The organism is Kitasatospora sp. NPDC057904 (assembly GCF_042887925.1).
Classification (GTDB): domain Bacteria; phylum Actinomycetota; class Actinomycetes; order Streptomycetales; family Streptomycetaceae; genus Kitasatospora.
This window is the reverse complement of record NZ_JBHVOL010000004.1, coordinates 113,146-167,388: the sequence shown is the minus strand read 5'-3', so window position 1 is coordinate 167,388 and position 54,243 is coordinate 113,146. Positions and strand designations below refer to the sequence as shown.

General features: G+C 73.2%; 60 protein-coding genes and 2 pseudogenes (2 of these 62 cut by a window edge). 29 read left to right on the top strand and 33 right to left on the bottom strand.

All coding sequences use genetic code 11. The features are described 5' to 3' along the window. The 4 genes and pseudogenes from ACFVSN_RS12540 to ACFVSN_RS12525 form a co-directional block, all read right to left on the bottom strand. A protein-coding gene (locus ACFVSN_RS12540; RefSeq protein ID WP_380448344.1) for a hypothetical protein crosses the window boundary here: on the bottom strand, positions 1-10 show its 5' portion. It extends 260 nt beyond the left edge of the window; only the first 10 of its 270 coding nucleotides appear in the window; it begins with the start codon at positions 8-10; its stop codon lies off the left edge, out of view. Continuing rightward, positions 7-402: an ATP-binding protein gene (locus ACFVSN_RS12535; protein ID WP_387954864.1), complete on the bottom strand. Its 396-nt coding sequence runs from the start codon at positions 400-402 to the stop codon at positions 7-9. The genes ACFVSN_RS12540 and ACFVSN_RS12535 overlap by 4 nt, the downstream gene beginning before the upstream one ends. Positions 403-602: 200 nt before the next feature. After that, entirely contained in the window at positions 603-1,031 is a 429-nt protein-coding gene (locus ACFVSN_RS12530) for a hypothetical protein (protein ID WP_380448359.1), read from the bottom strand. A 33-nt stretch (positions 1,032-1,064) separates the two neighbouring features. Continuing rightward, positions 1,065-1,451 (bottom strand): annotated as a pseudogene (locus ACFVSN_RS12525) (hypothetical protein); the annotation flags it as partial. A gap of 429 nt (positions 1,452-1,880) precedes the next feature. Here ACFVSN_RS12525 and ACFVSN_RS12520 point away from each other — a divergent pair. Then, on the top strand, positions 1,881-2,444 hold the full coding sequence (locus ACFVSN_RS12520; RefSeq protein ID WP_387597935.1) for a polysaccharide deacetylase family protein: 564 nt from the start codon (positions 1,881-1,883) through the stop codon (positions 2,442-2,444). Positions 2,445-2,492: 48 nt separating this feature from the next. On the opposite strand, the gene ACFVSN_RS12515 is transcribed toward ACFVSN_RS12520, so the two are convergent. Next, positions 2,493-3,284, bottom strand: coding sequence for a hypothetical protein (locus ACFVSN_RS12515; protein WP_380448350.1), 792 nt, complete (start codon positions 3,282-3,284; stop codon positions 2,493-2,495). A 329-nt stretch (positions 3,285-3,613) separates the two neighbouring features. Further along, the gene (locus ACFVSN_RS12510) at positions 3,614-4,894 is read right to left on the bottom strand and encodes a hypothetical protein (RefSeq protein WP_387954862.1); all 1,281 of its coding nucleotides are present in this window, start codon (positions 4,892-4,894) and stop codon (positions 3,614-3,616) included. Between the two features lie 253 nt (positions 4,895-5,147). Here ACFVSN_RS12510 and ACFVSN_RS12505 point away from each other — a divergent pair, with 253 nt between their 5' ends. Further along, positions 5,148-6,260: a peptidoglycan recognition protein gene (locus ACFVSN_RS12505; protein WP_387954860.1), complete on the top strand. Its 1,113-nt coding sequence runs from the start codon at positions 5,148-5,150 to the stop codon at positions 6,258-6,260. Between the two features lie 133 nt (positions 6,261-6,393). Here the strand turns inward: ACFVSN_RS12505 and ACFVSN_RS12500 are convergent, their stop codons facing one another. Together ACFVSN_RS12500 and ACFVSN_RS12495 are read right to left on the bottom strand one after the other, a co-directional pair. Next, positions 6,394-6,657 (bottom strand): hypothetical protein, encoded by a 264-nt coding sequence (locus ACFVSN_RS12500; RefSeq protein ID WP_387954858.1) that lies wholly within the window; start codon positions 6,655-6,657, stop codon positions 6,394-6,396. Next, the gene (locus tag ACFVSN_RS12495; RefSeq protein ID WP_387954857.1) at positions 6,654-7,049 is read right to left on the bottom strand and encodes an ATP-binding protein; all 396 of its coding nucleotides are present in this window, start codon (positions 7,047-7,049) and stop codon (positions 6,654-6,656) included. The genes ACFVSN_RS12500 and ACFVSN_RS12495 overlap by 4 nt, the downstream gene beginning before the upstream one ends. Before the next feature lie 240 nt (positions 7,050-7,289). Between ACFVSN_RS12495 and ACFVSN_RS12490 the strand changes: the two genes are divergently transcribed. The 3 genes and pseudogenes from ACFVSN_RS12490 to ACFVSN_RS12480 all read left to right on the top strand — a co-directional run. After that, on the top strand, positions 7,290-8,135 hold the full coding sequence (locus ACFVSN_RS12490) for a helix-turn-helix domain-containing protein (RefSeq protein ID WP_380448524.1): 846 nt from the start codon (positions 7,290-7,292) through the stop codon (positions 8,133-8,135). After that, positions 8,132-8,353, top strand: a complete 222-nt coding sequence (locus ACFVSN_RS12485) for a DUF397 domain-containing protein (protein WP_380448522.1) — start codon at positions 8,132-8,134, stop codon at positions 8,351-8,353. The genes ACFVSN_RS12490 and ACFVSN_RS12485 overlap by 4 nt, the downstream gene beginning before the upstream one ends. Positions 8,354-8,435: 82 nt before the next feature. Further along, positions 8,436-8,528: pseudogene (locus ACFVSN_RS12480) on the top strand (DUF397 domain-containing protein); the annotation flags it as partial. 11 nt (positions 8,529-8,539) lie between these two features. Here the strand turns inward: ACFVSN_RS12480 and ACFVSN_RS12475 are convergent. After that, positions 8,540-8,686 (bottom strand): hypothetical protein, encoded by a 147-nt coding sequence (locus ACFVSN_RS12475; RefSeq protein WP_387955292.1) that lies wholly within the window; start codon positions 8,684-8,686, stop codon positions 8,540-8,542. A gap of 36 nt (positions 8,687-8,722) precedes the next feature. On the opposite strand from ACFVSN_RS12475, the gene ACFVSN_RS12470 reads away from it, so the two are divergent. Beyond that, complete coding sequence (locus ACFVSN_RS12470) at positions 8,723-8,923, top strand: hypothetical protein (protein WP_387955291.1); 201 nt, start codon at positions 8,723-8,725, stop codon at positions 8,921-8,923. Positions 8,924-8,989: 66 nt separating this feature from the next. Here the strand turns inward: ACFVSN_RS12470 and ACFVSN_RS12465 are convergent, their stop codons facing one another. From ACFVSN_RS12465 to ACFVSN_RS12430, 8 genes are all read right to left on the bottom strand, one after another. Then, entirely contained in the window at positions 8,990-9,559 is a 570-nt protein-coding gene (locus tag ACFVSN_RS12465) for a GNAT family N-acetyltransferase (RefSeq protein ID WP_387954854.1), read from the bottom strand. A 185-nt stretch (positions 9,560-9,744) separates the two neighbouring features. Next, positions 9,745-10,515 (bottom strand): alpha-ketoglutarate-dependent dioxygenase AlkB, encoded by a 771-nt coding sequence (locus ACFVSN_RS12460; protein ID WP_387954853.1) that lies wholly within the window; start codon positions 10,513-10,515, stop codon positions 9,745-9,747. Beyond that, positions 10,499-11,728: a hypothetical protein gene (locus ACFVSN_RS12455; RefSeq protein ID WP_380448516.1), complete on the bottom strand. Its 1,230-nt coding sequence runs from the start codon at positions 11,726-11,728 to the stop codon at positions 10,499-10,501. Before ACFVSN_RS12455 ends, ACFVSN_RS12460 begins: the two co-directional genes overlap by 17 nt. Before the next feature lie 140 nt (positions 11,729-11,868). Then, positions 11,869-12,405 carry an RICIN domain-containing protein gene (locus tag ACFVSN_RS12450; protein WP_380507141.1) on the bottom strand — a complete coding sequence of 179 codons (537 nt, stop codon included), beginning with the start codon at positions 12,403-12,405 and terminating at the stop codon, positions 11,869-11,871. A gap of 157 nt (positions 12,406-12,562) precedes the next feature. Further along, the gene (locus ACFVSN_RS12445; RefSeq protein WP_387954851.1) at positions 12,563-13,093 is read right to left on the bottom strand and encodes an RICIN domain-containing protein; all 531 of its coding nucleotides are present in this window, start codon (positions 13,091-13,093) and stop codon (positions 12,563-12,565) included. 364 nt (positions 13,094-13,457) lie between these two features. Beyond that, complete coding sequence (locus ACFVSN_RS12440; RefSeq protein WP_387954849.1) at positions 13,458-14,432, bottom strand: GNAT family N-acetyltransferase; 975 nt, start codon at positions 14,430-14,432, stop codon at positions 13,458-13,460. Positions 14,433-14,462: 30 nt separating this feature from the next. Then, positions 14,463-15,008, bottom strand: coding sequence for a hypothetical protein (locus ACFVSN_RS12435; protein WP_387954847.1), 546 nt, complete (start codon positions 15,006-15,008; stop codon positions 14,463-14,465). Between the two features lie 154 nt (positions 15,009-15,162). After that, entirely contained in the window at positions 15,163-16,578 is a 1,416-nt protein-coding gene (locus ACFVSN_RS12430) for an FAD-dependent oxidoreductase (RefSeq protein ID WP_387955275.1), read from the bottom strand. Positions 16,579-16,734: 156 nt separating this feature from the next. On the opposite strand from ACFVSN_RS12430, the gene ACFVSN_RS12425 reads away from it, so the two are divergent. Then, positions 16,735-17,391, top strand: a complete 657-nt coding sequence (locus ACFVSN_RS12425; protein WP_380497005.1) for a TetR/AcrR family transcriptional regulator C-terminal domain-containing protein — start codon at positions 16,735-16,737, stop codon at positions 17,389-17,391. Between the two features lie 52 nt (positions 17,392-17,443). Here the strand turns inward: ACFVSN_RS12425 and ACFVSN_RS12420 are convergent, their stop codons facing one another. Beyond that, positions 17,444-18,700, bottom strand: a complete 1,257-nt coding sequence (locus ACFVSN_RS12420; protein ID WP_387954845.1) for an alpha/beta hydrolase — start codon at positions 18,698-18,700, stop codon at positions 17,444-17,446. Between the two features lie 112 nt (positions 18,701-18,812). Between ACFVSN_RS12420 and ACFVSN_RS12415 the strand changes: the two genes are divergently transcribed. Next, complete coding sequence (locus ACFVSN_RS12415) at positions 18,813-19,277, top strand: MarR family winged helix-turn-helix transcriptional regulator (RefSeq protein ID WP_380497008.1); 465 nt, start codon at positions 18,813-18,815, stop codon at positions 19,275-19,277. Between the two features lie 67 nt (positions 19,278-19,344). After that, a complete protein-coding gene (locus ACFVSN_RS12410; protein WP_387954843.1) occupies positions 19,345-19,947 on the top strand; it encodes a hypothetical protein in 603 nt (200 codons plus the stop codon). Between the two features lie 121 nt (positions 19,948-20,068). On the opposite strand, the gene ACFVSN_RS12405 is transcribed toward ACFVSN_RS12410, so the two are convergent. The 3 genes from ACFVSN_RS12405 to ACFVSN_RS12395 form a co-directional block, all read right to left on the bottom strand. After that, complete coding sequence (locus tag ACFVSN_RS12405) at positions 20,069-20,851, bottom strand: class I SAM-dependent methyltransferase (RefSeq protein WP_387954841.1); 783 nt, start codon at positions 20,849-20,851, stop codon at positions 20,069-20,071. A 365-nt stretch (positions 20,852-21,216) separates the two neighbouring features. Further along, complete coding sequence (locus tag ACFVSN_RS12400; protein WP_387954840.1) at positions 21,217-21,927, bottom strand: DUF6193 family natural product biosynthesis protein; 711 nt, start codon at positions 21,925-21,927, stop codon at positions 21,217-21,219. 130 nt (positions 21,928-22,057) lie between these two features. After that, entirely contained in the window at positions 22,058-22,639 is a 582-nt protein-coding gene (locus tag ACFVSN_RS12395) for a TetR/AcrR family transcriptional regulator (RefSeq protein WP_387954838.1), read from the bottom strand. A gap of 81 nt (positions 22,640-22,720) precedes the next feature. Between ACFVSN_RS12395 and ACFVSN_RS12390 the strand changes: the two genes are divergently transcribed. Beyond that, complete coding sequence (locus ACFVSN_RS12390; protein ID WP_380497012.1) at positions 22,721-23,215, top strand: FBP domain-containing protein; 495 nt, start codon at positions 22,721-22,723, stop codon at positions 23,213-23,215. An 80-nt stretch (positions 23,216-23,295) separates the two neighbouring features. Here the strand turns inward: ACFVSN_RS12390 and ACFVSN_RS12385 are convergent, their stop codons facing one another. Both ACFVSN_RS12385 and ACFVSN_RS12380 read right to left on the bottom strand, forming a co-directional pair. Further along, the gene (locus ACFVSN_RS12385) at positions 23,296-23,493 is read right to left on the bottom strand and encodes a hypothetical protein (RefSeq protein ID WP_387597983.1); all 198 of its coding nucleotides are present in this window, start codon (positions 23,491-23,493) and stop codon (positions 23,296-23,298) included. 99 nt (positions 23,494-23,592) lie between these two features. After that, positions 23,593-23,976, bottom strand: coding sequence for a hypothetical protein (locus ACFVSN_RS12380; RefSeq protein WP_387954836.1), 384 nt, complete (start codon positions 23,974-23,976; stop codon positions 23,593-23,595). Positions 23,977-24,216: 240 nt separating this feature from the next. Between ACFVSN_RS12380 and ACFVSN_RS12375 the strand changes: the two genes are divergently transcribed. Genes ACFVSN_RS12375 through ACFVSN_RS12365 form a run of 3 tightly spaced genes read left to right on the top strand, consistent with a single transcriptional unit; the run spans position 24,217 to position 27,125 of the window. Beyond that, a complete protein-coding gene (locus ACFVSN_RS12375) occupies positions 24,217-25,353 on the top strand; it encodes a DUF6183 family protein (protein ID WP_387954834.1) in 1,137 nt (378 codons plus the stop codon). Positions 25,354-25,356: 3 nt separating this feature from the next. After that, on the top strand, positions 25,357-25,785 hold the full coding sequence (locus tag ACFVSN_RS12370) for a hypothetical protein (protein ID WP_387954832.1): 429 nt from the start codon (positions 25,357-25,359) through the stop codon (positions 25,783-25,785). Beyond that, positions 25,782-27,125, top strand: a complete 1,344-nt coding sequence (locus tag ACFVSN_RS12365; protein WP_387954830.1) for a PQQ-binding-like beta-propeller repeat protein — start codon at positions 25,782-25,784, stop codon at positions 27,123-27,125. Before ACFVSN_RS12370 ends, ACFVSN_RS12365 begins: the two co-directional genes overlap by 4 nt. A 63-nt stretch (positions 27,126-27,188) precedes the next feature. Here ACFVSN_RS12365 and ACFVSN_RS12360 read toward each other — a convergent pair whose 3' ends face one another. Continuing rightward, on the bottom strand, positions 27,189-30,152 hold the full coding sequence (locus ACFVSN_RS12360; RefSeq protein ID WP_387954828.1) for an acyltransferase domain-containing protein: 2,964 nt from the start codon (positions 30,150-30,152) through the stop codon (positions 27,189-27,191). Between the two features lie 195 nt (positions 30,153-30,347). Between ACFVSN_RS12360 and ACFVSN_RS12355 the strand changes: the two genes are divergently transcribed. Then, a complete protein-coding gene (locus ACFVSN_RS12355) occupies positions 30,348-30,986 on the top strand; it encodes a TMEM175 family protein (protein WP_380448043.1) in 639 nt (212 codons plus the stop codon). A gap of 8 nt (positions 30,987-30,994) precedes the next feature. On the opposite strand, the gene ACFVSN_RS12350 is transcribed toward ACFVSN_RS12355, so the two are convergent. Next, the gene (locus ACFVSN_RS12350) at positions 30,995-32,809 is read right to left on the bottom strand and encodes a DUF1003 domain-containing protein (RefSeq protein WP_387954826.1); all 1,815 of its coding nucleotides are present in this window, start codon (positions 32,807-32,809) and stop codon (positions 30,995-30,997) included. 144 nt (positions 32,810-32,953) lie between these two features. On the opposite strand from ACFVSN_RS12350, the gene ACFVSN_RS12345 reads away from it, so the two are divergent. Together ACFVSN_RS12345 and ACFVSN_RS12340 are read left to right on the top strand one after the other, a co-directional pair. Further along, positions 32,954-33,628: a DUF4937 domain-containing protein gene (locus tag ACFVSN_RS12345; protein ID WP_387954825.1), complete on the top strand. Its 675-nt coding sequence runs from the start codon at positions 32,954-32,956 to the stop codon at positions 33,626-33,628. Between the two features lie 73 nt (positions 33,629-33,701). After that, positions 33,702-34,409 carry a DUF4937 domain-containing protein gene (locus ACFVSN_RS12340; protein ID WP_387954823.1) on the top strand — a complete coding sequence of 236 codons (708 nt, stop codon included), beginning with the start codon at positions 33,702-33,704 and terminating at the stop codon, positions 34,407-34,409. Positions 34,410-34,478: 69 nt separating this feature from the next. Here ACFVSN_RS12340 and ACFVSN_RS12335 read toward each other — a convergent pair whose 3' ends face one another. After that, positions 34,479-35,015, bottom strand: coding sequence for an NUDIX hydrolase family protein (locus ACFVSN_RS12335; RefSeq protein WP_380448036.1), 537 nt, complete (start codon positions 35,013-35,015; stop codon positions 34,479-34,481). 292 nt (positions 35,016-35,307) lie between these two features. On the opposite strand from ACFVSN_RS12335, the gene ACFVSN_RS12330 reads away from it, so the two are divergent. The 4 genes from ACFVSN_RS12330 (at position 35,308) to ACFVSN_RS12315 (ending at position 38,501) form a co-directional block, all read left to right on the top strand. Beyond that, positions 35,308-36,255 carry a hypothetical protein gene (locus tag ACFVSN_RS12330; protein ID WP_387598009.1) on the top strand — a complete coding sequence of 316 codons (948 nt, stop codon included), beginning with the start codon at positions 35,308-35,310 and terminating at the stop codon, positions 36,253-36,255. Positions 36,256-36,344: 89 nt separating this feature from the next. Continuing rightward, complete coding sequence (locus ACFVSN_RS12325; protein ID WP_387598012.1) at positions 36,345-36,896, top strand: GNAT family N-acetyltransferase; 552 nt, start codon at positions 36,345-36,347, stop codon at positions 36,894-36,896. A 76-nt stretch (positions 36,897-36,972) separates the two neighbouring features. Continuing rightward, positions 36,973-37,557, top strand: a complete 585-nt coding sequence (locus ACFVSN_RS12320; RefSeq protein ID WP_387954821.1) for a cysteine hydrolase family protein — start codon at positions 36,973-36,975, stop codon at positions 37,555-37,557. Then, positions 37,554-38,501: a GlxA family transcriptional regulator gene (locus ACFVSN_RS12315; RefSeq protein WP_387954819.1), complete on the top strand. Its 948-nt coding sequence runs from the start codon at positions 37,554-37,556 to the stop codon at positions 38,499-38,501. Before ACFVSN_RS12320 ends, ACFVSN_RS12315 begins: the two co-directional genes overlap by 4 nt. Positions 38,502-38,510: 9 nt before the next feature. Here ACFVSN_RS12315 and ACFVSN_RS12310 read toward each other — a convergent pair whose 3' ends face one another. The 6 genes from ACFVSN_RS12310 to asnB all read right to left on the bottom strand — a co-directional run bounded on the left by ACFVSN_RS12310 (position 38,511) and on the right by asnB (position 44,144). Then, positions 38,511-38,969, bottom strand: a complete 459-nt coding sequence (locus ACFVSN_RS12310; protein ID WP_380444030.1) for an SRPBCC family protein — start codon at positions 38,967-38,969, stop codon at positions 38,511-38,513. Between the two features lie 5 nt (positions 38,970-38,974). Beyond that, positions 38,975-39,229 carry an acyl carrier protein gene (locus ACFVSN_RS12305; RefSeq protein WP_380444028.1) on the bottom strand — a complete coding sequence of 85 codons (255 nt, stop codon included), beginning with the start codon at positions 39,227-39,229 and terminating at the stop codon, positions 38,975-38,977. A 105-nt stretch (positions 39,230-39,334) separates the two neighbouring features. After that, positions 39,335-40,561: a ketosynthase chain-length factor gene (locus tag ACFVSN_RS12300; RefSeq protein ID WP_387598018.1), complete on the bottom strand. Its 1,227-nt coding sequence runs from the start codon at positions 40,559-40,561 to the stop codon at positions 39,335-39,337. Beyond that, the gene (locus ACFVSN_RS12295) at positions 40,558-41,829 is read right to left on the bottom strand and encodes a beta-ketoacyl-[acyl-carrier-protein] synthase family protein (protein ID WP_380444024.1); all 1,272 of its coding nucleotides are present in this window, start codon (positions 41,827-41,829) and stop codon (positions 40,558-40,560) included. Before ACFVSN_RS12295 ends, ACFVSN_RS12300 begins: the two co-directional genes overlap by 4 nt. Beyond that, positions 41,826-42,266, bottom strand: coding sequence for a cupin domain-containing protein (locus ACFVSN_RS12290; protein ID WP_380444022.1), 441 nt, complete (start codon positions 42,264-42,266; stop codon positions 41,826-41,828). Before ACFVSN_RS12290 ends, ACFVSN_RS12295 begins: the two co-directional genes overlap by 4 nt. Before the next feature lie 36 nt (positions 42,267-42,302). Next, a complete protein-coding gene (gene asnB / locus ACFVSN_RS12285; protein WP_387954817.1) occupies positions 42,303-44,144 on the bottom strand; it encodes an asparagine synthase (glutamine-hydrolyzing) in 1,842 nt (613 codons plus the stop codon). Positions 44,145-44,349: 205 nt separating this feature from the next. Here asnB and ACFVSN_RS12280 point away from each other — a divergent pair, with 205 nt between their 5' ends. From ACFVSN_RS12280 to ACFVSN_RS12260, 5 genes are all read left to right on the top strand, one after another. Continuing rightward, a complete protein-coding gene (locus tag ACFVSN_RS12280) occupies positions 44,350-45,627 on the top strand; it encodes a lysine N(6)-hydroxylase/L-ornithine N(5)-oxygenase family protein (protein ID WP_387954815.1) in 1,278 nt (425 codons plus the stop codon). Between the two features lie 68 nt (positions 45,628-45,695). Continuing rightward, on the top strand, positions 45,696-47,339 hold the full coding sequence (locus ACFVSN_RS12275; RefSeq protein ID WP_387954813.1) for an FAD-dependent monooxygenase: 1,644 nt from the start codon (positions 45,696-45,698) through the stop codon (positions 47,337-47,339). Between the two features lie 37 nt (positions 47,340-47,376). After that, positions 47,377-47,799: an SCP2 sterol-binding domain-containing protein gene (locus ACFVSN_RS12270; protein WP_387954811.1), complete on the top strand. Its 423-nt coding sequence runs from the start codon at positions 47,377-47,379 to the stop codon at positions 47,797-47,799. Positions 47,800-47,828: 29 nt separating this feature from the next. Continuing rightward, complete coding sequence (locus tag ACFVSN_RS12265) at positions 47,829-48,527, top strand: TenA family protein (RefSeq protein ID WP_387954809.1); 699 nt, start codon at positions 47,829-47,831, stop codon at positions 48,525-48,527. A 16-nt stretch (positions 48,528-48,543) separates the two neighbouring features. Then, positions 48,544-49,527: an LLM class F420-dependent oxidoreductase gene (locus tag ACFVSN_RS12260; protein WP_387954807.1), complete on the top strand. Its 984-nt coding sequence runs from the start codon at positions 48,544-48,546 to the stop codon at positions 49,525-49,527. Between the two features lie 129 nt (positions 49,528-49,656). Here ACFVSN_RS12260 and ACFVSN_RS12255 read toward each other — a convergent pair whose 3' ends face one another. Further along, positions 49,657-50,124 (bottom strand): hypothetical protein, encoded by a 468-nt coding sequence (locus ACFVSN_RS12255; RefSeq protein WP_380500994.1) that lies wholly within the window; start codon positions 50,122-50,124, stop codon positions 49,657-49,659. A gap of 154 nt (positions 50,125-50,278) precedes the next feature. On the opposite strand from ACFVSN_RS12255, the gene ACFVSN_RS12250 reads away from it, so the two are divergent. The 4 genes in view from ACFVSN_RS12250 to ACFVSN_RS12235 are tightly spaced (at most 6 nt apart) and all read left to right on the top strand, a layout consistent with a single transcriptional unit that may run on beyond the window. Then, positions 50,279-50,635, top strand: coding sequence for a cupin domain-containing protein (locus ACFVSN_RS12250; RefSeq protein WP_380448987.1), 357 nt, complete (start codon positions 50,279-50,281; stop codon positions 50,633-50,635). Then, the gene (locus ACFVSN_RS12245) at positions 50,632-51,987 is read left to right on the top strand and encodes a class I tRNA ligase family protein (RefSeq protein ID WP_380448985.1); all 1,356 of its coding nucleotides are present in this window, start codon (positions 50,632-50,634) and stop codon (positions 51,985-51,987) included. Before ACFVSN_RS12250 ends, ACFVSN_RS12245 begins: the two co-directional genes overlap by 4 nt. A gap of 6 nt (positions 51,988-51,993) precedes the next feature. Then, entirely contained in the window at positions 51,994-53,064 is a 1,071-nt protein-coding gene (locus tag ACFVSN_RS12240) for an NAD(P)/FAD-dependent oxidoreductase (RefSeq protein ID WP_387598043.1), read from the top strand. Beyond that, positions 53,061-54,243 carry the 5' portion of an FAD-binding oxidoreductase gene (locus ACFVSN_RS12235; RefSeq protein WP_380448981.1) on the top strand. It continues 197 nt past the right edge of the window, so only the first 1,183 of its 1,380 coding nucleotides appear in the window; the start codon lies at positions 53,061-53,063; the stop codon falls past the right edge of the window. The genes ACFVSN_RS12240 and ACFVSN_RS12235 overlap by 4 nt, the downstream gene beginning before the upstream one ends.

Sequence of the window (54,243 nt, the reverse complement as noted above, 5' to 3'; positions counted from 1 at the left end):
CGGCTCTCATCGGGCGAGGACCTCGCACCAGACGATCTTCCCGATGAGATCGCGGGGGCAGCAACCCCACGTGTCGGTAACGGATTTGACGAGCTGGAGCCCCCGCCCGGCCTCCTCGTCGAGGCCAGGCGGGGAGAGGACGGGCGCGCGGTCACCCCGGACGTCGTGGACCTCGATGCGGAGACGGGAGGGGGAGACGTCGAGCGCGAGGTAGATGAGGTACCCGGTGGGCGTGCCGTGGAGGACGGCGTTGGTCACGAGCTCGGAGACGGCGAGGAGCCCGGATTCGAGGAAGCAGCTGCTGTTCGGGACGTCGGCGAGCAGCGAGGAGAGCCGCCGCCGCGCCTCGCCCGGCGCCCGCCGGCTGCGCGGCAGCCGGATGGAGGAGATGTTGACGGACATGGCGAAGTCACCAGCGGTACCTGCCAACTGCAGATCTCGGCGAATAGGTCAAATGGACCTCGATGCTCTCACCGCCCCTCGACGCCGGGCAACGAACTTCAGATCGGCAGATCCCAACCCGGACCGTCCTCCGTCCCGATCCACACCCGCTGTCCCGACCCCGAGACGGTGATCCCGAAGCCTTCCTGGTGAGGCTCGCCCTACTTCTGCCACGCCTCGATCGCGCTCTCCACTTGGTCCCAGAGGCGGAGCGGGCCGCGCTGCCCGACGGTCCAGCCGCCGTCCGGGGTGGGCATGGTCCGGGCCTGTGATCCGGTGGCCACGTCGGAAAGGATCTGTTGCCCGCCGACCCCCATCCGTTCGGCCGAGGGAGCCGCGAGCTGGGCGACCCAAGCGCCGGTCCACGTGCCGATCATCTCGGGGTCGATCCGGGTCCGGCGTTCGTCCCCGAGGAGCAGCGAGAGGCTCTGGCGGTGCGGCCGGTCGTGCGGTCGGGCGATCATGAAGCTGGTGTAGCCGGGCAGGAAGCGGCCGGTGGCCTCGCCGGGGCGCGTGACGACCAGCCGGGCGAGCCCGAAACCGAAGGACCAGCCGGACAGGGTGACCAGGATGGCGCCGCCGGGCTTCACTTGGTGCAACCACGGGGGCGGGACGTACCGGACCGCACAGGTGGCGATGAGCCGGTCGTACTCTCCGCCGTCCGGGTCGCCGAGCAGCCCGTCAGCGATGATCAGCCGCGGGGAGTACCCCGCTGCCCTGATGGCCGTGGCTGCTGCCGCTCCGATTTCCGGGTCGTAGTCGATAACCCGGGCGGCGGCTGCCCGGCCGCGGCCCTCGGCGCCGAGGCGGCGAGGGCCGAGCCCGGCAGCGCGGTCCGCACGGCGTTCACGGCCGGCCTGCGCGACCTCGTCGACGGCCTGCAACGGCTGGACGGCGACGGGCGCGAGACCGCACTCGCCGACCTGTCCACCCTGGTGGGCGCGATCCTCCTCGCCCGCGCGAGCGACGACGCCGAGCTGTCCGAGGAGATCCTCACCGCCGCACGCCACCACCTGACCACCCCGGGCGCATAGGAAGTCGGCCCCGCCGACTTCTCGCGCACGTGTCGCGGCGGCCCGTCGGTTGTGGGACGGCCCCAGGGCTCCGGGCGGTGTTCGAACTGTTGCCGCTCCGGCATTCGGGTGAAAAGACCCGGAATGGCCTGGCGCGAATGGAAGGCGGTTCGGGCGCTGCCAGAATTCGGTTTCCTTGAACTCCACCCCCACAGGCGGTTCCGCCGAAAGCTGGAGCAGACCGTGCGAATCATCACATCACGCAACACCCCGGAACAGGCGACCGGTGGAGTCGCGGGGCGTTTCCCGTGGACGTTGATGTACCACTCCGTGGCGGCCGCAAGTGAGGATCCCTATCTGATCACCGTCGACCCTGCGCGGTTTCGCCGTCAGCTCCGCTGGCTGGCTTCCCGAGGACTGCGCGGGGTGGCGGTCGGCACCCTGCTGCGCTGTCATCGGGACGGCACCGCCGGGGGGATGGTCGGGCTGAGCTTCGACGACGGGTACCGCGACTTCGCCGAGGAGGCCATGCCCGCGCTGGTGGAGCACGGCTTCACCGCGACGGTGTACGTGGTGGCCGACCGCGTGGGCGGATACAACGACTGGGACCGGAAGGGCCCGCGCAAGCCGCTGATGACGGCGCACCAGGTCGACGAAGTCGCCGCCGCCGGGCTGGAGATCGGCTCGCACGGGCTGACGCACCGGCGGCTGGCCGGCCTGGACGCGCGGGATCTGGCGGCCCAGGTCACTGGCAGCCGCCACGCACTGGAGGACCTCACGGGCCGGGCGGTCGAAGGGTTCTGCTACCCCTACGGTTCGCTCGACGCCGCTGCCGTGGAGGCGGTGGCCCAGGCCGGCTACGACTACGGGTGCGCGGTCAGCCCCGGTGCCCACAGCGGGGTGTACGCGCTTCCTCGCTGCTACGTCGGTGACCGGGACGGGCCGCTGCGCATGACCGCGAAGCTGATGCGCGACCGCTGGCGGCGATGACGGCCGACGGAGGTCCGCCGGGCGCCGCGGAGGGTGACGGCCGACCGGTCACGGCGCGACGGCGACGGGTTCCAGTCGCAGCCAGGACTCGTGCCAGAGCAGGGCGCACTGGCGGTCGCACCCTGTGATGAGCGGCTCGCCGCCACAGCGCAGCCCGTGAAGGATGAACCAGCGCCCCGCGGCGGGCTGTTGCCACCAGGCGAGCGACCGGTGGCGGAGTTCGGAGGCCCCGTGCCGGGTGCCGGCGTGACGTTCCATGCCCGGCTGGAACGGCACTCCGTTCAGGCGTCCGTCGGGCCCGAGGGTGGCACTGATCTCCGCGAGGCTGCGGACGGTCGCCCACCGAACGGCCGGCCGGGAGACGGGGACCGGCGCGGGCGCCGGCTCCAGCCACTCGTCGCGGAACAGCAGCGCGCAGTCCAGTCCGCAGCCCTGCGTGCCGTCGGCTCCGTGACAGGTGGCACCGGCCAGGGCGACGGTGCCCGACAGGCGTCGCATGCGGTAGTGGTCGTCGACCATGCGCCGCACGATGCGCTCGACCCGGTAGACACCTCCGCAGAACGACCACTGGCTGAGGGTGAACCACAGGCCGCGGTGGCGGTCCTTGGCATCGAGGGTGGCACGCACCGCCGCCTCGTCCTTGACACGGACCCAGTCCCCCGCGGAGAAGCGGGAGGGCCGGCCGAGTGCCGGAACACCACTGTGGCGCTCCCGCAGGCCTTCACGTGCGATCCGGGCGCGGCGCACGACACCGAGCGGGGGAAGATCGCGCAAGGGGAGGTTCTTGTACTGGCACCGGTTCGCGGCCGTTCCGCAGGGCAACTCCGTGGAACCGGTCAACCAGGATTCCTCGACGGTCATCGGTAAAATCCCATCGGGTCGGAGATATTGGCACAGGCTAGCGCACCCTGACCATTCCGGACCGGCCCACCGGACCCTGTGGCTGCCATGTCGAGAGAAATACAGGCCCCCGGTGCGGCCAGCCATAGGACGCGGGTTCGATTCTTCTCCCCACTCCCTTCTCCGGGGAAGTGGCACGGAGATTCCGGATCGGGGGAATTGCCGGATCAGTGACCCACGGAACCGGCCTCCACCAGGACGACTGCCTGGTGGAGGCCGGTTCACGAATGCCCTCGAACCCTACGCACGCTCCCGCGCAACGGGTTCGATCAGGTGCGCCGTCGGCTGAGCCGCATGGCGGCCGCGCCGGCCGCGAGGAACGCGGCGGAGAGCCCGAGGAGGACCGGCATCTCCGGAGCGCCCGTATGGGCCAGCTCGCCGTGGTGGTGTCCGGCGAGGTGCTCCTCGCCCCCTCCGTGGTGGCCGGGCACCACCTCGTGCCCGTGCCCGCCGTGGTGGGCCGGCTTGTGCGGCGGCCGCACCGCCAGCTCCTCCGCAATCAACTTGATCTTGTTCAGGTTGTACGCGGACTGCTGGTTGGTCTGGCTCTGCTGGTTGGAGAGGTTGTTGGCCTGCGAGGCCGACTGGTTGTTGAGGGCCGTGTTCTGGGCGCTGTTCTGCGCGGAGTTGTTCGAGTTGCTGGTGGCGCTGTTGTTGGCGCTGTTGTTCAGGTTGTTGGCCACGGTGTTCTGCACGATGACGGTCACGTCGACGTGCTGGTCCTGACCCTGGTTCTGGTCCTGCTGGGTGTTCTGGTCCTGGTTCTGGTTCTGGTCCTGACCCTGGTTCTGGTCCTGGCCCTGGTTCTGGTCCTGACCTTGGCCCTGGTTCTGGTTCTGCTGGTCGTTCTGACCCTGGCCCTGCTCCGAGCCGCCGTGTTGGCCGTGCTCCCCGTGCTCCCCATGTTCGCCGTGCTCGCCGTGCTCCCCGTGCTCCCCGTGCTCCCCATGTTCGCCGTGCTCGCCATGTTGGCCGTGCTCGCCGTGCTCGCCGTGTTCCCCGTGCTCGCCGTGCTCGCCGTGGGGCTGGCCGTGCCCGGCGGGGGCGCCGGGAACAGCGGGCAGGCAGATGCACTCGCCGGGGCCTTGTCCGGGGACGTGGCCGTGCGACTCGTGGCCGGGCATCTGGTCGCAGTGCTCGCCGCCGTTGGCCCAAGCACCCTCGGGAAGCACCGATTCCGGCGCCTGCTCCATCGGCCGGTCCTGGTCGCCGGGCCGGAGGGCACCGTCCAGCGGCACCACACTCGACTCCTGGCCATCGACCGAGAGCCCCTCGGGCTCGCTGCCGCCGTCGGTCCGGTGGGCCGGGCGGACGGCCTGCGTCGACGGGAGATCGCTGCGGCCGGCGGAGGCCCAGTCGCCGCCGAGCGAGACACCGTCCTCCTGGGCGAGCCGCAGAAGGCTGTCGACCCATTCGCCCTGGGCCTGCGGCGAGTCAAAGGCCACACTGTGGTCGCTGATGGGCGAGGCATGGGCCACCCCGCCGGCGCCCCACACGAGGGCGGCCGACGTCAGGCCCGACAGGACCAGGGTGGTGATTCGAGTACGCATGGCGCTCCTGGATGATCCGCAAAACGGATCTTCTGAATACGCGCCTGTACCACCGGGCTGCGGCGCGCGGCGCCGCGAGTTAACCGGCCTGGCCCAATGAATTACCGAGTACGGGCGAATGCCGCCCGCGTGGGCCGCCCTACCGTCCACGCCGCTGCTCCACAGCCACACCCGCGCCCCGACGACACCCCGTGACCGCGCGACCGCCTTCGGCGACATGCAGGGATCGTGGTTTGCGGTGAGCATCCCTTCCATGAGGATCTCACTCCCGGCGGCGGCCCTTGCCTGCTGCACCGCCGCCCTGCTCGTCCATCCCTCGGTCGCCGCCGCGGACAGCCCGGTTGCACCTATGCCGCGCACCTCCGCCGGAGGCGGCTCGGTCACCTCGGTGGCCCTCACTCCCGGCGGAAGAGTCATACCCCGCGCCACCCGCGCGTTCGAACTCCTCGGCGTGGTCTGGGACGGCTCCCCCGCTGCCCTCGCCGGGGGGTCCGTGCGGGTCCGCACCCGCGACGCCGTCACCGGCCGCTGGAGCGACTGGCACACGCTCGAGACCGATGCAGTAGACGGCCCCGACACCGCCCCGCACGGTGCCACCGCCCCCTTGTGGGCCGGCCGCAGCGACGGCGTCGCGGTCGACGTGCGCCCCGGTCCGGCCGGTCTCCCGCGCGGGCTGCGGGTCGAGCTGGTAGACCCCGGCCAGGGCGCGGCCCCCGTCGACGCCCGGACCCTTCCCGAGCGCCCGGCCGGGCCCGCCGCCCCCGCCGCACCGCGGCCCGGCATCGTCACCCGGGCGGGATGGGGCGCGGACGAGTCCATCCGCGAACAGGGCTTCGTGTACACCGGCGCGGTCCGGGTGACCTTCGTCCACCACACCGTGACCGCCACCGACTACGCCTGCAGCGACGCACCCCGGTTGATCAGATCGATCTACCAGTACCACGTGCAGAGCAACGGCTGGCGGGACATCGGCTACAACTTCCTGGTCGACCGCTGCGGGACCATCTACGAGGGCCGCGCCGGCGGCGTCGACCAGCCCGTCTTCGGCGCCCACACCCTCGGCTTCAACACCAACTCTTCCGGTATCGCCGCCATCGGCACCTACAGCTCCGACGATCCCCCGCAGGAACTGCAGGACGGCCTCGCAAAGATCTCCGCATGGAAGCTCGGCCTCACCGGCCGGACAGCCGACGGGACGTACCAGCTCACCTCCGGCTCCGACGCCAGCCGCTACCCCAAGGGCACCGTCGTCGACTTCGACGCCATCTCGGGCCACCGCGACGGCTTCGCCACCGAATGCCCCGGTGACGCCCTCTACTCCAGGCTCCCCGCCATCCGCGGCACGGCGGCCGGCCTCCAGGGGTAGCTCCGTCGCCCCGCAAGGAACAGCTCTTGGCACAAGAGCGGAATGAACTGTGGCTGCCGGTCGTCCTGCCCCTCGGTCAGGACGACCGGCAGTTGGTGTTGCCTGCGGTCGGGGGAGCCGGACTTCGCGAACGTCAGGCCGGAGCCCAGCGGATGCGGAGCTCGTGGGCGCCGAGGGGGATCGAGAAGGTGGAGTGGAGGGTGAGGTAGGTGGAGAGGGAGCGCTCGGCGCAGGGGCCGAGGAGGTAGCGCTCCAGGAAGTGGTGCTGGTCGGGGGGCATGGGGAGGAAGCGGATCGCGTCCCAGAGGGAGGCGAGGTTCGCGGCGGTGAGGTCGAAGGCGACCGGCGGGCGGTGGATGCCCGTGATCTCGACGGTGATGACGTGGTCGGCTCTCATCGGGCGAGGACCTCGCACCAGACGATCTTCCCGATGGGATCGCGGGGGCAGCAACCCCACGTGTCGGTGACGGATTTGACGATCTGGAGCCCCCGCCCGGCCTCGTCGTCGAGGCCGGGCGGGGAGAGGACGGGCGCGCGGTCGCCACGGGCGTCGTGGACCTCGATGCGGAGACGGGAGGGGGAGACGTCGAGCGCGAGGTAGATGAGGTAGCCGGTGGGCGTCCCGTGGACGACGGCGTTGGTCACGAGCTCGGAGACGGCGAGGAGCCCGGGTTCGAGGAACTGGCCACCGCTGGGAGCGGCGGCGAGGAGCGAGGAGAGCCGCCGCCGCGCCTCGCCCGGCGCTCGACGGCTGCGCGGCAGCCAGATGGAAGACACATGGATGGACATGGCGAAGACACCTTCCGCACACATGACTTGGGGGTCAAAGCGCCGGCCATGTCACGCAATGCCAGCACTTCGTCACTCACAGCATGGAGCATCACGACTACGCATCGCAAGGCATGTCGTCGAAATATGAAAACTTTCAGCTCTCATCGCAAGGTGCCGCCTCTAGGCTCATGAGGGTGGTGGCGAACCGTCACCACTCGCATGCACACTGGTGCCTGGACGTTCTGGAGGGCTGGGTAGATGGCAGTAGCAGTGCCAGCGGTGCGGTACCGACGCATCGCCGCCGAGCTGAGGAGGCTCCGCGAGCTCAAGAGCCTGTCGGCAGAGGAAGTTGCCGCCCAAGTCCCGGGCATCAACCTCGTCAAGCTCAGCAGGTACGAGAACGCCCGCGTCCAGCTGAAGCCCGACGTCGTCCGCGCGCTGCTCGACTTCTACGGGTGCGAGGAGGAGCTCAAGGAAGTCCTCGTCGAGATCCTCCGCGACAAGCGCCGGCCCGGCTGGATGGCGGGCTACGAGCAGCTGAACCCGCTCTACACGGATCTGATTCGCCTTGAAGAGACCGCTACCGGCCACAAGTCCTACGAATCGGCCTACATCCCTGGGCTACTTCAGACGCGCCAGTATGCCCACGCCATCATCGCCAGCGGCGTGATAAACAAGCCCAGCGTTGAGGAACGCGTCGAGGTCCGGATCAACCGGCAATCCGTCCTGACCCGCTCCGACAACCCCCTCAAGCTCTGGGCCGTCATCCATGAATCGGCCCTGACCATGCATGCCGCTCCGGGCGTCATGACCGATCAGTTGGACAAGTTGCTGCAGTTCAGCCGCCTCCCCAACATCAAGATCCAGATCATGCCGGCGTTGTCTCCCCCTCACCCCGGAATGACCGGGCCGTTCACCCTCCTGGAGTTTCGGCAGCGCGATCTCGACCTCGTCCTGCTCAGCGGCATGCTCAGCAGCGATTGGGTCGAAGATCCAGAGCATGTCGATGTCTACCGCGCGGCGTTCGACGAGATCATGGCCACCGCCCTGCCGCTCGATCAGTCGCTCGACCTCATCACACAGAAGAGAGACGCGCTCAAGTGACCCACTTCCCAATCGCCTCCGCACTCCCCGTGAAGTGGAAGAAGGCAGCTGCCAGCAACCCGAACGACAACTGCGTCGAGGTCGCAGACTGCTACGCAGAAGGCGTCCCGGTCCGCGACAGCAAGGAACCTCACGGGCCGGCTCTCGGCTTCAGCCCCGAGGCCTGGCGGGCGTTCATCACCGGCATCCAGGCCGGCGACTTCCCGACCACCCTCTGAACCTCTGCCCTGGGGAGGCCCCCGCGAAGCGCGCGGGGGCCGCCCGATCGGCCAGCTCGGAAGGGCACGCACGTCCACTGACTTGACGTGGCGCAAGAGCAGCTACAGCGGCGGCGAAAGCGGCAACTGCGTCGAACTCGCCGACGGCATCTCGGACATCGTCCCGGTCCGCGACAGCAAGGACCCTCACGGGCCGGCTCTCGGCTTCAGCCACGAGGCCTGGCGGGCGTTCACGTACTCGATGGTGCGCAGCCGGATGCCGGGCTGGTCGGGCACGGCGGACCCGCGCGCCGCCAGCAGCGGCCGGACCTGCCGGATCGCGGCGGACAGCATGGAGCGGTCCACTCCTAACAGCGCAGCCAGGGCCGGGTGCGGAAGATCGTGCCCCAGGTGCGCGAGCGTGGCCGGCACCCGGTCGACGAACACCAGACGATGCTTCGGGCCGGCACCAGCCTCGCGGCGGCGGTCGCCGCCGCGCCGCTCCCGCAGCGCAGACTCCTGCTGCGCCTCCCAGGCAGGGACGAGCTCAGCAACGAGTTCGGCAAGATGCTGCCGGGATGTGCCCGATAGGGCGTGATGAGACAAGGCCGCGCGGGCCGATGACTTCACATCCACGGGCGCTGCGCCTCGCGCCGCCTACGCCTGCCGCCGCTCCCACTGCTCCTTCGTGATCTCGTACCGCACACCCCCGTGCTCGGAACCCTCGACCGCCATCATGCTGTCCGGCGTGGGGATGTTCTCCGCGAGCGTCATCCCGAGCTTCTCCATGACGTTACGCGAAGGGCGGTTCACGGTCATCGTCTCGGCCCAGACCATGCGGATGCCTAGCTCGGCGAACCCCTTCGCCAGCAGCGCCTGCGAGACTTCGGTGGCGTAGCCCCGGCCCCAGGCCGCCTGGCGCAGGCGATAGCCGAGTTCGGCCTCCTCACGCGGGCCGCTGCGCCGCGGACGCAGGCAGAACCAGCCGACGAACGCGCCGCTGTCCTTCTCGTGCGCGGCGAACAGGCCGAGGTCATGATTCCAGCGCTCGTAGCCGGCGAGGATGCTGGGGATGGCGAGGTCGCGGACCTCCTCCGGCGGGGTTGGAGCGCCGCCGGTCAGGTAGCGCATCACCGCCGGGTCGCTGTCCAGCTCGATCAGCAGGTCCGCGTCGGCGGCGGCGAAGGGGCGCAGGGTCAGGCGCTCGGACTCGAGGTAGGTGGCCACGTGAGGATCATGGCCGAGACGGGTCGGACGGTCCAGGGAGTTTTCGGGCCGCGTCTGTCACCGGGTGGCGTGCTGGAGGAACAGCAGCACGACACGGCCGCCTTCACGTCACGGCCGAGGACCCGCCTGTGTCCTCTCAAGCTCGAAGCCGCCCCGCGAGACTCGTGGGGCGGCCTCCCTCTTGCTCACACGGGCGGGATCAGATCGCTCTCGCTGATGGTGTACGCCAGCGCGGGGTAGGCGAAGTCCGTCTCCTGGTTCTCACGCCGTCGTAGTTGGTAGAACTCGCGCTGCTGCTCGTCGTCGGCCGCCAAGAGGCGCGCGCCCTGCGGGAGATGCGCGTGTCCGTCGTGGAACCGGACCACGGTCTTCGACGTTCGGAAGGTCACGCCCAACCACTGGTTGTCCGGCGCCTCGTCGGGCGCGTCCAGGACGATCTTGTGCCTGAGCCGCCGATTCGCATCGACGGAGAAGACAACCACGCTGTTGTGGGCGAGGGGGATCTCGAACTCCTCCCCACCGGTCCCCTTGGACTCGAAGATCAGCTTCCTCTGCGAACCCTCCTCGGGATGCCGGTAGCAGGAGAAGACGGCGATGAACGAATCACCGGCCAGATCGAGGGCTTGGTCGGAATGGCCGCCCATCTTCCGGTAGGCGTTCGTGTAGCTCTCGATCAGAGCGTTGTTGAAGCCGACCGGAAGCGCCGCACGTTCCTGGATCCGCTGCGCCAGCCGCTCGTGCACTGCCCGGAATCGCTGCGCCGGGCTGCCGTACCGAGTGGTCGTCCGCACGAGAGGCACACCACCCGCCTCGTCGACCCTGGCAAGAACGGCTCCGCGCCGCCCCTTCCCCACGTCTTCCCAACGAGTCGACGCGGACAGCTCCGCGAACAGATTCTCCTCGATCGACAGATCGACCGTGCGGACCTCCTCCGAGATCCTAGATTCGCGGGGCACGGTAGTCCCCCGCGTTCATGCTGAAGCGGAACCGGTCGCCGTAGTCGATGAACGACGAGCTCCTGTTCTCCTCGGCGTACAGCCCGCGCAGCTCGTCCATGCCCTCCTCGGTCGCCGGCCCCAACTTCACCAACTCCCCCTCCCCCTTGAGGAACGTCTCCCCGTCCTTGTGAACGGCTTCGGCGCTCGAACAGCGCACGACGTATCCCAGTCGGGTCGGAAGCAGCTCGGCGTCCAGCGCCGAGGGCTTGATCTCATGCGTGTACAGGCGGTTGGTGGACAGCGGCATGAAGAACACGGAGCCGGGATAGAGCGTCACCGTGAACTGCGCGGGCAGCGCGACCGCGTCGTGGTCTTCAGCCGGCCCCTTCAGGCGGAACTGAAGCCTGGTCAGCCCGCTGACACCCTTCACCCCGTAGTCGAAGCCGTCTTCGCCCAACGGCCGCAGCTTGTCGAGCCCCTCGTAGAAGGTGCAGAAGGCCATGATGCCGTTGGCGGGCATGTCCTTGGTCTTGTCCGCGTGGGACGAGATCTTGGCCTTGGACTGCTTGCGCTCGGTCGTGGCAGCGGTGTTGCGGTAGATCTGCGCGAGGACGTGATTGAGCGGCGCCTGGCCCCGGAAGATGCCGGCGGCCTCGCGATTCAGAGCGTCGACGATGCCCGTGTCGGTGGGGCGGAAGCCCTCGGTCGGCCCCGAGAGGTTCGTGGAGCACCGGAGCAGGCGGAAATGCAGTTCGTCACCGTCCTGCGTGACGGGCGTCAGGTAGATTCCGCTGCGATGAGCCGATCCGGGTTTGGTGGACTCCGTCAGGGACTGGAACTCGTGCTCCGCGCTGATCCGTCCGAAGTGATCCCCATCGAGTGCGAAGAAGCGCCGGTAGTACACGCCGACGCCGTGGACACGGACGGGAACTCGCCCGACCCCGACGCACTCCCAAGCCTCCCCGGCGTCCTCGCGGAAACCGTGCGACAGCTCCCGAACGACGAAAACCCGCGCGGCACCGTCCAATTGGCGTCCGCTGATCCCGGAGATGTCGCCACACAGGTAGACGGTCTTCTGTGCGAGATCGAGCGAACCGGAAGCAAGCACCTCCGGCGAGATCACGGACCCGAAGAAATCCCGAACCACGTCATCGTCGTGCAACGTCGAAGGAGCGACCAGGATGTTGTTCCCATCCTCGATGCACGCCTCTATTGGCCCCGTTGTGTTCATCAGCGGTACCTGCCACCTGCAGATCTCGGCGAATGGATCAAATGAGCTTCGATGCTCTCACGGGGCCTCGACGCCGGGCAACGGAAATGGCCCCCGGCCCGGCGTCGGCCGGGCCGGGGGCCGGGGTGGTGCGGGGTGGGTCAGCCGACCGGGGCGAGGGTGAAGCGCTCGTTGTCGTAGCGCGACCCGCCCCATTGGACGAGCGGAGCGCCGTCGTCGTGGCCGGCGCCGTACACGTCGAGGACCAAGTCGCTGTCGAAGCTGACGACGGCCAGCGTGTTGCCGTCGACGTTGACCTTGCCCCAGCGCTGGTTGTCACCGCCGTTGCAGTCCCACTGGCCGATGGCCGTGCCCTGGGTCTTGCTCCAGCCCGGCACCTCAAGGCACTTGCCGCTGTTGACGTTGACGGCGAAGCCGTCGGAGATGTTCCACCGCTGGCCCGGGGCGCCGTTGCAGGTCGCCTGGACGACGGGAGCCCCGTTGTCGGTGCGGGAGTCCGCGATCTGGAGGCACTTGCCGACGAAGGTCCGGATCTGCACGGTGGAGTCGGCCGCGAGCGGGTGGTACGTGAAGCCGGCCGCGGCCGGGGCGGCGAGCAGGCCGACGGCCAGGCCGAGGCCGAGCCCGGCGGTGGCGACGGAGCCGATGCGGCGCTTGGCAGTGGAGTTGATGGTCATGGCCCCCCCTGTGGGTCCTGACTGATGTCGTATGGCGCGAACGGAACTTGGTGTTCCCCCCACTGTCCGCAGCGCCGAGGATCGGCGCCCTGACGCGCCGAAGGTGGCCCCCGGCCCGGTGGTGGCCGGGCCGGGGGCCGGGGTGGTGCGGGGTGGGTCAGCCGACCGGGTTGAGGGTGAAGCGCTGGTTGGCGTGGTAGTCCGAGTACCACTGGATCACCGGGGTGCCGTCGGCGTGGTTCGCGCCGTCGACGTCGAGGATCAGGCCGCTGTTCCAGTTGGGGATGGCGATGGTGTTGCTGCCGACGATGTTGATCTGACCCCAGCGCTGGTTGTCGCCCTGGTTGCAGGTCCACTGGTCGATCGCGGTGCCCGCGGTGCGGCTCCAGGCCGGCACCTCAAGGCACTTGCCGCTGTGGACGTTGAACGCGTAGCCGTTGGTGATGTTCCACTGCTGGCTGTCGTCACCCGTGCAGGCCGTCTCGACGACGGGCGCGCCGTCGTCGGTGCGGGCGTCTGCGACGGCCAGGCACTTGCCGCTGAAGTCGGCCTGGATCTGCACGGTCGTGTCGGCCGCCAGCGGCGTGAACTTCGGCCAGGGGTTGTTCCCGGCCGAGGCCGGTGCGGCGGCGACCAGGCCGGCCGTGAGGCCCAGGACGAGCACGGCGGCGGCAGAGCGGATGGACATGGTTCCCCCTATGGATCCATACGTGTGTGCTGTGGAAGTGAGAGGCACTTGGCGATTCCCCCGCCTCTCACTTCCACAGACGTGTGGGTGCCACGGAGGTTGCAGGTCCGTTCGAAAAAATATTTCTGACCGTCAGCTGCCCACGGCAGTCACCGTTCTCACCGTTCCGGCACCCGCCGTCCGGCGGACTTGAAGGCGAGGACGGCGGACGCGGTGACGATCATCGTCACCGCGCCAGTGCCTGCGGCGATGGGCAACAACGGGGTACCGCCCTGAAGGAGCCCCGCCTCGCCCTCGGTCCGGGCCATCCGGTTTGCCGTCACTTGCTCAGTACCCTAACTCTGCTCCTGGTGAGCGGAGTTCGTCACAGAGGGAGCGGCGAGCCCCCCGGCAGGTGATGGGCGTAGCCCAGCCGGCTGTCGGCCCAGGCGACGCGGGCGTCGATCAGGCGGGTGAGCTTGTAGCCGACCGGGGCGAAGCCGCGTCCGCGCCAGAAGGAATCGCTCACCGGGTTCGCGGACGACCAGCCGGCGGCGACGTTCGCGAAGCCCCGGCGGGCGGCCCAGTCGCAGACTCCGGCCAGGAGCGCCGTGCCGAGGCCCCCGGACCGGGCGGACGCCGTCACCGAGGCGATGCCGACCACCGCCGTGGAACGGTGCCGCTGGTCGGCCTCCGCCTGCATCATGCCGACGACGCGCCCGCGCTCCTCGGCGACGAGGAGCAGCCGCCGGTCGTCGCCGAGAGCGGCGAGGAAACCGTCCCGAACGGCGGGGACGTCGAGGAGCGCGGGCCGGAGGATCGGCGAGGTGGCGTGGAACTGCTGCAGCTCTACGGTGAGTTCGAGGAGTCTGCGGAGGTCCGTCGGCCCGGCCTCGCGCAGCCGGACGTCCTGCCCGGTGGAGGCGACGGCGGGCCGCAGGCCCTTGATCTGGTCGATGCCGAAGCCGAGTTCGAACAGGGCCGTGGTGACCTCCCCGTCGACGGCCGAGACCGTGATCGTGTGCTCGAACCGTCCGACGGCGGCGAGTCGACCGGCCAGGGCCGCGTAGAGCCGGCGGTAGGCCTCGCGCTTCCGGCCGCCGACGGCAGCGTGCTGCTGGAGCCGGATCGACGCCTGCTGGGGCCCGGGGACGCCGTCGACCGACGCCGCCAGGAATCCGACGAGCTCGCCGCCCTCGACGGCGGCCACGGCGGGGCCCGCACCCTGCCACGCCGCCACGAGGCGACGGGCCACGACCGGGTCGGCGAGGTCCAGCCCGCCGTCCGGATGCTCCCCGGCGAGCAGCGTCGCCGCGGGCTCCGCGAACCGCTCCTCGAACGGGACGACGTCCAGGCCCATCCGCTCCCCTTTCGAGTCCCGGTCATCCTCTCACCAGCCTGTGGCTCTCCTCCGGCCGAGCCGCCACGAGACCAGGACCACCAGCGCCGCGGTCCCCAGCGCGTAGACCGGCAGCCACAGCGTCGTCGTGGCCGCGAGGCACGCGTCGACGGCGTGCCGGGCCTGGTCGGCCTGGGCGTGGGCCACCGCCGCGCCGTCCTGGACGGCCAGGCCGCCCACCGCCTGCCGCGCGGTCAGGGCCTGGTAGCGGCCCAGTTCGGCGCAGCCCGCGCGCGTACCCGGCATCGGGAACAGCCACCGCCACCGCTGCATCGCCGGGGCCAGCGCGATCGCCACGCACAGGCCGACGACCAGTGCGTACGCCGTCAGGCTGCGCACGTACCCGGTGACCGGCCCGGGCGCGCGGGTCGGCAGGCGGGTGCAGGCGCGGACCACCGCGAGCAGCATCACGCCGAGGTAGGTGGAGAACCACTGCCACGAGCCCTGGGCGAACACGACCGCCAGGACCGCGCCGAGCGCGATGCCGAGGACGCCGACCTGGCCGTCCGTCTTCTCCCGGGGGCTGTGGTCGGCCACGGTCTCTCCTGTCCTGCGGCGGGCGGCGACGGCCCCCAGTCTCCGGCCGCGACCCGCCGCTCCCCCGCAGCCCGGGCCGGGCGGCACGCCCCCTCGCTCGCGTGGGTCAAGCACCGCGTGGGTCGAGCGGCACGTGGGTCAAGCGCCGCGTGGGTCAAGCGCCGCGCACGCCGTTACGGGCCGCGTACGACTCCAGGCCGTCCGCCGTCGTGCCGGCCCAGCCGACGTAGCCGTCCGGGCGGATGAGGAACACGCCATCGCCGTACGCCTCGTAGGGCGGGATGCGGACGGCGGGGACGCCGAGGTCGGGCAGGTCGGCGTCGGTGCCGACGGCGAGCAGGGTCCAGTGCGGGCCACGGAAGGCGTCGAAGAGGCGGACGCCGCCGCGGCGGCCGTCCGGGGCGCGGTCGCCGGCCCGGAGGGCGTCCGCCGGGAGGCCGGCGCGGGTGTCCTCCGAGAGCGTCGACTCCCGGTAGCCGAGGCCGAGTTGCTGGGTCGCGCGGCCACGGCGGACCTCGCCGCGGTGCACGCGCGTGGAGAGGTCGAGCATCTCCGCCGCGTTGGCGCGGCGCTCCTCCTCGTAGGTGTCGAGCAGCGCCTCCCGGGCGGCGCCGGAGAGCACGGCGGCCAGCTTCCAGGCGAGGTTGTACGCATCCTGGATGCTGGTGTTCAGGCCCTGCGCGCCGGCCGGCGAGTGCACGTGCGCGGAGTCGCCCGCGAGCAACACGCGTCCGTCGCGGAACCGGTCCGCGAGTCCCGTCCGCGGCCGGAACTCGGATGCCCAGCGCACGTCGACGACATGACCGGCCGTCAGGTGAGAGCGTGCGGCGACGACCTTGCGGATCCCCTCCAGGCTGGCATCCACGGCCGCCCCCTCCGGGAATTTCGCGACGAGCTGGAAGTCGTCCGTCCCGGCGAGCGGGCAGAGCGCCAGCAGGTCCTCACCCGTGGGGAAGACGTGCCAGTGATCGCGGTCCAGCGCCCCGTCGGCGAGCCGGACGTCCGCGACCAGCATCGTCGCCGGGTCGATGTCCTCCCCCGCCATGCCGATGCCGAGCAGCCGGCGGACGGTCGAGCGCCCACCGTCGGCCGCGACGGTCCACCGGGCCCGGACCGGGCCGCCCGACGCGAACGCGGCCGTCACGCCGTCCGGGTCCTGCGCGAGGCCGACCAGCTCGCGGCCGAAGGCGACGTCGCCGCCCAGCTCGCGCAACCGCCCGTACAGGACGCGCTGCGTGCGCCACTGCGGCAGCATCAGCGTCTCGGTGTACGGCTCGGCCTCGGAGGGCTCGGTCGGGTCGTACATGCGGCGCTCGCCCTGGGGCTCGCCGTCCTTCCAGAACAGGTTCGCCGGGTAGTGCCCGGCCACCGCGCGGACCCCGGCCAGCACGCCGAGGTCGTCCAGCACCTCCAGCGTGCGCGGCTGGAGCCCCTTGCCGCGCGAGCCGGGGAACAGCGCGGCAGCGCGCTCGACGAGCAGCGCCCGGACGCCGCGCCGGGCGAGGTCGAGGGCGAGCGTGAGGCCGGTGGGGCCGGCGCCGACGATCAGGACGTCCACGGATTCGGGCAGCGCGGATTCGGACGGCACGGATTCGGGCGACGCGGACACGGGCGACGCGGACACGGGCGACGCGGACACGGGCGACGCGGACACGGGCCACTCTCCTTAACGTTGTTAAACGGCGGCTGTCCGCAGCCTGCCCTTAACGGCGTTAAACTGTCAACCGTGACGCCGCAGAGAACCCCGGGAACCCCGAAGCTCGACCGGAAGCTGGTCGCCGACACCGCGCTGAGACTCCTCGACGAGGTGGGCCTCGACGGCCTCACCCTCCGCGCGATCGCCGCCGAACTCGGCGTCAAGGCACCGGCGCTGTACTGGCACTTCAAGGACAAGCAGGCGCTGCTCGACGAGATGGCGACCGAGATGATGCGCCGCATGTCGGCCGGGTCCGCCTGGCCGGCCGGGGGCGACTGGCGCGACGCGTACCGCGTGACGATGCGCGCCCTGCGCGCCGAGCTGCTGCGCCACCGCGACGGCGCCAAGGTCTACAGCGGCGCCCGCTTCACCGACACCTCGTACGCGCCCGGCCTGGACGCCGCCCTGCGCCTGCTGGTCGACGCCGGCTTCGCGCCGGCCGCCGCCGCCCGCGCCTGGTACACGGCGTACAGCTACACGATCGGCTACGTGGTCGAGGAACAGGCCATGGGCGCCGACCCGTTCGCCGGCGGCGAGGCGTACGACGTCGACGCGCGCGCCGAACGCCTCGCCGCCCACCCGCTCGCGGCGGAGGCGGGCCGGGTGATGTTCCGGGACTTCGACGAGGGCTTCGAGCTGGGGCTGACCGCCGTCCTCGCCGGGGTCGAGGCGACGCTGCTCACCTGAGCGGCGCCGCCCCTGGCCCCGGACCCGCCCCCGGCCGCCCCTCGGCCGCTGCTCAGCCCCGCCGGACCACGTCGAGGTGCGCCGGCGCGGCACCGAGCCACCACGTCGGGTCGGCGCTGCCGTCGACGGTGCTGCCGTCGCGGCGGACGTAGTGCCGCACGTCCCGCCCGGGCGTCGCGAACTCGCCCGCCAGCGCCCGCTCCAGCCACTCGGCGCCGAACCGGAAGACCTCCGCCGCCACGCCGCCGAGCGGGTGGAACTCGTCCTCGTAAACCCGCAGTTCCTTCGGCGCCCGGACCTTCTCGAAGCTCTCCAGCGCCTGCCCGAGGTCGGTCAGCTCGTCGAACTCGCCGATGCCGTACAGCACCGGGCAGGTGATCCGGTCCACCAGGTCACCGAGGGGCAGGTGGCGGACGAGGTCGCGGTCGAAGGCCTCCTCGTCGGTGTACCCGGCCATGTACATGTAGTTGTTCTTGAAGGTCGGCTGGGCGCGCTCGAAGATGGTCGCGAAGTCGCCCGTGACGGCCTCGAACGCGGCGAGCGCGGCCAGCCGGCCGTCGGTGGCGGCGGCGCGCGAGCCCCAGTAGCCGCTCATCGAGATGCCGAACATGCCGATCCGTGCCGCGTCGACCTCCGGCAGCGCGGCCAGGTGGTCGAGGTAACGGCCGATCGCGCGCTCGTAGTTGGTGAGGTCGACGGTGAGCCCGCCGGCCCGCGTCTCGCCCTGGCCGGGGCCCTCGATGGACAGTGCGACGACCCCGCGCGAGGTGTAGTAGCGCTCGGCTGCCCAGATGTAGTCCTCCTTGATCATGTCCATCCCCGGGCCGAGGATGACGGCCGGCGCGTTCTCGACCGGCCCGGCGGGCAGGTGGAGCAGCGCGTGGATCGCTCCGCCCTCGAAGTCGAGGACGACGCGCCGCACCCGGCCGTCGCGCAGCGCGCCCAGGCGCTCGACGCAGTGGTCGGTGCGCGTGCGCATCGCGGCCTTGCGCGGATCGGTCGCATCGAAGATCGAGTACTGGGCGCGGCCCCACATCACCGCGGCCCGCCCGTAGAGGTCGGCGGCGGTCCGCGCGAAACCGCCGCGCTCGTGGTGCGCGGCGCGCTCCTCCGCCTGGGCGGCGACCGTCGCCCAGGCCTTGGGCAGCATCGCACCGCTCCTGACCAGCGCGAAGACCTTCGCGAAGTCGGTGTGGTCGTGGCCGAGCTGCTCCATGGTGCCGACGGCCTCGGGGTGCAGCGCGTCGAAGCCGCCCTGGGCGAGCGCGGTGTCGAGGGCCCAGCTCTGGCCGGTGGAACGGGTGGTCATGGCGGTCTCCTTCTCGGGTTCCGGTTCACTAAGTACTTAGTGATTAAGTACTTAGTCATTAAGTACTTAACCTAAGCTGGTGTCAAGCCACCACCGCCGAGGAGACCCGCACATGACCGAGCCGACCCGCGAGCCCGCCCCCGAGCGCGCCGACGCCCTCGACCGCCTCGCCCGGGCCGCCTACCGCCTCAGCGCCGCCGACGCCCGCCTGCGCGGCCGCGCCACCCGCACCCCCGGCGCCCTCTCCCTCACCCACGCCCGTGCCCTGCGCACCCTCGCCGACCGGGGCCCGCTGACGATCAGCGGACTCGCGGCCGGCACCGAGACCACCGGCGCCGCCGCCACCCAACTGGTCAACGGCCTGGTCGCGGCTGGTTACGTGACCCGCACCCGGCCGCCCGAGGACAAGCGCTCCGTCGTGGTCGCCCTCACCGACGCCGGCCGCGAGCGGCACCGCCGGCGCCAGCAGGCGCTCACCGACGCCCTGCACGCCGACCTGTCCGACTACGACGCGGACGCCCTCGACCGCGCCGCCGAGGTGCTCCAGCGGCTGTCGGCCGTCTACGACCGGCTGTGACGGCGACCGGCCGTGAGGGCCGCCCCGTCGGCCCGACTGTCGGCGGGGTGCGCCAGGATGTGGGGCCATGGAGATCAACGAACTGCTGCAGGACCTGGCCGACGAGTACGTCCAGGGCGAGCCCACCGAGTTCCACCGCATCGGCGATCTGTTGGTGGCCGAGGGCGTGGTGTTCAGCTGCCCGGCGCCGCCCGAGTGGAGCGCGTGCGGTGACGTCCCGCCGGGCTCGCACCCCGTGTACGTCGGCGTGCGGCGGTTCCGGGACCACGGGACCGGCCGGGAGTCGAGCACGGTGGAGATGGTGTTGGTCCCGCTGGCCGGCCCCGAGGAGATCGCCGGGGCCGAGTTCGAGGACGCCGTCGAGGACTGGCAGCCGCTCGGGCCGGACTTCGGCTTCCTGTGGGACTCGACCGCCATGGACGCGTTCCGCGACCGCTCCGTCCGGCCGGACGCCTTCGAGGACCTGACCGCCTTCGTGGACCACGTCGGGGCCGAGCTCGACGCCGCCGACGCGGCCGGCAAGGTCCCCGCGTGGGTCGACGCCGTGGTCAACGAGGAGACGGGCGCCAACGTCCTCGCCTTCCGCGTCGGCGACGAGTCCGCCCTCTGCCTCGAAGGCCGGGACGACGAGGGCAACCTGGTCGCCCTGCTGTTCTCCGGCACCGTGTGACGGAAGCCCGGGACGGCTCCGCCCGGGACCGCCCGGGACCGCCCGGGACGGATCCGCCCGGCGCGCTGACGGCGCCGGGCGGTGTCACGCCGTCGGCGTCGATCAGGACGGCCGCCGGCTACTACCGGGCCCGGATCAGGACCAGCGAGCCTTCCAGCACCGCCTGCTGCCGGAGGTGGCCGTACCGCTCGTCCCACGCGCCCGAGGCCAGGTCCCGCTCCAGCCGGTCGGTGTACTCGCGGGCCAGCTCCGCCGGGACGAAGCTCCACGCCGAGCAGGACTGCCGGGCGGCCGGGTCCAGCAGCATCTCGGGGCGCGCGTAGTAGGCCTCGTTGAAGCCGTCGACGCAGTCGGCCGGGACGGGCACCACGGTGACCTCGACCTCGCCGCCCAGAGCCTCGGTGATGTCGGCGACGGACGGGTAGCGCCGCGCCTCGGTGTCCAGCACCAGCGGCGCGTACTCGTACAGCCAGAAGTCCCGCACGAGGTCCGGGTCGCAGGTCAGGACGACCACCGGGCCGCGCGTGACCCGGCGCAGCTCGCGCAGGCCGGCCTTCACGTCGCTCCACTGGTGGACACTGAACGTCGTCATCGCGCCGTCGAACGCGTCGTCCGGGAAGGGCAGGTCCTCCGCCACCGCGTCGACCGCCTGCGGCAGGTGCGCGGGCCGCTGCGCACGCATCGACGCCGACGGCTCGACCGGCGTCACGTCGAAGGCCTCCGACTCGTACGAACCGGCCCCGGCACCGACGTTGAGCACCGTACGGGCCCCGCCCAGGGCCTGCTCGATCAGTGCGGCGATCCTCGGTTCTGGACGCCGGTAGGCGGCGTACGAGCCGCCGATCGCGCCGTAGTCCGCGTCGCCCGCACTGCCGTCCGCCGTCCGCCCGGTCCGCTGCGCCATGAGGTCCCCCTTCAGCCGGTCCAGCACCCGCCCGGTGTGCTCGCCGGGCTCGTCGGCGGGCCGGGGCCTCCCAGGCCGGTCCTGCCTGCCGCTGGTGTGATCGTAGACCCAGCCCCGAAGGCGAGGTCGGCTCAAGGCCGCACGGGAGTCGCCAACCGTCTCGACCTGCCCCTGCGCCTCGTCCAGTGCTCCGGCCGGGCGTCCGTCGCCGAACTCCCCTGGCACCCGGGCGCCTCGGAGGTGCGACTCGCGGGCGTTCCGGCCCGCCAAACGGTGTCCTGGCGATCAAGAGCGCTGGGGACAGGTGCAGCCGGACGTGGCGACGAACACGATCGCTGCCGCTACCGCTACCGCTCGACCAACGCTTAACGTGCCGGCCCGATCCCGTCCGGCAGGACAGCGACCACGAAGGCGACGGCCTCCTCCGGCGTCTCGAAGCGCGCGAGCAACTCGCTCCGGTTCCGTACCCCGTAGAACCCCTCATCGTGCGGCCAGATCATGTACCCGACCCGTGTCGTATTCCATCGCGCGGTGGTACTGGTGGAAAACCACAGGTTGAAGTGGCTGGTCACCGGCATCAGTTGGCGGAGCACCGGCTGGGCGTACGCGGCCGCCAACAGCGCATGCACGCGCGGGAACCGGTTCATCGGCGGCATGTGGACGCCGTCGAGCTTGAGGCACCACGCCAACTCGACAGCACCGAGCGGCTCCCGCTCGTGCGCGAGGGCCCAAGGGCGGAACTCGATGCACGGAGCCTGCTCCTTGGTCTCCTCGAGCCCCGCTCCGCCGGTCCAGGCCACCGCCGCCCTGACCACCTCGGCCGGATCGGCGGTCCACCCGCAGGCCAGGCGCCGGCCGTTGCTCTGGAGGTACACCCAGAAGGCACGCCGCTGCTCGCCGGCCGGACGCACCGACACCCGCCGGCCGAGCCCCGCGTCGACGTACTCCGCTGTGCCGCTCCACTGCCCGTCCGGCTCAGGCAAGACGACCCCGAGGCCCTCCGCCACACGCCCCAACGTCTCCTGGAGCACCCCGCCACCCCAGTTGCTCTCGCCGGACCCCACCCCGAAGCTCATCCCGCCAGTATGCCGCCGAGCGCATCGACGGTCCCGGTCGATCAGGTGCCGGCCCTCCCGGCTCCGGGCAAGGCGGCCCCGGGGTTCGACCAGGTGCCCTTCGACGACCCAGCCGGCCCGGGGCTCCTGGCTAGCCGATCGGCGGGCTCTTCGGCCAGTTGCGCAGGAGCGTGTCGAGGGCGTCGAGGATGCGCGCCCAGGTGTCCTCGGTGTCGCGCGGGGTGTGGGCGAAGCTGCCGCCCGTCTCCAGCGTGACGTAGCCGTGGAAGGTGCTGCCCAGGAGCCGGACGGCGTCCGTCTCGTCCGGCTCCACGAAGTCGTAGCCGCGCAGGATAGCGCGCGTCATCTGCGAGTGGCGGACGGCGGCGCTGGCGCGCGCGGTCTCCGGGTCCAGCTGGAGCCGGGCGGCGACGTAGCGGCCGGGGTGCTCGCGGGCGTAGTCGCGGTAGGCATCGGCGAAGGCGGTCAGCGCGTCCTTGCCGGCCCGCCCGGCGAGGGCGGCGGACACCCGGTCGGCGAGCTCCTCCAGGGCGAGCAGGGCGATCCTCGTCTTGAGGTCCTGCGAGTTCCTGACGTGCGAGTAGAGGCTCGCGTCCTTGACGCCGAAGCGCCGGGCGAGCGCCGAGACGGTCACCTTGTCGAAGCCGACCTCGTCGGCGAGTTCCGCCCCCGCCCTGGTGAGGCGTTCGGCGGTCAGTCCTACGCGCGCCATGCGGTTCCCCTCTGCTTCCCACGGTCTCCTGGAGCAATAATACATTTGCCTAATGCTCCTAGGTAATTTACGTTGATCCCTATGAAGCCGCTGACCGAACGAGACATCCGTGCCGCCTTCGTCAACACCACCAAGGGCGAGGCCTCGCGCCTGAACGTGCCGCGAGACCTCGCCGAACAGCCCTGGGAGGACCTGGACTTCCTCGGCTGGCGGGATCCCCAGGCCCCCGACCGCTCCTACCTCGTCGCCGAACTCCCCGGCTTCGGCGACCGCCCGGTGGCCGTCGCGCTGCGCTCGTCCTCCGGGGCCTCCTGGCAGGCCCGGCGCAGCATCTGCTCGCTGTGCGTGACCACGCACACGGGTGGCGTCTCGCTGCTGGTCGCCCCGCGGGCCGGCAAGGCGGGCAAGGAGGGCAATTCGGTGGGCGCGTACATGTGCAGCGACCTCGCGTGCTCGCTCTACGTGCGCGGCAAGCGCGAGGTCGGCACCAAGCTGCACGAGTCGCTCACCGTGGAGGAGAAGATCCAGCGCACGGTGGCGAACCTGGCCGCCTTCGTCGCCAAGGTCACCGCATGACCGCGGGTGGCGGCCCGCTGTGGGACGTCACCCTGAGCTGGCTCCTCTCCCCCGCCCCCGCACCGTCCCGGCGCCGGCCGTCACCCGACGGCCGGCGCCCGCAGCTCGACGTGCCCGTACCGGAGAGCGGTGCGGTGCCCGTCGGTGAACTCCACCCGCAGCCGCCCGTCCGGCCGGACGTCCACGACCACGGCCCCCTCGACCGCACCGAACTCCGAGTCCCGGTACACCCACACCCGGTCGCCGACGCGGAACTCCACCGTCTCCGAGCTGATCACCGGACTCACCTTCCCGCTTCCCCGCCGCACCCGCCCCGCCACTGACCCATACGTCCCGCCGGGCCGCGGGACTCAACGCATCAGCCGCAGGCCCGCGGGCTACAGCTCGTACGGGTACAGCCGGAGCGACGTGACCCGTGCCGCCACGACCTCGCCGGGCCGCACGTCCCAGCCGTCCGCCGGCGGCTCCAGCAGGACGATGTCGTCGCCGAGCCGGAGGTCGACGACGGGGTCGTCCGCGTCTCCCGTCCCGAGGACGGTCCCGGTGAGCACGGCCCCACCCGCCGGGGTTCCGGTGATCGCTCCCGGTCCGGTGGTGGCTCTCGCCCACGCGGCGATCGGCTCCCCCACGTCCAGCTCGACGTCGAAGAGTCGGCCGGGGCCGGGTGACACCGCCCCGGCCCACAGGGCGTGCGCCCGGCCGAGGGCGCAGCGGAAGTCGACCCGGCCGCCGTCCAGGACGGCGACGATCTCGATCCGCATCTCAGCACCCCGCCGGCGACTTCGACGACTTCGACGAGCGCTTCGAGCTCGGCCTCGACCGGATCATCGGCGCCGGCCCCGACGGGAGCCGGGTGCGGACGCGGTCCGGGGCTTGCTTCTTGGTCACCGACCCAGTCTTGCTGACAACCAGTCATTGGTCACTGGCCAAGAAGGTGGGGACCGCGCACCTGGGCCGGGCCCCCACCTGACCGCTCCCACCGGGGCGGTACGCTCGCCCGCGTGCGGAACACGATCGAACAGCTGGTCGACGGCCTCGCCGGCAGCATCATCATCGGGGGCGTCCTCGACCTCGCCGACGAGCACCTCCGGCGCGGCGACGCGGACTTCGTCGCGGAGCTCACCGCGGCGGTCCACGCGCGCTACGGCGCGCGCGCGAAGGGCACCGAGCACCACTACCTCTTCTCCCTGCTCCTGTGGAGGCTCGCCACCACCCACCGGCGCGACGCCATCGCCCACGCCCTTCGGCTGGGCTTCGCCGACCTGTCGCCCACCAAGCGGCCCGAGCGCAGGGCCGCCGCCGTGCTCGCCGCCAACCAGTCCCCGCGCGACCTCGCCCAGGTCTTCGCTCCGGGCGAGGCCGCGTACGGGGACACCCCCGACGAGCTGCGGGCCTGCCTCGTCCACGAGCTGGTGCTCCGCCGCTCCACGCCCCCGCCGGAGGCCGTCGAGTGGGCGGCGAACTCACCGTTCTGGCAGAGCCATCCGCTCGCCTGGCTGCCCTGGTCGCTCTCCCCGCTGGAGGGCACGCCGCAGCTGACCCGCTACTGGCTGGGCGGCGGAGGGGGCGGCATCGGGTACGGCCTGCCCGAGGGGCGCGAGCTGCCGAACGACCCCGCGCCCGTCCCGGCGGTGCGCGCCAACGACCTCGACTTCGCCCTGACCACCGCCGTCGACCGCTGGGACGGGCGCCACAACGGCCGGGTCGAGGCCGGGATCCACGTCACCGACGCCCCCGTCGACGCCGACGCCCTCCACCCGATGCTGGCCTCGCTCCCGCTGGACTGCCTCGACGGCCTGACCGGCGCCAGGAACCTCGCCGTCGTCGCGACCACCCCCGCCGAGGCGTGGCGCCAGCTCTTCGCCGCGGCCTCCACCGGCGGCGGCCGCGAGGACGAGTGGTGGTACGGCGCACACGGCCGGCTCGCCGCCTGGCGGTCCCTGGCCGCCCTGGCCGGCGCCCCCGGCGACGCGACGCCCGCCGAGGTCGAACGGCGGGTCGCCACCTGCGCCTGGTACGGCTTCCGGGCCTGGACGGACTGGTTCAACTGCGACCTGTGGGACCTCGGCCTCGCGACCCTCTCCCCCGACCGCACCCGCCTCACCGTCCTCGCGGCCACCGACTACAACGGCGGCTGAGCCGTGCCCGCACCCGAATGGCCCGGCCGGCTCGACCGCCTGTGCGCCGAGCTCCGCACGGCCGACGACGGCCGCCGGGTGCTCACCGCCGGCGACCGGCAGGTGGTCGTGCGGCCCGACGCCGCCGTCCGGCACCGCGGCGGCCTGCTGCACCACCGGATCACCGTCGAGCAGCCCGGCGAACCGGTCTTCACCGTCCGCTACCGGCCCTCCTGGCACGCCCGGCTCGGGCCGCTGCCGGCCGCGACCCACGACCGCTGGGCCGCCGAATCCGACGACCCCGGGCTCGAACTGACCGCACGCTGGGGGGCACCGACGACTGGGTGGACGACCGGGCCGATACTTGACCGTCGGGTTCTCCGTCAGGTTCTCCGTCGGGTTCTTCGTCGGGTTCTTCGTCGGGTTCGAGGCGTTTCGGGGGAAAGCCGATGATCAACGATGCCGTCCCGCTGTCCGTCGACCACGACGCGGCGTCAGGGCTGTGGACCGTCACCGCGCCCAAGGACAGCCTCGGCCCGATCGCCGTCGCCGACGGGCAGGTGCTCGTCCCGTTCGACGGGCGGATGACCGCGTTCGACGCCCGCGACGGCGGGATGCTCTGGCGGAGCCCGCACCCGCTCGGCGGGACCGGGCTCCGGCTCGCGACGGCCTTCACCACGGCCGGGCAGCACGTCGTCGTGCCGAGCCGCAATCCGAGCCCGCACGGCACCGAGCCGATCGGCCTCACCTGCCTCCGCCGCACCGACGGCGCGCTCGCCTGGATCCGGGACGCCGCCCCGCTCTCCGGCTACCTCGCGGACGGCCGCACGCTCGTCCTCTGGCAGAGCCACCCCGACGCGCCGCGCCACGTCACCGCCGTCGACCTCGTGGACGGCCGCCGCCTGTGGCGGCACGACTACGTGGACTTCGGGAGCGTCCTGCTGACACAGGGCCGGGTGATCGTCACCGTCGGGACCCAACGGCGCCACTACACCCGCGCCTACGACGCCCGCAGCGGCAAACAGCTGTGGCGCACCACCATGAACCGCTACCCGGCCCGCCTGCACCTCGTCGCCGCCGATCACCTGCCCGGGCCGGTCGTCTTCACCGCGCACCCGCGCAGGGACACCGTGCAGTGGTTCGACCCCGCCACCGGCACCGCACTCGGCTCCCTCACCACGGGGTACCCCTCCACCCGCTGGCGCGGCGCCGGGACGGACGGCGAGGTGCCCTCGGCGGCCTGGGCCCGGGTCGACGACCGCCGGGTGGCACACCTCCGGCCACTCGGAGAGATCGGAGAGGTCGGAGGGATCGGACAGGGACGGGTGCGGACCTTCTTCTCCCCGCGGCGACCCCTACGCCTCTCGGACCCGCAGGTCGTCGAGGTAGCCGGCAGGCTCTACACGACCGTCCGGCTGGACGGGACGCACGACGACCCGGCCGCGACCCGCGGGGAGCGGATCGTCTCGGCCCGGCTCGGCGGCCTCGGCGGGGACCGGTGGCTCACGGGGCTCCGCTGGCCGCTGAAGGTCCCGCGGCGCGAGCGCCGGAACTTCTACGCCCACCTCGTCCCGGCACCCGGATGCCTCTACGCGCTGCTGATCCACCGCGCGGCGTGGGCCGTCGTCGCCGTCCGGGGCGGCCGGGTGCTCTGGCGGCGCGGCTCACGGGCCACACCGCCCGTCCCGCTCGGCGACCGGGTGATCCTGCTCGACGACTGCGGCGAGCACGACCACCTGCGGCTGGTCGACGGCCGGACGGGCGCCACGACGAGGCCCTGCCCACGCAAGTGAAGCCCGGCGACAGAGAAGCCCGGCGACAGAGAAGCCCAGCGAGAGTGAAGCCCGGCGGGCACGCTACTCGACGGACTCCGCCGGCCGGCACCGCTGCCGCCGCCGGAGCGGGTACGTCGGCAGGTCGACCCGGCGCGCGCCGGGCGGGAGCATCGGCGTCCAGTCCACCGGGGCGCCCCGGACGAACGCCTCCGCGAGCGAGCGGGCGAACCGCTCCCGGCCGCCCTCGCCGCGCGCCAGCGTGCCGCACACCACGGACGCTCCGGCGGCCACGCCCGCGTCGGCCAGCGTCGCCCCGATCGCCGTCGTCATCACCGGGTGCGCGCTGACCTCCACGAAGCCGGTGAACCCCTGGGCCGCCAGCGCCCGCACGGCCGGGTCGAGCAGCACCGGTTCGCGCAGGTTGCGGTACCAGTACCCGGCGTCGACCGGGCCGGCCACCCACGCCCCGTCGACGGTCGAGAACCACGGCACCGTCGGCGTCAACGCCCTGACATCGCCCAGGAGTTCGGCGATGTCGCGCTCGACCCCGACCACCTGCGCGGTGTGCGACGCGTAGTCGACCGGGACCATCCGCACGTCGATGCCGCGCCCCACCAGCTCGGCGTGGAAGGCGCCGAGCGCCGAACTCTCCCCGCCCACCACCGTGCGCTCCGGCCCGTTGACCGCGCCGACCTCGACGCCGTCCCCGCACGCGCGGATCCAGTCCCGCACCCGGCCCTCGGGCAGCGGCACGGACACCATGCCGCCCCGGCCGGCCAGCCGGTCGCCGATGGCGCGGCTGCGCAGCGCGACCGTCCGGGCGGCGTCCTCCAGGGACAGCGCGCCCGCGACGCAGGCCGCCGCGATCTCGCCCTGCGAGTGGCCCAGCACGGCCGCCGGGCGGACCCCGTACGCCTCCCACAGGGCCGCGAGCGAGACCATCACCGCGAACGTCACCGGCTGGGCGATGTCCACGCGCTCCACCGGCGGTGCGCCGCCGACACCGTGCACGACGTCCACGAGCGACCAGTCCACGTGCGGGGCCAGCGCCCGCCCGCACTGCGCCATCCGCTCCGCGAACACCGGCTCGTCGTGCCACAACTCCCGCCCCATGCCCGCCCATTGGCTGCCCTGGCCGGGGAAGACGAAGACCACGCCGTCGTCCCGGCGGCCCGGTGGCGCGGCACCGGCGACGAGACCGGGCGCCGCGCCGCCCTCGGCCAGCGCCCGCAGGGCCGCGCGGACGGCGTCCGAGTCGGCCGCCGCCACGACGGCCCGGTGCTCGAACAGGGCCCGCCCCGCGAGGAGCGAGAGCGCCGCGTCCTGCGGGCGCACGCCGCCGTCCAGCGCATCGGCCAGCCGCCCGGCCTGCGCCGCCAGCGCCCCCGGCGTCCGCGCGGACACCACGAGCGGGGCGAAGCCGGCCGACTCGCCTTCCACCCGGGGCGCTTGCGGCACCTGCTCCAGGAGGCCGTCCCGAGCCGCCCGCCGCGGGACGGTCCGGGGCGCGGCCGCCAGCAGCAACCGCAGGGCGGTCGGGTCCGCCGTCCCGGCGCCGTTGCGCGGGATCGCGTCGACGAGGTGCAGCCGCACCGGGAGCGCGTGCGGTGCGAGGCGCCCGGCGCCGAACTCCCGCACCGCGTCGAGCGTCGGGGCGCTCCCCGGCTCCGCGACGGCCACCAGGGCGACGGCCGCGCCCCGCCCGTCGTGCGGCGCACCGACGGCGGCGAGCTCCCGCAGGCCGGGGCAGCCGGTGAGCGCGCGCTCGACCTCGGCCGGGTGGACCGTTCCGCCGTCCCGGACGAGCGCGTTCGCCAGCCGGTCGACCAGGTACAGGCAGCCGTCAGCGTCCAGCCGGCCGAGGTCCCCGGTGCGGAACCAGCCGTCGTCGTCCCGCAGGGCCTCCTCGCCGCGCCAGTAGCCCGGTGAGACGTGCTTCCCGCTCACCCACACCTCGCCGGGCTCGTCCGGCCCGGACACGTCCGCGCCCGAGTCCGGGTCGACGATCCGCAGCCGGGTGAACGGCATCGGCCGGCCCGCCGAGCCCGCCTTCGCGACGGTGAGCTCCGGCGGCAGGTAGGAGGCGAAGGACGCCGTCTCCGTGAGCCCCCACGCCTGTTGCAGCATCACCCCGCGCGCCGCGTAGTCGAGGACCAGCCGCGCGGGCACCGGGGCGCCCGCCACGACGGCGCAGCGCAGCGCGGACAGGTCGGCGGCGGCGAAGCCGGGCAGGCGGGCGAGCGCCGCGTACATCGAGGGGGCGGCGAAGAACGTGTTGACCCTCAGCTCGACGAGGTCGCGCAGGGTCCGCTGCGGGTCGAAGCGGCGCCGGACGACGGTGGTGCCGCCGTGGCCGAGGCTGCGCAGGGTGAAGCAGGCGAGCCCGCCGACGTGGGACAGCGGGGTGACGACCAGGTTGACGTCCTCCTCGCGCGTGACCATCGCCGCGTCGACGTTGGCACCGCTCCACCAGAGGTTGCCGTGGGTGATCCTGACGGCCTTCGGGCGGCCCGTGGTGCCCGCGGTGTGGAGCAGGACGGCGAGGTCGTCGGCGTCCAGGGGCGCCGGTTCGCGCGGCGGCTGCGTGGCGGCGGCGAGCGCGGCGGCGAGCGGCGTCCAGTGCGGACCGGGCGTGTCCGTCAGGGGCGCGGCAGGGTCGTCGTCGATGAGCAGCAGGCGCGTACCCGGCGCAGGGCCGACCAGTGGCGCGCGCCCCGGCTCGGCGACGACGGTGTGCGCCCCGCAGTCGCGCAGCACCTCCCTGGTCTCCGCCGCGCCGAGCCGGTGGTCCACCGGGACGAAGGCGGCGCCCAGCCAGCCGCAGGCCAGGTAGGTGGTGAGCAGCGTCGGGCTGTTGAGCCCCAGGTAGGCGACCCGCCGCCCGGCCGTCACCCCGCCCGCGGCGAGCACCTCGGCGAGGCAGCCCGCGCGGTCCAGCAGTTCCGGGTAGCCGACCGCGGATTCCTCGTAGTGCAGGGCGGGGCCGCCGAGGGGGCGGGCGGCCGCACGGCGCAACGCGTCGATCGGGGTGATCTCCAGGTGCATGGCTCGTCCTCCTGTGGTGCGGGGGCGGTCAGGCGCACGCACCGTGGTCGGGTGTGCGATCTCTATCAGATGTGACTCACCGTGACCACCGCCACCCGAAAAGTATGGAGAGCTGGTAAATCAGGCCGCCGCATCGCACCCGGCGCCACGGCGTTGCGCCGCCGGGTGCCCGCGCCCGGCTGGGATCCTCGCCCGGTGGAGACGGTGGAGCCGGCGCGGCCGGTGGCGACGACGGACACGGGCCGGGTCGAGGCGTTCAGCGACGGGGTGTTCGCGATCGCGATCACGCTGCTGATCCTGGAGATCAAGGTCCCGCAGGGCCACGGCGCGGCCGAGCTGTGGCGGGCGCTCGGCGCGCAGTGGCCGTCCTACTTCGCGTACGCGGTGAGCTTCCTGGTGATCGGGGTCATCTGGGTCAACCACCACACGCTGTTCGTGCACCTGGCCCGGGTGGACCGCACGCTGGTGTTCGTCAACCTGCTCCTGCTCATGCTGGTCTCGGCGCTGCCGTTCCCGACCGCGCTGGTCGCGCAGAACCTGCGCAACGGCTCGGCCGCGAACGTCGCCGCGGCGGTGTACGGCGGGGTGATGGTCGGGCACGCCGTGCTGTTCTCGCTGTTCTGGAACCACGCGACGCGCACCGGCCACTGCTTCGACGCGCGGGTCGACATCGCGGCGGCCCGGGCCGCCCGGTGGCGGTTCGAGGTGGGCATGGTCGTCTACCCGCTCACCGTCGGCCTGGCGTTCCTGTCCGCACCCGCGGCCCTCGCCGTCCACGGACTGCTGGCCGTCTACTACGCGTTCAACCAGGTCAAGGTCCCGACGCTGCCCTGAGACAGGCCCTACGACTTCCGCTTCCGCCGCACCAGCGACACCGCCGGTTCGGGCCGGTCGAGTTCGGTGGCCGTGCGCACGGCCTCCATCGCCCGCAGCTCGGTGGGCACCCGGGGCCGGGCGCCGAGGCCGAAGAAGCCGCCCTCGTTGTTGGCGTCGGCGACGACCGTGGCGATCTCCAGCAGGAACTCCCGGAACCCGTCGACCTCGTCGGGGGCGACCCTCGCGACGATCCGCGTCGCCTCGCGGATCACCGCCAGCGCGGGCCGCTCGTAGTCGGCGTAGCGCGTCGCGGGCTGGAGCCCGGTGTCGAAGGTCGACGACGCGGCCAGCTCCCGCACGAAGCGGCGCGGGTGGGTCACGCCGGCCTCGCGCAGCAGCTTGACCAGCGCGATGATCTCCTCCGCGTCGGCGACGCCCTCGGCGAGCGCCACCAGCACGCCGGCGGCCATCAGGGACCGGCCCAGCGTCGCCCACTCCTCGGGCGTGAAGTCCGGCTCGCCCGGCCCGTCGGCGCCGTGGCCGGTGCGCAGCACCTGGAAGCCGACGTCGGCGAGCACGGCGGGCAGGCGGCGCACCGAAGCGACCGTCCGCGCGCGGGCGTTCTGGGACAGCTCCGCCCACGGCACCTGCTCGGCGTCCCGGCCGTCCCGCTGGCCCGGCAGCGCGCCCGGGCCGAGGACGGCGGGCGCGCTCAGCCCGTGCTCGTGCTCCAGCCGGGCGAGGACCTCCGCCTCCTCCTCGGTGAAGTCGACGGGCGGCGGGCCGTCGGCGCCCGGCGGCTGCTCGGAGGTCGGCACCATCAGGCAGCCGACGGCGGCCAACCGGTCGCCGAGCCGCCGCGCCTGGCGGCGGTTGGCCTGCCGGAGCTCCTCCGGCAGTTCGTCCCAGGGCAGCAGCCCCGGCCCGCTGCCGGGTTCCCGGCCGTCCTCGACGGCGGCCTCCAGGCGGCTCTGGTGGATGGCCCGCGCCAGGTGCTTGGTGACCTGGGCGCTGGTGTAGTCGGCGAGGCTGTCGATGACGCGGTCCTGCGCCTCCAGGCGCGCCTTCATCCGGCGGCACTCGTGCAGGACGGCCTCGGCATCCAGCAGCGTCTGCTCGGCGCGGCGGTCGCCGGCCCGGCCGATGACGTCCTGTCCGACCATGATGACGATCATGAAGACCAGCTGGGCGAGGGTGGACAGGAAGCTCATGAACGCGAACGGGTACGGGTCGAAGGTCTGGAGGCCGGACTCGGCCATCCCGATCCACACCACCTGCGTGCCCGCGGCGACGTAGAACGCCCACATGCTGCCCAGCCGTCCGGTCAGCCACGCGGCGATCCGCCCGTTGACCGTGGTCGCCTGGTCGATCGCCTGCGGCGGGTGCTGCACGCGGTGGCGCTCGATCCACGGGTGGCGGCTGGTCTCCAGCAGGCTGACGCCGCGCCCGAGCGCGAGGTCGTGCCGGTCCAGGTGCGCCTGGAGGTCGGCGACCCGCTCGAAGATCGCCTCGGCGCTCTCGTAGGTCTGCACCGCCCGCCGGTCCGCCGCCATCCCGAGCACCCGCTGGCCGACCAGGATCACCAGGCAGAGCACCAGTTGGACGACGTTGTCGAGGAACAGCAGGAACGCGAACGGGTACGGGTCGAGCGTGTGCAGCGGCCCCCAGGTCGCGAGCGCCATCCATCCGCCGACGATCGCCAGCGTCACGTACAGCGCGGGCATCGAGCCCACCACGCGGGTCAGCGCGGCCGCGAACGCCCCGTTGAACCCGACCTGTTCGTACGCCATCGCCACCGGCTGCTGCCGCGGCGCCTCCGGCCCCGCACCGACCGCACTCACGTCCACTCCTCACGCAGATTGCCGAGGACGCACTGAACCCGTTTCCGGACGCTCTGTCAACGTCCTTTCTACGGACCGTGATTCCGTGTCGGCCGGAACCCCGGAGGCTGGCACCGGTCCGGCCCGACCGCCGATGATGGCCCCATGTGGATCAAGTGGATCAACTGCCGCGTGCTGCCCGGCGGACGGGAAGCCTTCGCGGACGCGCAGCGCGAATGGGCGGCCATCGCGGACCAGCCGGGCCTGGTCGGGCAGGTCGGGGGCTGGGAGGCCGGCGGCGAGCGGGCGCACGTGCTCGGCGTCTGGACCGACGAGGAGGCCTACACCGCCTTCATGGCGGTGCGCCACGACGAGATCGTCACGGCGGCGTCCGCCGAGCGGTCCGGGCGTCGCGACGGGGAAGGACCCGAGCCGAGGAGCTGGCAGGTGACCTCGGTGACGACCGGCGCCTCCGTCCTCGACATCCCGGGGGAGGCCGCCGGCCTGGACGACGCGCTCGCCCGCGGCACCGCCCTGCGCGTCGCCGACTGCCACCTCCACCCGGGCCGCGCCGAGCACTTCCTCGACGCCCAGCGACGCGTCTGGAACCCGGCCATGGCGGCGGCCGGCGGCATGCTCGCCGGCGCCGTCACCCGCCTCGCGGACGACCGGTACCTCGTCGCGACGCTGTGGACGGACGCGGACGCCCACCAGCGCTACGCGGAGCGGGACGTGGCCGCCCTGCGCGCACGCGCGGACGTCGCCGCGGACGTCCGCGCGCTGACCGGGCTGGCCCTGCCGCTCGAAGCCGACTGGCAGGTCCTGCCCGGCCTCGGATGAGCCGTCGGCTCGGACAGCCGGCCGGCGCGGGCCGCTTGACGCCGGCCGGGCGCGACCGCCGATGATGGTCCGCATGTGGATCAAGTGGAGGGACTGCCACGTCCGGCCGGAGGCACTGGAGCGCTACCGGAGCGGGCGGAGCGAGTGGACGGCGCTCCCGGGCCACCCGGGGCTGGTCGGGCAGGTCAGCGCCCGGGAGCCCGACGGCCCGCGCGCGTGCGTGCTGGACGTCTGGGCCGACGAGGCCGCGTACCTCGACTTCAGGGACGAGCGCAACGCCGCCATCGACGCCGACCAAATGGGCTACGCCCGCTTCCGCATGAGCGAACCCGCCGAGGACGAGCCGACACCGGAACAGCGGTACGCGGTGCTGGAGAACGCGGCCGGCCCCACCGTCCTCGACATCCCGGGGGAGGCCGCCGACCTGCACGAGGCCCTGACGCGCGGCACCGTGCTGCGCGTCGACGACTGCCGCCTCCACCCCGGCCGCGAAGAGCACTTCCTCGCCGCCCTGCGCTCGGCCTGGGATCCGGCGTCGGCCGCGGCCGGCGGCCTGCTCGGGGGCGTGGTCGCCCGCGTCGCCCCGGACGTCTTCCGCGACCGCGAACACCACCTCGTCGTGACGCTCTGGACCGGCCCGGACGCCCACCGGCGGTACGCCGAGGCCGACGTAGCCGCTCCGGGCGCCCGCGCCGACCGGACCGCCGACGTCCGGGAGCGGACCGGGCTGGTCCTGCCGGTCGAGTCCGACTGGCAGGTCCTGCCCCGCGTCTGGTTCTGATGCGCCGGCTCCGCCGACCTCACGAACCCGGCAACAAGCCTTCAATCCCCGAAAGAAGCGTTTCCGCCGTCAGCTCAGGCAGCCGACGTGCGCCAGCGCCCGCTTGAGCAGGACCCCCTGACCACCCGGCATGTCCTGCTGCACCAGCGGCGAGGCAGCCTCCGCCGGGCTGAACCAGACCAGGTCGAGCGCGTCCTGGCGCGGCCGGCAGTCGCCGGAGACGGGCACGACGTAGGCGAGCGACACGGCGTGCTGGCGGGGGTCGTGGAACTCGGTGATGCCGAGCGTCGGGAAGTACTCGGCGACGGTGAAGGGCTGCAGCGAGGCCGGGATCCGCGGCAGCGCCACCGGCCCGAGGTCCTTCTCCAGGTGCCGCAGCAGCGCGTCGCGGATCCGCTCGTGGTGCAGCACGCGCCCGGACACCAGCGTGCGGCTGACCGTCCCGTCCGGCCCGATCCGCAGCAGCAGCCCGATCTGGGTGACCTCCCCGGACTCGTCGACCCGCACCGGCACGGCCTCGACGTACAGGATCGGCATCTGCGCCCGGGTCGTTTCGAGCTCCTCGGGCGCGAGCCAGCCCGGCGTGGTTTCCGTGATGTCAGACATTGCTTGATCGTACGATCCCCGGACGGCCGGACGACGGCTGCCCCGCCCGGTGATGACCGTCCGTCACCGGCCGCCCGGCCCGGGCGGCCCGCCCGGGCGCCGTCCAAACCCGCCCGACGGCTAGAACCGCACGAGAGTTTGGCATAGGCACGGCAAAGCCTTCGCGCCGCCGCTTCCGCACGTCTGGACGGACGCCGCCCGAACTGGTGAGGTGTCGGGGCTCCATCCGAACACCCTTCCGCACGCAGGCAGTTCGCCCCGCCCTCACACCCTCACATCCGGGAGAAGACGCATGCGCACAACCTTCAAGGCCGCCGCCCACACCCTCGCGGCGCTGGCCCTGGCGGCCTTCGGGACCACCTCGCTGGCCACCGGCGCCCAGGCGGCGCAACCCGCCACCGCCGCCGCCCACTTCGGCCTCAAGCCGCTCGACCCCGCCGCGGCCGCCTCGCAGCGCGCGGTCACGGCCGCGTCCGACACCCTGTCGGTCGGGTCCAGCGCGAGCCAGGGCGTGGTCTCCCCCACCCCGAAGGTCTACCTGGTCTTCTGGGGCACCCAGTGGTCGTCCGACCCGGCCGGGGTCGCGACCGACATGCAGAACATGTTCAAGGGCCTCTACGGCGCCAAGGACACCTGGGGCACCATCCTCGACCAGTACTGCGAGGGCGTCCCCAAGGGCACGGTGACCTGCGGCACCAAGGGCGTCCACGTCAACCACCCGGCCACCTCGCCGTTGGCCGGGGTCTGGTTCGACAAGTCCGCCGCCGCGCCGGCCAACGCGACGGCCGCGCAGATCGCCGCCGAGGCCGGCAAGGCCGCCGCGCACTTCGGCAACACCACCCAGGCGCCGAACCTCAACGCCCAGTACGTCGTGCTCTCCCCCACCAAGACGCACCCGGACGGCTTCCCCAACTCCGGCTTCTGCGCCTGGCACGACTTCACCTCCACGTCGTACGGCAAGCTCGCCTACACCAACCTGCCGTACATCCCCGACAACGGCGCGGGCGCCTGCACCACCTTCACCGACGGCCGCCTGCTCTCGGGCATCGAGTCCACCGAGACCCACGAGTACGCGGAGACCGTCACCGACTTCTGGCCCAGCATCGGCTGGAACGGCGGCGGCGGCGAGATCGGCGACGCGTGCGTCCAGCTCGACGCGTACGTGACGCTGAGCACCGGCACCTTCGATCTCCAGGGCCTGTGGTCGAACAGCGCCAACAAGTGCGTGACGCACGGCTGACGCGTCCCACCCCTCGCCACGGCCCTCCCGGACCGCACCCGCCCGAATTCGGGGTGCGCGGCCCGGGAGGGCCGTGGCATCCTCCGGAGATGAGCCTGCCCGAACCGGTGATCGACCTGAACGACGGCCTGCTGCTGCGCACCTTCCGCGGCCAGGCCGACCTCCCCGAGCTCTTCCGCGTCATCGAGGAGTCGCTGGAGCACCTGCGCCCGTTCATGCCGTGGGTGGCCGGGCACAGCCTGGAGTCCACCACCGACTTCCTGGCCCGCCGCGAGGAGCAGTGGGCGAACGACAACCACACCTACGCGATCGTGCAGGACGGCTCCATCGTCGGCGCCTGCTCGCTGTACCGGCGCGAGGACTCCCCCGACGAGGGCCGCGAGATCGGCTACTGGCTGCACCCGGCCGCGACCGGCCGCGGCATCGCCACCCGGGCCACGCGCGCCCTGGTCGAGCAGGCGTTCCGGCTGCCCGGCGTCGAGTACGTCGAGGTCTGCCACGACCCGGCCAACCTGGCCAGCGGCGCGATCCCGGCCCGGCTCGGCTTCACCGAGCACCGCCGCCTGCCCGCCGAGCCCGTCGCCCCGGCCGAGACCGGCGAGGACCTGTTCTGGCGCCTGACCCGCCCGGCAGCCCGGTAGCGCATGACCGGATCGTTCCGCATCGGGGCCCGATGGTGTCTACGCGCGGGCCCCCGCCGAGCGCCATGATCGAGGCATGAAGAACGCACTCCTCGTCATCGACGTCCAGGAATCCTTCCGGCAGCGCGAGAACTGGGCCGCCGTGTCCAACCCCGCGATCGTCGAGCGGGTCAACGAGCTCGTCGAGCACGCCCGCCGCCGCGGCGACCTCGTCGTCTGGGTCCTGCACTCCGAGCCCGGCACCGGCACGGTCTTCGACCCGGCCCGCGGCTTCGTCCGCCTCATCGACGGCCTGGCGCCCGCCGAGGGCGAGCCCGTCGTCACCAAGACCTCGCACAACGCGTTCACCACGACCAACCTCCAGCAGGTGCTCACCCAGCACGGCGTCGGCGGCGTCGTCGTCAGCGGCATCCGCACCGAGCAGTGCTGCGAGACCACCACCCGGGTCGCCGGCGACCTCGGCTACGAGGTCGTCTTCGTCACCGACGCCACCGCCACCCACCCCATCGAGCACCGCGACGCCCCCGCCGGGCGCAGCCTCGCCGAGGTCCTCGCCGACCCGCGCACCCTCTCGACGGACGACATCATCGCCCGCACCGAGTACGCTCTGGCCGGCCGCTTCGCCACCGTCACCACCGTCAAGGAGCTGACCGGATCGTGACCCGAGTCGTCTTCCTGCTCGTCCCCCACGTACACCTGCTGGACCTCGCCGGGCCCGCCCAGGTGTTCTCCACCGCGGCCGACCACGGCCTCGGCTACGAGAGCGCGTACGTGGCCGAGCAGGAGGACGTCCCCACGGCGCAGGGCATCGCGCTGCGGGCCGCCACCGCGTGGCCGGAGCTGTCGCCCGGGGACCTCCTGGTGGTCCCCGGCTGGCGGTCGGTCACGCTGCGGCAGAACGGCGCGCTGAGCGCGGCCACGCTGGAGCGGCTGGCCGCGCACCACGCCGCCGGCGGGACGGTGGCCAGCGTGTGCGCCGGCGCCGACGCGCTCGGCCGCGCCGGGCTGCTGGACGGCCGGCGGTGCACCACCCACCACGACCTCCAGGAGGAGCTCGCCCAGCGCTACCGGCGGGCGAGCGTCGTGCGCGACGTGCTCTACGTCGTCGACGACCGGGTCGTGACCTCGGCCGGGATCGCCAGCGGCATCGACCTCGCGCTGCACCTCGTGGCCGTGCGGAACGGCCCGGCGGCGGCCGCCCGGATCGCCCGCGAGATGGTCGTCTACGCCCGGCGCAACGGCGACGAGCGGCAGGCCAGCGCGATGCTGCGGCACCGCGGCCACCTCGTCGACGCCGTCCACCGCGCCCAGGACCTCATCGACGCCCGCTTCGACACCCGGCTCGGCCTCACCGACCTCGCCGCCGCCTCCGGCGTCAGCGAACGCACCCTCACCCGGCACTTCACCGAGGCCACCGGCCGCACCCCGCTGCGCTACCAGCAGGAACTGCGCGTCGAGCGCGCGGAACACCTCATCGCCCACGGCGCGACCACCGAGACGGCCGCCCGCGCGGTCGGCTTCCAGGACGCCCGCATGCTGCGCCGCCTGCGCGCCCGCACCGGCCCGGGTGCCGGTGCGGGCGCTGGTGCGGGCGCTGGCGCCTGAAGGCCCGGGTCACGCTCTGGCGGCGGCCTCGATCCGCTCCTTGACGGCCCGCATCTGGACGACCGTGTTGGCCGTCAGGTGCTCGGCCATCTCCTTGTCCCCGAAGGGGAGTTCGTCCCGCACGTGGAAGTCCTGCACCCAGCGCATGTGGACGCCGTCCGGGGTCTCCCGGTACTCCCAGAAGATCTTCATGTACTCGAAGGGTCCGGTCTCGACCCGGTGGGCCCGCACGCTGCGGGTGCTCAGGTCGCTGGTGCGCTCGGAGACCCAGGTGCGGGCCACGCCCGCCTCGTCGGGGTGCATGGTGAGCCTGAACCGCACGGTGTCGCCCCGCTGTTCGAGGATCTCCGCGTCGGCGTACTCGGTGAACAGCCGCGGCCAGCCGGCCACGTCGTTCGTCATCTCCCAGACCAGGTCGAACGGCGCCGCCACGACCGTGCTCGACTCGGTGTGCCCGTGTTCGGTCATCGCGCTCAGGCCTCCGCGCGCTGCCGGTTGACGTACTCCAGCAGGGCCGCGGGGGTGCGCAGGTCGTCGATCACCTCGTCCGGGATGGCGACGCCGAGCCGGCCCTGGACCTGGGTGACCACCTCCAGGACGGCCAGCGAGTCGTAGCCGAGCTCGCCGAAGTCGGCGTGCAGGATGTCGCCGTCGAGGTCGACGGCCTCGCCGGTGCCCACGCACTGGCGCATGATGTCCCGCAGGCCGTCCAGGTTCAGGGTGTCCATCGCTTCAACTCCGTTTCCGTTGAGCACTGTTCGTGCACTTCTTGTACGCGCAGGGCCCGTTCGTGCAGAGCCTGTCCGCGCAGGGCCCGTTCGCGCAGGGCCTGTTCACACGGCCCGGACGACGACCGCGGCGTTGAAGCCGTTGTGGCCGCGGGCGATCACGAGCGCGGTGCGCACCGCCGCCTCCCTGGGGTCGCCCAGGATCAGGTCGACCGGGCAGTCCGGGGAGGGCGCGGTGACGTTCACGGTCGGCGGGACGACGCCGTGGCGCACCGCCAGCAGCGCCGCCACCAGATCGACCGTCGGGCCGGCCGCGTAGAGGCGGCCGGTGGTGGTCTTGGGCACGGTGACCGGCACCCCGGCGGGGCCGAACACCTCGGCGAGCGCCCGGCTCTCCAGCCGGTCCAGCGCCGGGACGCCGTAGCCGTCGGCGAAGACCACGTCGACGTCGGCCGGCGCGCACCGGGCGTCGGCCAGCGCCCCCTCGATGGCCCGGCGCAGGTTGGGCCCGCGCCCGGTGGCCGGGTGCGGGTCGAAGGCGGTGGCGTAGCCGGCGATCTCGCCGTACGGGCGCACGCCGCGGGCGCGGGCCGACTCCGCCTCCTCGACCAGGAGGATCGCCCCGCCCTCCCCGGGCGCGTAGCCCGAGGCCTCGGCGTCGAAGGGCAGGTAGGCCCGGGCGGGGTCGGTGCTGCGGCTGACCAGGCCGGGCGGGATCTGCCCGACCAGGCCGGAGGGGGAGAACGAGGAGTCCGTGCCGCCGGACAGGACGAAGGTGGTGCCGCCCCGGATCGTGCGCCGGGCCTGGCCCACGCAGTCCAGCCCGCCGGCCTGGTCGGTGATGAAGACGCCGCTCGGCCCGCGCATGCCGTGCCGGATCGAGATCTGGCCCGAGTTGGCCGCGTAGAACCAGGCGATCGCCATGTAGGCGCCGACCTGCGAGGGCCCCTTGGAGTAGAGGTTCTGCATCTCCCGCTGGCCGAACTCGGCGCCGCCGGTGGCGTTGGCGGTGACGACGCCCATCTGGTACTCGGGCTGCTCCTTGGGATCCAGCTCACCGTCGAGCAGGGCCTCCTCGGCGCAGACCAGGCCGAACTGGGTCATCAGCGCGGTCTCCACGACGACCCGGCTGGGCAGCAGCGCGTACGGGTCGAAGCCCGGCACCTCGCCGATGACCTTGATCGGGTAGCCGGTCGGGTCCATCCGGGTCATCGGCGCCAGCCCGCTGCGGCCGTCGAGGGTGTTGGCCCAGTACGTCTTCACGCCGATCCCGGTCGGCGCGACGACGCCCAGGCCGGTCACCACGGCGCGTCTGTCCGGTTCCGCGGTCATCGGAGCACCCTCCCTTCGTCGGCCAGCACGATCGCGCTCTGGAACCCGCCGAAACCGCTGCCGACGCTGAGCACGACGTCGGTCCGCTGGTCCCGGGCGGTGACCGGGACGTAGTCCAGGTCGCACTCCGGGTCCGGCGTCTCCAGGTTGGCGGTCGGGGGCACGACGTCGTGCTCGATCGCCAGGCAGCAGGCGGCCACCTCGATGGCGCCGATCGCGCCGAGCGAGTGCCCGATCATCGACTTGATGGAGCTGACCGGGGCCCGGTAGGCGTGCGCGCCCAGGGCGCGTTTGAAGGCCGCGGTCTCGTGCCGGTCGTTCTGCCGGGTGCCGGAGCCGTGCCCGTTGACGTAGTCGATCTCCTGCGGGTTGACCCGGGCCTGGTCGAGCGCGGCCCGGATCGCCTCGGCCATCTCCCGGCCGTCCGGCTTGAGGCCGGTCATGTGGTAGCCGTTGGCGCGGCTCGCGTAGCCGGCCACCTCGCAGTAGATGGACGCGCCGCGCTTGCGGGCGTGTTCCAGTTCCTCGAAGACCATCACCGCCGAACCCTCGCCCAGGATCAGGCCCTTGCGGTTGAGGTCGTAGGGACGGCAGGCGTGCTCGGGGTCGTCGTTGGCGGTGGACTGGGCGCGCAGGGTGTCGAAGCAGGCGACCGTGACCGGGGAGACCGGTGCGTCGGTGCCGGCCGCGAGCATCACGTCCGCGCTGCCCTCGCGGACCAGCTCGAAGGCGTGGCCCAGCGCGTCGATGCCCGAGGTGCAGCCGGTGGAGATCAGGCCCACCGGGCCCTCCGCGCCGCAGGCCCAGGCGAGTTCGGCCGCCATCGAGCTGGGGACCATGACGTCGTACAGGTGCGGGACGGCGTACTGCGGGTCCACCAGCCACTTGCTGCCGCCGTCGCTGAGCACCACGTACTCGCGCTCCATCAGCTCGGTGCAGCCGATCGCGTTGCCCAGCGAGACGCCGACCCGGCCCGGGTCGGGTGCGCCGCCGGCCAGGCCGCTGTCGGCGAGCGCCTCGCGGGCGGCGATCAGCGCGAACTGGCCGGCCCGGTCCAGACGGCGGGCCTCCTGCGGGGAAAGGCCGCAGGCCAGCGGGTCGAAGTCGATCTCGGCGGCGACCTGGCAGCGGAAGTCCGACGGATCGAAGTGGGTGATGCGGCGGGTGGCGGTGCGCCCGGCCGTCAGGGTGTCCCAGAACGCGCCGGTGCCGACGCCCTTGGGTGCGATGACCCCGATGCCGGTCACCACGACGCGGCGCCCGGTCATGAGGTCACGGCTCCGACCTGCGGCAACTCGCCGCCGGAGGAGGGAAGTTCCTCGGTGTCCACGTGGCCGAGCTCGGGCTTGGGGGCGAGCGGGCCGAGGAAGAACACGGCGAACATCTCCTCGTCGCCGTGGTTGTCCATCCGGTGCCGCAGCCCCTTGGGGATCATGAACGAGTCCCCCGCCACCAGCTCGATCGGCCGCCCCTCCAGGAGCAGCGTCATCCGGCCGCCGACGATGTAGAAGTACTCCTCGGAGTACGGGTGGTAGTGCTCGCTGACGAACTCGCCGGGCATGAGCGACCCCGCGCCCAGGAAGCCGGCGGTGGCCGCGCACGTCCTCGGGCTGAGCAGGACGCGCAGGTCGCCGCCGCGCCGCCGGTTCGGCGGGACGTCCGCGAACGCGACCTTCCCGGGCTCGCCCGCAGGGGTTGAAGTCATGGCCTCTCCTTCTCCGGTGGTCCGACTGACGGATCGTCAGACGGCAAGCTGTACGCGGTACTCGGCCAGCCAGGTGTTGAGCTGGAGTGCGAACTCGATGTTGGTGCGGGCCAGCCAGTCCGACCCGCCCGGCCATTCGGCGCCGGCCGCCGCGCGGGCCGCCGCGCCGTCCAGCAGCGGGGCCACCGGGGCGGCCGGGTCGCGCAGCACGGCGGCCAGCTCGCGCTGGAGCATCCGCGCGTACGCCGGGTCCTGGTTGACCGGGAACGGGCTCTTGCGCCGCTGGGCGACCGACCGCGGCAGCAGCGGGGCGACGGCCGCCCGCAGCAGGCTCTTCTCGCGCCCGTCGAAGGACTTCATCCGCCAGGGCACGTTGAAGGCGTACTCGACCAGGCGGTGGTCGCAGAACGGCATCCGGGCGTCCAGCCCCACCGCCCGGCTCAGCCGGTCGTCCCGGTCCAGCAGGCGCGGCAGCCATCGGGTCAGGTGCAGGTGGCACAGCTCGCGCATGCGGCGCTCGGCCGCGTTCTCGCCGTCCAGCCGCGGCACCTCGCCGATCGCCTGGCGGTAGCTGTCGGCGCCGAACCCGGCCAGGTCCAGGCCGCGCAGCAGCCCGCGGTCGAACAGGCCGAGCCCGAGCCCGTCCCTGGACTGCTCGTGCGAGCGCTCGTACGCCACCCACGGGAAGTGGCCGGTGCGCACCAGCTCCGGGTCGTGCATCCACGGGAAGCCGCCGAACAGCTCGTCGGCGGCCTCGCCGGAGAGCACGACGCCGGCGCGCTCGCGCACGGCGGCGAAGAGCAGGTGGGCGGCGACGTCCATCTCGGCGAACGGCGTCGGCCGGTCCTGGGCGCGCAGCACCGCCAGGCGGCCGGCCGGGTCGGCCAGGTCGGCGGTGCCGAGCACCACGTCGACGTGCTCGGAGCCCAGGTGGCGGGCCAGTTCGGCCGCGTACGGGGCGTCCGCGGTGGCGCGCACGTGGTCGGGGCGGAAGTTCTCGGCGTGGCCGAGGAAGGTGCCGGTGGCGGTGAGCAGCGGCTTGGCCCCGCGCTCCGCCGAGGTGCGGGCGGCCAGCGCGGCCACCGCGCCCGAGTCGAGGCCGCCGGAGAGCAGCACGCAGGGCGTGGGCTCCTCGGGCAGCATCCGGTTCACCGCGTCGGACAGCAGCAGGCGCACGGTCGCGACGGTGGTGTCCCGGTCGTCGGGGTGCGGGCGGCTCTGCAGCCGCCAGTAGGCGCGCTCGGTCAGCCACCCGTCGGCCAGTTCCACGACGTGGCCCGGACGGACCTCGTCGACGCCCCGGAAGACGCTGCGGCCGGGGGTCTTGATCTGGGTGAACAGCTCGCGCAGGCTGTCCGCGTCCGCCGCCGGGTCGACCGCCTCCCCGGCGAGCAGGGCCTTCGGCTCCGAGGCGAAGGCCAGTTCGTCGCCGAGCCGCGCGTAGTGCAGCGGCCGCACGCCGAGGCGGTCCCTGGCCAGCAGGAGCCGGCGGCGGCGGACGTCCCACAGCGCGAACGCGAAGGCGCCGTCCAGCCGGACCGGACAGTCCGCGCCCCACTCCCGGTAGGCGTGGAGCACGGTCTCCGGGTCGCCGCCGGAGCGGGGCCGGTGGCCACGGGCGTCCAGCACCCGGCGCACGCCCTCGGGCCCGTACAGCGTGCCGGCGAAGGCGATCACGGCCGTCACCTCGCCGTCCTCGACCAGGGCGGCCGGGCGGGCCCCCGGTGGGCCGGGGAACGCCAGCAGGGCGTTCCCGTCGGTCCAGGTCCCGTGGGCCGGCGGGCCCCCGGGCGTCATCGCGGCGGCCATCGCGGCCACGCCCGCCGTCCTCCGGTCCGGGTCGGGCCCCAGCCCCACCCACCCGGCGATGCAAGTCATGCGGATCCCCTCGGTCGCGACGTCCCCGGTCGGTGCCGCGACACAGCATGGGGAGCCGCCCTCTCGGGTGGATCGAGCCCGCCTGAACGTCCGGCGGGCACGTCCGGGGCTCAGAGCGTTTCGAGGACTCCTCTACCGGCAGCCGGAACGCTGTCCCCGGCAGTACCGCAGGGCCACCGCACCCTCACGTAAAGAGGCTTCAACCGTGGCGACTTCCACCAGCCGGCCCGCCGGGCTCCCGCACTTCGCGGTCGCGGGCATCGGCGCGGGCCCGGCCAACCTGAGCTTCGCCGCCCTCGCCGAGGGCACCGTTCCCGGGGCGGTGGCGCTCTTCGACCGGCGGGGCTCGCACGCCTGGCACCCGGAGCTGATGCACCCGGGGGCCCGGCTGCAGACCTCCTGGGTGAAGGACCTGGTCACCCTGGTCGATCCGCGCAACCGCTTCTCCTTCCTCAACTACCTGGTCACCACCGGGCGGATCTACGCCTTCCTGAACGCCCAGTTCGAGGCGATCCCCCGGCTGGAGTACGACCGGTACCTGGCCTGGGCCAGCGGTGAGCTGGGCACCATCCGGTACGGCGTCGACATCACCGCGATCTCCTTCGACGGCGTCTTCGTCCTGGGCTCCGGGGACCGCCCGGTGGCCACCGCCGACCACCTGGTGCTCGGCCTCGGCACCCGCCCGTACGTGCCGGACTGCTTCGAACTCCCCGGCCCGCACGGCGTCCTGCTCGCCGAGGAGCTCACCGGGCACTTCACCGGCTGCCGGCCCGGACCGCACGAGACGGCCGTGGTGATCGGCGGCGGCCAGACCGGCGCCGAGGCGGTGCTCTCGCTGCTGCGGCTCGGGCTGCGGGAGATCCGCTGGATCGGCCGGCGGCCGTGGTTCGCGCCGATGGACGACTCGCCGCCCGCCAACGACTTCTACCGGCCCGCATACGTGCGCCACTTCCAGAGCCTGCCGGCGCACGTGCGCGACAGCATCGCGACGAACCAGATCCTCACCAGCGACGGCGTCTCGATGGCCACGCTGCAGGAGCTGTACCAGGTCAACTACGAGATCCGGCTGGCCGAGGGACGCTCCCCGGTGATGATGCTGCCCGGCCGGGACGTGGTCGGGGCCGTCGAGCGGCAGGGCTCGGTGGTCCTGCGCTGCCGCCGGCTGGGCGGCGGCCAGGAGCAGCACTCGGCCCGGCACGTCGTGCTGGCCACCGGCCGGCGGCCCGCGCCGCTGCCGCTGGACCCCCAACTGCTGGACCTGGCACCGGGCGAGGAGCCGGTCATCGAGGCGGACTACTCGCTGCGCTGGAAGCACGGCGACACCAACCGGATCTTCGCCCAGAACCGCGCCCAGTCCAGCCACGGCGTGGTCGACCCCAACCTCAGCCTGCTCTCGGTGCGCAGCGCCGTGATCATCAACTCCCTGCTGGACCGGTCGGTCTTCAGCATCCGCGACGAGCAGGTCCACACCCTGTGGGCCTGACCCGCCCGGACCGCCCCGGACCACCCGGTCCCCGCTCCCCCGCCCAACGGCACCTGGAGGTAGACGAGATGCCCGACAACCGGCCCGACAACCGGACCGACGTACTGATCGTGGGCGCCGGGATGGCAGGCCTGACCGCGGCCGTGTTCCTGGCCTGGCACGGGCTGCGCCCGGTCCTGGTCGAGCGCCATCCGCAGGAACTGGTGCACCCCCGGGCCCGGGGGATCAACGCCCGCTCGGTGGAGGTGTTCCGTCAGGCCGGTCTGGAGGAGCGGCTCTTCGCCGCCCGGGGCGAGGGCATCGTGGCCTCCGACGCCGACTCCTCGCGGATGCTGATGGCCCGCACCCTGGCCGACCGGGACGTCGACTTCGTCGACCTGGCGACCGGCTCCGCGGACGGTGTCAGCCCGACCGAGTGGTGCCCGATCGACCAGGACCGGCTGGAGGTCATCCTGCGCGAACGGGCCCGCGAGCTGGGCGCCGACGTGCGCTACGGCGTCGAGCTGACCGCCCTCACCCCGCGCCCGGACGGCGTCACGGCACGGGTGCGCGAGGCCGCGGGCGGCGCCGAGTACACCGTGGAGGCCGCCTACGTGGTGGCGGCGGACGGCCAGCGCAGCACCGTGCGGCGCCTGCTGGACATCCCGGTGGAGGGCCCCGGGGTGCTGCTCGACACCCTCTCCATGGTGGTCGAGGCCGACATCGAGGAGGTCGTCGCGGGCCGCCGCTTCGGCTTCGCCTACCTGGGCAGCCCGCGGCAGGGCACGGTGATCTTCCCGCACGACGGGAAGAACCGCTGGTGCTTCGGCGTGCCCTTCGAGCCCCGCAAGGGCGAGACGGTCGCCGACTACCCGGCCGAGCGCTGCCTGGAGCTGTTCCGGGAGGCGGTCGGCCTGCCGGAGCTCGACGGCCGGCTGGTGCCCCAGCTACCGGACGGCACCGAGGTGCTGCCGTTCGCGATCGGGGCGTACTGCGCCGAGCGGTTCGTCCACGGGCGGGTCCTGCTGGCCGGCGACGCCGCCCGGATCGTGCCGCCGACCGGCGCGTTCGGCGGCAGCACCGGCATCCAGGACGCCCACAACCTCGCCTGGAAGCTGGCCGCCGTGGTCAAGGGCGAGGCCGGCCCCGGGCTGCTGGAGAGCTACGACGCCGAGCGCCGAGCGGTCTCCGAGTTCACCATGGAGCAGGCCATGGCGCAGATGGTCTGGCGCACCGGCACCACGGCGTCCGACGAGGTCGACGGCATGCGGCTGTGGGACTGGTGGTCCGTCATCCTGGGCTACCGCTACCGCTCGGGCGCCGTCGTCCCCGACCCGGCCGACGGCGCCGACGACGGGCTGCCCGCGGTCGAGACCGGCCGCCTCTCGGCCCAGCCCGGCACCCGCGCCCCGCACCTGGCGACCGGCGCGGGCACCTCCACCCTCGACCTGTACGGGCGGAACTTCGCCCTGGTGGCCGGCCGCTCCGGCGCCACCTGGGCGGCCTCCGTGCTCCGCGCGTGCGACGAGCTCGACGTCGAACTCGACTTCTACCTGGCCGGGTTCGACCTCGACGTGCCGACCGCGCAGTGGGCCGAGCGGCACGGCGTGCGCGACGACGGCGCGGTGCTCGTCCGCCCGGACGGCTTCGTCGCCTGGCGCAGCCGCACCGGCGCGGACCCGGACGGCGACCGGCTGGTCGCCGCGCTCACCCGCGTCCTCGCCCGCGACTGAAACACCCGATCCCATGTCAAACGAGAGGAGTTCGACAATGTCCGAGCTGGAGACCCGGTTCAAGGAACTGGTCGCGCTGGTGGACGCCACGCCCAAGGACCAGGTGGAGGGGAGGCTCGCCGGACTGCCCGGCGGTGTCCCGGCCGCGCTGGACACCGTGTACGAGCAGCTGGCCTCGACGTTCAACCCGGCCAAGGCGGGCGGCGAGAGCGGGATCTTCCAGTACGAGGTGGCCACCGCCGGCGGCGTCCAGGAGTACCACCTGGTGGTCGCCGACGGCACGTGCACCGTCGGCAAGGGCACCCGGGAGGACGCCGACGTCGTCATCGGCGTCAAGGTCGTCGACATGCTGCTGATGGCCACCGGCAAGCTCTCCGGCCAGAAGGCCTTCGTCACCGGCAAGCTGAAGCTCCGCGGCAACGCGTTCTTCGGCATGAAGCAGGGTGAGTGGTTCGACTGATGGCCCAGACTCCGATGTCCGAAACTCCGATGACCGGGAAGCTGCACGAACGGCTGGGCGCCGCGGGCGCGCCGCTGCTGGACGCCGTCCGGGAGCACCCGTTCTTCGCCGGCCTGCGCGACGGCTCCCTGCCGGGCGGGGCGCTGCTGCACTTCGCCCGGCAGGACGCCGACTTCCTGCTCCCGGCGTACGGCCGCGCCCTGGCCCGCTGCGCCGCGCTGGCCCACGACCACGACCACGCCCTGGTGCTGACCCGGATGGCGGTCGGCACCCTGGAGGCCCGCCAGGCCATGGCCCTCGGGTACGACCTGATGGCGGGCGAGCTGGCCGCCGACGGCGACGACTCCTGGCGCACCCGGCCGGCCGATCCGGCCACCCACGCGTACACGTCGTTCTTCGGCGCAGCGAGCGCCGGTTCGCTGGCCGAGGGGGTCGGGGCACTGCTGCCCTGCTCCTGGTTCTACCTGAGCATCGCCGACGACCTGCGCGAGCGCCACGACCCCGGCGGCCGCTACGCCTCCTGGGTCTCCGCGCTGCACCCGGGCGAGGACTACCGGGAGGTCCTGGACGGCTTCCTGGCCCTCGTCGACGACCTGGGGCGCAGCTGCTCGGCCCGGGAACTCGCCGGGCTGGAGCGGAACTTCGCGATCGCCTCCCGGTACGAGTGGAGCTTCGTCGACGCGGCGCTGCGCCAACTCGACTGGCCCATCGCTTCCATGACGTCCTGACCAAAGGAGGTGGCGCGTGCGCCTCGGCATCAACATCACCAACTTCGGCTGGCCGGGCTCGCCGGAGAACATCGGCAGTACGCTCGGGCGGATCGCGCGGACCGCGGAGGAGGTCGGCTTCGACAGCCTCTGGGTGATGGACCACTTCTTCCAGACCCCGCTCAACCGCGGCCCGGCCGGCCCCTGCCCGGAGGCGTACGCCACCCTGGGCTTCGTCGCCGGGCAGACCTCCCGGATCCGCCTCGGCACCCTGGTCACGGGCGTGGTGAACCGCCACCCCGGCGTCCTGGTGAAGACCGTCAGCACCCTCGACGCGCTCTCCGGCGGCCGGATGTACTTCGGCGTCGGCGCCGCCTGGTACGAGGAGGAGCAGCGCGGCCTGGGCATCCCGGTGGTCCCGCGGGCCGAGCGGTTCGAGCGGCTGGAGGAGACCGTGCGGCTCGCCAAGCACATGTGGGCGGGCAGCGAGGAGCCGTTCCTCGGCAGGCACTACCGACTGGAGGAGCCGCGCAACGAGCCCAACTCGCCACAGCGGCCCCACCCGCCGGTGCTGATCGGCGGCCAGGGCCGGCGCAAGACCTTCGGCCTGGTCGCCCGGTACGCGGACGCCTGCAACGTCTACGAGCTGCCCGACCCCGAGCTCATCAAGGACAAGCTGGCGACGCTGCCGCCGCAGCACCCGATGCGGCGCAACGCCCACCTCAAGCCGACCGAGGTGATCCGCGAGCAGTTCGACGTCCTGCGGCAGCGCTGCGAGGAGGCCGGGCGGCCGTACGGCGAGATCGAGAAGACCACGCTCGGCACGGGCGCGCTCACCCGGACCGGCGGGGGCGGGGCCTACTCCCCGGCCGGCGCGGTCGAGCGCTTCGAGCGGCTCGCCGAGCTGGGGGTCGACCACGCCATCGTCGAGCCGCCCGACCCGTGGCGGGAGGGCGCGCTCGACGTGTGGGCGGAGGTCATTGCGGCGGTGGCGAGGATCGTTCCGGCCGGGCGCTCCTGAGCCGGGCTCCCGCTCCGGGCCGCCGGGCGATCGCGGCCAGTGCGCGGTCGATCGCCCGGCGGCCCGCCGGCAGCCTCCGCAGCAGCACGCCGAGGGCAAGGAGGGCGGCGAGGGTCATGTCCGTCCTCCTCAGAACTCGCCGCTGACGGTGGCCGCCAGGTAGCCGTCGAGGTCGGGGACGTCCGGGCGCACCACGTGGCGCACCCAGGCGTCCCGCTCCGCCCCCATCGCCACCAGCTCCCAGATGCACGCGGTGGCCGCACCGGGGGCCGGTCGCCAGTCGGCCGGGTCGGCCCACGCGGAGATCCACGTCCGGGAGTGCAGGATCAGCCGGTTGGGGCTCCACCAGGCGACGACGACGTAGCAGCCGTCCTCGTCCTCGTGCAGCACGCTGAAAGCGCAGCTCAAGGCCTCCGGATACGCCTCCGGCAGGCTGCGTTCGACCGCCCGGCGGGCGGCCTCGATCACGTGGGCGGGGGGCCTCGGCCGGGTGGCCGAGATGCCGTACCGCTTGACCCGCCAGCCCCGCACCCGGTCCGGGGCGAGGGCGACCATCCGACGCGGTGCCCAGGGCACCGGCACGACTCCGACATCCATGGCCGCCACGGTAGGCGGGCGCCCTCCAGGCGGGATCGAACCGGCCTGGACGTCCGTCAGCCCGCCACCAGCCGGCCCCCAGCCCGCTCCGAGGCCCGGCCACCACCCTGGACCACGCGAACAACCACCGGACGACGATGAGGGGTTGACGACTGTGCGCAGGCTCAGTTGCGACTCGGCGGAGCTCTCCGCGGAGTACGGGATACGGATCGGGCGCTGGACGCAGTACGCCGAGTCGGCGCGGCTGCCGTTCGACGCGATGTGGTGCCTGGTGGGCCCCGGCTCGTCGAGCGCGCGGGACGGCCACCCGGAGACGGAACTGGCGGTGGTGGTCACCGGCCGGGCCGAGTTCGAGGTCGAGGGGTCCGGCACCACGGCGGCCCCGGCCGGCACCGCCGTGCTGCTCGACCCCGAGGAGCGGCACGTCATCCACAACCGCTCCGAGACGGACCCGCTGACCATCCTCAGCATCTACTGGCTGCCCGGCGCGGCGGACGGGGACCGGTCGTGACCGCCCGCCCGGTGGTGCTGCTCAGCCCGCCCCCGACCCCGAACGGCCCGCTGCACCTGGGCCACCTCTCCGGCCCCTACCTCGCGGCCGACGTCGCCGCCCGCGCCGCGCGCGCCCGCGGCGAGCGGGTGCTGACCGTCTGCGGCACCGACGACCACCAGAACTACGTCGTCGCCAGGGCCGAGCAGCTCGGCCGCAAACCCGACGAGCTCGTCGACGAGTTCGGCGCGCTGATCCGCGCCTCGCTCACCGCCGCCCGGATCGAGCACGACGTCTTCACCACCCCGCGCACCGACCGCAACCACCGCGCCCGGGTGGCCCGGCTCTGCGTCGAAATGGTCACCGCCGGGCTGCTGCCCGAGGCCGAGTGGCCGATGCTGCTCTGCGAGGACTGCGGACGCACCCTGCACCACGGCTACGTCGGCGGCGGCTGCCCGGCCTGCGGCGAGCCGATGGGCGGCGGCACCTGCGAGGCGTGCGGCGGCTTCGCCACCGCCGCGCAGCTGCGCGACCCGCGGTGCCGGTGCGGCGGCGCACCCCGCACGGTGCGCCACCGGGGGCCCGTCCTCGCCCTGGAGGACCACCGGGAGGCGCTGACCCGGATCTGGTCCGCCGCGGTGCTCCCCGCCCGGGTCCGCGCCCTGCTCACGCGGCTGCTGGACGAGGGGCTGCCGGACGTCCCGGTGAGCTACCCCACCGACTGGGGGATCGAACTGGTCGGCGGCAACCGGCTCGACGTCTGGGTCGAGATGGGCCTGTCCTACCTCGACCTGATCGGGCGCCGGCTCGACCCGGACGCCCGCCGCCTCACCGAACTCGGCGCCGCCTGGGGCGGGCTGGGCGGTCTGTGGCCGTTCCTCGGGATCGACAACGCCTTCTACTACGCCGCCGTCTTCCCCGCCCTGGCCGTCGCCGCCGGCGCGCCCTGGCGGTCCGTCCTGTCCGGCCTGGTGGTCAACGAGTTCTACCGGCTCGACGGGCTCAAGTTCTCCACCAGCCGCGACCACGCCGTCTGGGCCCACGAGCTGCTCACCACCGAGGACCCGGAGACCCTCCGGCTCTTCCTCAACTGGGACCGCCCCGCCCCCTTCCCGAGCAACTTCACCGCGGCCGGCTACGCGGCCTTCGCCGAGCACCGCCCGCCCCGGCACCCCGACCCCGGCGGGCCCCTCGCCGACGCCGACCTCGCCCGGGCCGAACAGGCCCTGCGCCCCGAGACGTTCGACCCCGCGCTCGCCGCCCGCTGCCTCCTGCCGCTCGCCGCCGGCGCTCCTGACACCCATCCCCTGGACGCCCGCGCCCGACGGCTGCTCGACGCGCTCACCGGCCGCGGCCCGGCCCCGGAACGGTAGGCGGCCGTGCGGATCTGCATCATCGGCGCGGGCCTGGCCGGCACCCTGCTCGCCTGGCGGCTGCGGCGCGGCGCACCGGGCACCGACGTGTGCCTGATCACCGCCGCCACCCCGCCCGGCGAGGCCACCGCCGCCTCCGGCGGCCTGGTCCGCGGCTTCGAGCCGGACCCGGCCGCCTGCCGGCTCGCCGCCGAGAGCCTCGCCGAACTGCGCGCCGACCCGGCCCTCGCCGCCCTCGCCGAGTACCGCGAGACCGGCTCGCTGTACCTCACCGACGACCCCCCGCCCACCGCCCTGCTGGACCTCGTCGAGGACCGGCTGCCCGGCTCGGCCGAGCAGCTGACCGCGGCCGGCGCCGCCGAACGGTACGGGATCACCGGCCCCCCGGACGCCCACTACCTCGCCGAACGGCACGCCGGCTACCTCAGCCCGGACGCGCTGCGCCACGGCCTGCTCCGCGACCTCCTCGACCACGGCGGGCGCACCGTCGCCGGCCCGGCCCTGGCCGTCGGCCCCGGTTCGGTACGGCTGCCCGGCGGCACGCTCTCCTGCGACCTCACCGTCCTGGCCGCCGGACGGCGGACCGGGCCGCTGCTGCGCCAGAGCGGCCTGGACCACCGCGAGCCCACCCGGCTGCGCGGCAAGCTCGTCCAGTACACCGTCCACCGGGCCGGCGGCCGCCGCCCGCCGTGCTTCGTCGACGGGACCACCGGGCTGTACGGGCGCCCGCACGGCCGCGGCGACGTGCTGCTCGGCGTGCCCACCGACTGCTGGGACGAGCACGCCGAACCACTGCGCCCCCTCCCCGACCTGCGCCGGGAGACCGAACTGCTCGCCCTCCTGCGGCTGCCCGGCCTGCGGCTGGGCCGGGTGCGGCGCACCGTGGTGGCCGCCGACTGCTACAGCCCGTCGGGCCTGCTGGAGCTGCGCGCCACCACCGACCCGGCCGTCCACACCTTCACCGGCGGCAGCGGCGGCGCCGCCAAGTGCGCCCTGGCGGCCAGCCGCCGGGCCGCCCGCGACCTGCGGGTGCCGGGCTACCGCGACGACCTCGACGACCTCCTGGAGCTGTCATGACCAGCACGCTGCGGCGGGCCCTCGAAACCGTGTGCCCCGAGCGCGTGATCGACCCGCGCCACCCCCGCTACGACGCCACCCGGCAGCTCTTCAACGGCATGCACGACCGCCGCCCGCGGCTGATCGTGCTGCCCTGCGACCGCGAGGAGCTGCGCCGGGTCGTGCAGCTCGCCCGCGAGGCCGGCCTGCCGCTCGCGGTGCGCGGCGCCGGGCACAACATCGCCGGGACGGCCGGCGTGGACGACGGCGTGGTGATCGACCTGCGGCTGCTGGACCGGGTCCGGATCGACCCGCACCGCCGCACCGCCCGGGTGCAGGGCGGCGCGACCTGGGCCCAGTTCGACGCGGCCGCCTCCCGGCACGGACTGGCCGTCACCGGCGGCACGTTCGACACCACCGGCGTCGGCGGGCTGACCCTCGGCGGCGGGATCGGGCACCTGATGGGCCGCTACGGGCTCTCCTGCGACAACGTCCTGGAGTACTCGCTGGTCACGGCCGACGGCGACCGCCTGGCCGTCGACGCCGACACCGACCCCGAGCTGGACTGGGCGCTGCGCGGTGCCGGGCACAACTTCGGCGTCGTCGACGAGTTCGTGTTCCGGCTGCACCCGGTCACCACCGTCCACGGCGGCACGGTCGCCTACCCGGCGCACGAGATGACCCGGGCGGTCGAGCTGTTCCGGCGGCTCGGCACCGAAGGCCCCGACGGACTGGTCTGCATCCTGCTGCTGGAGCGGTTCGGGCCCGCGCAGGAGCCCGCCGCCGTCCTGAGCGTCTGCTACAGCGGCACCGACCCCGGCTACCCCGCGCTGCTCGACAAGCAGTTGCGCGAACCGGAGGTGCTGGACTGGCAGGTCGAGCGGCGCCCGTACCTGTCGATGCAGCAGTTCCTCGGCCGCCTGCCGTACGGGCTGCGCCACTACTGGAGCGCGCGCTGCACCGACGGGCTGCCGGACGAGCTGATCGCCGCGCTGGTCGAGCGGTTCCACGCCGGGCGCTGGCGCGGGGAGTTCAACGACACCGTCTACCTGGAGGCGTTCGGCGGGGCGGTGCGGCGGGAGCCCGAGCGGCCGTCCGCGGTAGGCTGGCGCACCGCGCGGTTCAACGTCACGGGCATGGCCATCTGGGAGGCGGCCGACGCCGACCCCGAGCGGATCGCGTGGGCCAGGTCGGTGGCGC

Coding starts and splice junctions, on each gene's coding strand:
- ACFVSN_RS12535 (WP_387954864.1), bottom strand. CDS start 402: ATGTCCGTCAACATCTCCTCCATCCGGCTGCCGCGCAGCCGGCGGGCG.
- ACFVSN_RS12340 (WP_387954823.1), top strand. CDS start 33,702: ATGTGGATCAAGTGGAGGGACTGCCACGTCCGGCCGGAGGCACTGGAG.
- ACFVSN_RS12415 (WP_380497008.1), top strand. CDS start 18,813: ATGACCGAGCCGACCCGCGAGCCCGCCCCCGAGCGCGCCGACGCCCTC.
- ACFVSN_RS12320 (WP_387954821.1), top strand. CDS start 36,973: ATGAAGAACGCACTCCTCGTCATCGACGTCCAGGAATCCTTCCGGCAG.
- ACFVSN_RS12495 (WP_387954857.1), bottom strand. CDS start 7,049: ATGTCCATCCATGTGTCTTCCATCTGGCTGCCGCGCAGCCGTCGAGCG.
- ACFVSN_RS12440 (WP_387954849.1), bottom strand. CDS start 14,432: ATGGGCCTGGACGTCGTCCCGTTCGAGGAGCGGTTCGCGGAGCCCGCG.
- ACFVSN_RS12500 (WP_387954858.1), bottom strand. CDS start 6,657: ATGAGAGCCGACCACGTCATCACCGTCGAGATCACGGGCATCCACCGC.
- ACFVSN_RS12490 (WP_380448524.1), top strand. CDS start 7,290: ATGGCAGTAGCAGTGCCAGCGGTGCGGTACCGACGCATCGCCGCCGAG.
- ACFVSN_RS12275 (WP_387954813.1), top strand. CDS start 45,696: ATGCCCGACAACCGGCCCGACAACCGGACCGACGTACTGATCGTGGGC.
- ACFVSN_RS12450 (WP_380507141.1), bottom strand. CDS start 12,405: ATGACCATCAACTCCACTGCCAAGCGCCGCATCGGCTCCGTCGCCACC.
- ACFVSN_RS12395 (WP_387954838.1), bottom strand. CDS start 22,639: ATGGCGCGCGTAGGACTGACCGCCGAACGCCTCACCAGGGCGGGGGCG.
- ACFVSN_RS12445 (WP_387954851.1), bottom strand. CDS start 13,093: ATGTCCATCCGCTCTGCCGCCGCCGTGCTCGTCCTGGGCCTCACGGCC.
- ACFVSN_RS12510 (WP_387954862.1), bottom strand. CDS start 4,894: ATGCGTACTCGAATCACCACCCTGGTCCTGTCGGGCCTGACGTCGGCC.
- ACFVSN_RS12360 (WP_387954828.1), bottom strand. CDS start 30,152: ATGCACCTGGAGATCACCCCGATCGACGCGTTGCGCCGTGCGGCCGCC.
- ACFVSN_RS12330 (WP_387598009.1), top strand. CDS start 35,308: ATGCGCACAACCTTCAAGGCCGCCGCCCACACCCTCGCGGCGCTGGCC.
- ACFVSN_RS12380 (WP_387954836.1), bottom strand. CDS start 23,976: ATGCGGATCGAGATCGTCGCCGTCCTGGACGGCGGCCGGGTCGACTTC.
- ACFVSN_RS12400 (WP_387954840.1), bottom strand. CDS start 21,927: ATGAGCTTCGGGGTGGGGTCCGGCGAGAGCAACTGGGGTGGCGGGGTG.
- ACFVSN_RS12305 (WP_380444028.1), bottom strand. CDS start 39,229: ATGGACACCCTGAACCTGGACGGCCTGCGGGACATCATGCGCCAGTGC.
- ACFVSN_RS12335 (WP_380448036.1), bottom strand. CDS start 35,015: ATGTCTGACATCACGGAAACCACGCCGGGCTGGCTCGCGCCCGAGGAG.
- ACFVSN_RS12455 (WP_380448516.1), bottom strand. CDS start 11,728: ATGAACACAACGGGGCCAATAGAGGCGTGCATCGAGGATGGGAACAAC.
- ACFVSN_RS12265 (WP_387954809.1), top strand. CDS start 47,829: ATGACCGGGAAGCTGCACGAACGGCTGGGCGCCGCGGGCGCGCCGCTG.
- ACFVSN_RS12255 (WP_380500994.1), bottom strand. CDS start 50,124: ATGGATGTCGGAGTCGTGCCGGTGCCCTGGGCACCGCGTCGGATGGTC.
- ACFVSN_RS12295 (WP_380444024.1), bottom strand. CDS start 41,829: ATGACCGGGCGCCGCGTCGTGGTGACCGGCATCGGGGTCATCGCACCC.
- ACFVSN_RS12365 (WP_387954830.1), top strand. CDS start 25,782: ATGATCAACGATGCCGTCCCGCTGTCCGTCGACCACGACGCGGCGTCA.
- ACFVSN_RS12390 (WP_380497012.1), top strand. CDS start 22,721: ATGAAGCCGCTGACCGAACGAGACATCCGTGCCGCCTTCGTCAACACC.
- ACFVSN_RS12300 (WP_387598018.1), bottom strand. CDS start 40,561: ATGACCGCGGAACCGGACAGACGCGCCGTGGTGACCGGCCTGGGCGTC.
- ACFVSN_RS12310 (WP_380444030.1), bottom strand. CDS start 38,969: ATGACCGAACACGGGCACACCGAGTCGAGCACGGTCGTGGCGGCGCCG.
- ACFVSN_RS12505 (WP_387954860.1), top strand. CDS start 5,148: ATGAGGATCTCACTCCCGGCGGCGGCCCTTGCCTGCTGCACCGCCGCC.
- ACFVSN_RS12345 (WP_387954825.1), top strand. CDS start 32,954: ATGTGGATCAAGTGGATCAACTGCCGCGTGCTGCCCGGCGGACGGGAA.
- ACFVSN_RS12325 (WP_387598012.1), top strand. CDS start 36,345: ATGAGCCTGCCCGAACCGGTGATCGACCTGAACGACGGCCTGCTGCTG.
- ACFVSN_RS12420 (WP_387954845.1), bottom strand. CDS start 18,700: ATGACCACCCGTTCCACCGGCCAGAGCTGGGCCCTCGACACCGCGCTC.
- ACFVSN_RS12270 (WP_387954811.1), top strand. CDS start 47,377: ATGTCCGAGCTGGAGACCCGGTTCAAGGAACTGGTCGCGCTGGTGGAC.
- ACFVSN_RS12475 (WP_387955292.1), bottom strand. CDS start 8,686: ATGCTGTCCGCCGCGATCCGGCAGGTCCGGCCGCTGCTGGCGGCGCGC.
- ACFVSN_RS12290 (WP_380444022.1), bottom strand. CDS start 42,266: ATGACTTCAACCCCTGCGGGCGAGCCCGGGAAGGTCGCGTTCGCGGAC.
- asnB (WP_387954817.1), bottom strand. CDS start 44,144: ATGACTTGCATCGCCGGGTGGGTGGGGCTGGGGCCCGACCCGGACCGG.
- ACFVSN_RS12405 (WP_387954841.1), bottom strand. CDS start 20,851: ATGGCGCAGCGGACCGGGCGGACGGCGGACGGCAGTGCGGGCGACGCG.
- ACFVSN_RS12410 (WP_387954843.1), top strand. CDS start 19,345: ATGGAGATCAACGAACTGCTGCAGGACCTGGCCGACGAGTACGTCCAG.